The following is a 55,366-nucleotide window of genomic DNA, read 5'->3' on the forward strand; positions in this document are numbered from 1 at the left end:
CTCGATCGCGTCGTCGTGATAGGCCTCAGCAATGAGGTCGGCATCGCCGCGGTCGGCGCCGCGGCAATAACGAATGAGAATTTCGGTGATGGCCTGCTTGTCGAGCAGAGCCTGCACCGCAGCGGTGTCCAGCGTGTCGGTCATTGCGCGTCTCCTTTGCGGGTGTCGGGCTTCGGGGTCATGAGGTGCGCGCCTGCATGACGGCGGGCCGGTCGACCAGCGCTTGCGCATAATCGGGCAGAGCCTCGCCCTGCGCGCCGCGGTCGGCGACACCGCGATCGAAATAGCCACGCCAGCCGCAGATCAGATCGCCCTCAAACTCGAGGATGCCCATATACGGGATCACGACGTGATGCCGTCAGCGGTGTCGAACTCGTCCACGCCTTCGACGAAGAGCGCGTCCTCGCTCTCGGCGATCTTGAACATGCGCCAGTTCGGATTGCGCACCTTGGCCTTGTAGGCGGTGAGAAACTCGCGCGCGCCGGCCTTGCCTGCCTTGGGCGGGGCGGTGACGGCCGAGTGGTGCCAGACCATATCCTCGCTCAGATGGGACAGGACGGTGTCGATGTCCTGGCGGGTGCACCAGGCGTCGATGACGGCCTGGACGATGTCGGTCTTGCGGCTCATGCCACGATCTCCCTTGCCTGTTCGGGGGCATGCCAGGCCACGAAGGGCGGCGTTTCGGCCACCCCGGGCGCTGCGGCGATGACGTGAGGAATGGCGTTGGTCACCGCCCCGGCGACGCCGAGCATCTCGGCGGTCGTGCGCGCGGTCCATCCGTCCGGCTCGTGCAGGCCGAACAGGATCGAGACATCGGGTTCGCCGGTGATCCTGATATTCCAGAGGCCCGATGCGGTTTCCTCCGGCGCCGGCTTCTCCATCGTCCAGGAAATGCCGAGCTTCACCCGGACCTGCCCAGCCGCATGGGCGTGCCACATCCAGTCGATACGCGCCGCGGTTCCAGACTTGATCGTGCCGGCCGCGATCTCGAGATCGGTGGTGGCCGGCCTCAGCCTGTGGGCCGTGGTGACCCGTTCCGGGCGCCACCCCAGGCGCGCCGTCACAAGCGTCACGACTTCCTCGAACAGCGCGCTCATGAGCGCGGCCGGAGCCCAGTCCGGATCGTTGGGATCGACCCGGTCGACCGGCGCACCGAAGCCAATGACGTCGAACACGTATTCGGGGCTCTTCACGGCGCGGCAATCGACGACTTCGTGGAGCGAGACGGCGTCGACGCGCGAGCAGACCCCGGTCGCCAGTACCGCAAGTTTCTCCGCAGCAAAGCCCGGATTGAGCCCGGCGCCCATGAAGGTCGCGCCGCCCTCGCGGCCCGCGGCTTCAAACTGCGCGCGGCGCGCCTCGGGCCAGTGAGCGGGATTGGTCCCGCCATTGAGGCTGATCACATTCTTGCCCGACCGGAGCAGCCGGCAGATATCCGCGTCATGCCGCTCGAAGGGGGGATCCAGGCGCGCCGCATGGATGACGACGTCGGCGTCCAGCGCCAGGATCTCGTCGACATCGCGCGTGGCCGTTATGCCCGTCGGCTCGCGCCTGGCGATGTCGCCCGCGTCGCGCCCCGCCTTGCGATCTCCGTACACGTACAAACCGACCAGTTCGAGATGCGGCGCGTCGATCACCGCCTGCAGACAGGTCCGGCCCATGGCACCGGTCGCCCATTGAATGATTTTCAAATCCGTCCTCCCTCGCGCGAGACGTCAGGTCTCAGCGAGGCGTCCGGCCTTCGAATGCGATGTCCGTTGAGGACTCCGGCCGGCACGCACTCACTTGCATACCGAAACCATAAAGGGCGGGTTCTCTAATGCAAGCGAATGATGGTCAGCCCGCTTTCGCGGCGCCAGACCCGGAAGCCGGAGCTTCGGCCACGTCCCCGCCGGCCACCTCGAAGCGGACCTGCTCGGGACGCAGGGCTTCGCCGCAGGAGGAGCACACGACCTCCGGGGCGAGATTGTTGCCGCAGGGCTTGTGGGTGAGAAGCAGCGGCGGACCCTCGGGCGAGAGGTAATAAGCATCGCCCCACTGCAGCAGCATGAGAAGGATCGGATAATAGTCGATTGCCTTCTCCGTCAGCCGGTATTCGTAGCGCGCGGGACGCTCGGAATACTGGCGCAGCTCCAGCATATCGATCTCGCATAGCCAGTTCAGGCGCTCGGACAGGACATTGGTGGCGATGGCCGTATCTTCGCAGATTTCGTCGAACCGGCGCAGACCGGTGAAGATGGAGCGCAGGACCAGGCCCGCCCAGCGGTCGCCGGTGATCTGGGCGACGTGATCGAGCAGGACCGATTTCTCTTCACGCTTGCCAACCGCGTCGCGGTGACGCCGGCGGCGCGAATAGGTCGGCGTCATCCACCCCAGGCCGGGACCCTCTTTCCAGGCCATGTCGCGCGCCTTGATCTCGCCGCCGCAATCGCCGCAGGCAGGGACGGGCTCGAACTCGTTGCCGCAGGTCGTATGACGCAGGGTCACGCTGATCTTGCCCTCGCGCGGCCCCCAGCGGCGCTCCCAGCGCAACATCATGAGCGCGGTCCAGTACAGATCGCGGCCCTTGGCAGTCAGGTGGTATTCGAAGCGATTGGGTGAGTCCGCATAGGGCTTGCGCTCCAGCACGCCGGCGGCGACCAGACGCTTCAACCGGTCGCTCAGGAGCGGCTTGAGCAATCCGGTGCGGCTGCGGAAGGCTTCAAAACGCCGCGCGCCGAGCCAGCTGGCTTCGAGAATCAGCAGGATCGACGTGTCGCCGACAACCTCGAGCGCGCGCCAGATCGAACAGGTCCGGATGAATTTGCGATCGGCCATCACATCTCGGGCGGGGTACCCGTCCCCGGCTGACGCGACCGGAAAATCCGGTTCGCTTGAACAAGCGTCATTTCCTATTGCCCGCGCCGACCCAAATCAAGTCGGCGGCGCCGGGCTGCGGCGATCCGCCCTTGCCCTCCTACTACTACGACTACCACCCACACAGCGTGGCTAGACGGCCATGGGCCGCCGCGCATAGGCCGCGGACATCAGGAATAATCCGGCCGCCACCGCGAAGGAAATCGGCGACACCACGGTGATGGCGTAGCGTATGCCGGTATCGAACGGGAAGAAGGTGTCCCCGACAAGCGCGGTGGCCGTAGGGCCGGCACCGAGCCCGATCAGGTTCACGATGAAGAGATAGATGGCCGAAAACGTGGCGCGCATCCGGTTCGGTGTGAGCTGCTGCAGGGCGCTGGCGGCAGCGCCGATCGGCACGGCAGCCGACGCGAAGAACACCACGAAGGCCGCCGCGGCCACGAGCGGATTGCCGACCAGGGGGAAGATCACGGCGAAGACCGTTCCCACCATGCCGGCATAGCCGCAGAAGGCCAGACGCCCGGCCGGCGTGCCGCCGCCGAACCGGTCGGTCACCCAGCCTCCGCCCACAAGGCCGATCAGACCGCCGACGATCAGAGCCGCCCCGGCCAGATGGCCGGCCTGAGTCAGCGTGAAACCGTGAACGCGGATCAGGAAGACCGGGAACCAGGAGACTGCGGCAAACACGGCGAAATTGACCATCGCCACGGCAAAGCACAGTCCCATCACCGCGCCTGCGCGGCGGCGCGCGAAATCGAGCACCGACGAGATCGGCACCTGGACCTGATCGGCCGGCTGACCCGCTGCACCCTGCCGCATCGGCTCGGGCAGAAGCAGGAAGAGGCCGGCGACGAGAAGGCCGGGAAGGCCCACGATGAGGAAGGTGGCTTGCCAGGCGCGCACCTCGCCGACCATCGGCAAGACGACCGATCCGGTCGAGGCCACCAGCTCGATGATAAAGGCCCCGATCAGAAAGGCGAGGCCGGCCCCGACCGCCGAGCCCAGCCCGTACACGCCCATCGCCAGCCCCAGACGCTTCTGCGGAAAGGTGTCGGAGATGATGGAATAGGCGGCGGGCGACAGGGTCGCCTCGCCCACACCGACGCCCATGCGCGCCACGAAGAGCTGCCAGTACTGGCCGGCCAGCCCGCATGCCGCCGTCATCAGGCTCCAGAGCCCGACGCCGGCGGCCACGATGGGCAGGCGCGCCGAGCGGTCGATGAGCCGGCCGAGCGGCAGGCCCATCACGGTATAGAAGATTGCAAACGCAAACCCCTGAAGCAGGCTGACCTGCGTGTCGGTAAGGTCGAGGTCGGCTTTGAGCGGTTCGACCAGAAGGCCGATAATCATCCGGTCGATGAAGGACAGGATATAGGCCAGGAACAGGACGGCCACCATCGTCCACGCGACGAACGGGGACGGATAGCCGGCTTCATCCGTAGCCGGACCTACCGCAGGCGCGCTCGGGCTGCCGCTCATCGCGCTTCGGAATCGAAGTCGGTCTCGACACCCATGGCCTCAAGCAATTCCGCGCGGTCATAGTATTCGCGCCACTCGTCGATCAGGCCCTCTTCGTTGACCTCGATCACGCCCACGACGGGCACGGAGCCCGGGTGACCGTGATAGACGAATTCGTCCACGCGCTCGATGAACACGACATCGTCGATGACGCCGATATGGCGCACGTTCAACGTGATTTCCTCGATCCCGTCCGCCATGTGACCGATGCGCGCGCCGATGGCTTCGCGGCCGACAATCGGATCGACCATCATGGAATGCAGCGAGCCGTCCTCGGCAAACAGATTGACCACGCGCTCCCAGTCGCGGGTGTTCCACGCATCGACCATGTCGAGCACGACCGCCGTGCGCGGATCCTGCGTCTCGGGCGCGGCGGCGTCCCCGCTCTGCAGCGCGGACGCGTGAGCGGCGGGCAGGCAGACGGCCAATGCCGTCGCAGCAATCAGAATGCGCATGGTGTCCTCCCAGACTGTTTCGGTCGTATTTAGGCCTGTTTCGGGGCCTTTGGTTTTGTTGTGCAAGTTATAAGAGCGATCTTGCCCGGCAGCGTCAAGCGAAACCGAAGATCAGGCGCCGAGAAGCGGTTCGACCCATTCGGGCGGGGCCTTGCCCTGGCGCGCATCCTCCACCGCCTGGCTGTCGACATAGTCGCGCCAGCGCAGAACCTTGCCGTTTTCGAACTCGAAGACGCCGGCATAGGGAACGCGCATCCGGACCCCGTCCGCGTTGACATAGTCGTCCACGCCTTCGACGAAGAGCGTGTCGCCCGCTTCCACATGTCGCGTGATCCGCCAGGCGATCTCGGTCTGTCCGGCCCCGAACTTCTCCAGAAACCGCCGGATATGCGCGCGGCCTTCCAGAGGACGCGAGCCGACATGGAAGTGATAGACGACATCGTCCGCGAGCTGGTCGAGCACCGTGTCGATGTCGCCCGTCTTCCACGCCTCGATGATCGTTTGGACCGTATCAATGTGTGCCATCAGGCGGCCTTTCCCATTTGACCTTCTGCCTATGCGGCCCGAGCCTAAGCTCTCAAAGTACGATTACGCAAGTAAAAGCCTTGCCGCCTGCTCGGCGCATTTTTTGCCTGATTGACACACCGAATTCAGCGATCCTACTCTGCGCATTCGATTGCATAACAAAACTATCAAGGGAGCCGGCATGACCGCACCCTATCGGGAGGTGGATTTCCCGCCCGTCGACCTGGAGATCGAGCGGCGCGAGGACGGGGTTATCGTGATGACCCCGCGCGAGCCGTTGAAGGTGGAGAGCGCGAGCGTGCCGCTCGGCCTCGCACGACAGGCCCTCAAACAGGGCGGCAAGACCCATCTGGCCGAGCGCCCGGCGCCGGGCAAGGACTGGGTCACGGCCAGCTTTGCCGAGACGAAGGCCCGGTCCGACGCGCTCTCCCAATTCCTGATCGACCTTGCTCCGCAAGCCGGGCGCCCGCTGATGATCGTCTCGGGCAATTCCATCGCCCATGCGGTCATGCGCTACGGCGCCATGGGCGCCGGCATGCCCGTCTGCCCGGTCAGCGCGAATTATGCGCTGATGGGCGAGGCCGGCGGGTTCGAGCGCCTGCGCCATGTCATGGACATGACCCGGCCCGCCGTCATTTTCGCCGAGACGGCAGCCTGCGCGAAGGCGGTGAACGCGACAGCGCCGGGCGACGCCGTCGTCATCACGCGCGAACCCGAGGCCTTCGCCGGCAAGAGCGTGGCCTATGACACGGTGCTGAAGACGCCCGTGACACCGGCCGTCGCGCGGTCGATCGAGTCGCTCGACCCGGATGCGCCTGCCGCCTACATGCTGACCTCGGGATCGACGGGCAAGCCCAAGGCGGTCATCCAGACCCAGCGCATGATCACCGCCAATCTCTATCAGGGCTGGCAGACGCTGGGGCGCGCCGCGGGGTGGGACGACACCCTGCTCGAATGGCTGCCCTGGAGCCATGTGTCGGGCGCCTTCTCCTCGATGGCGGCCGCGATTTTCGGCGGCAGCTTCTATATCGACGGCGGCAAGCCCCTGCCCGGCCTGTTCGACCAGACGATCGAGAATCTGCGCGAGATTCCGCTCAAGTATTTCACCAATGTCCCTGCCGGATACGCGATGCTGGCCGAGGCGCTGGAAGAGGATGCCGGCCTGCGCAAGGTCTTCTTCGAGAAGCTCCAGCTGATGCTCTATGGCGGCGCGGGCCTGCCCCAGCCGGTCTTCGACCGCCTGCAGGCGCTGGCCGAGGCAGAGACCGGCAAACGGGTCTTCCTGACGACGGGCTACGGCGCCACCGAAACGACGTCGGGATGCATGTCGATCTACTTCATGTCCGAGCAGGTCGGCATCGGCCTGCCCATGCCGGGTCTCTCGGTCAAGCTGGTCCCGCTGGATGCGCGCCGCTACGAGTTGCGCATGAAGGGGGAGATGGTCACGCCGGGCTATCTGAACCGGCCCGAACTCGAAGCGGAAATCCGCGACGAGGAGGGCTTCTACAAGATCGGTGACACGGCCGAGTTTCATGACCCGGACAATATCGAAGCCGGACTCGCCTTTGCCGGACGCCTGGCCGAGGAATTCAAGCTGGATACCGGCACGTTCGTCAGCGGCGGGGCCCTGCGCGCCGAGCTGGTGAAGGTCTGCGCGCCCTACATCCAGGACCTCGTTATCTGCGGGGAGAACCGGCCCTATGTTGCGATCCTCGCCTGGCCGAACATCAAGGCCCTGGCCGAGGCGACAGGCCTGCCGGCCGAGGCGAGCGTCGCACAGAGCGAGGCGGCGCTGGACCTCATCGCCGAACGCCTGGCTGCGCACAACGCCGCCTGCGCCGGCTCCAGCGAACGCGTCGTGCGCTTCGCGCTGCTCACAACACCGCCCGATGCCGAGGCCCATGAGGTCTCCGACAAGGGCACGATCAATCAGGAAGCCGCCCGGCGCCACCGTTCCGGCGACGTGGACCGGCTCTATGCCGAGCCTCCCGGGCCCGGCGTCATCTCGCCCGGCGCACGCACGCCCGGCGTCTCAGCCTAGGAAAGGACGCCATCATGGCAGACTGGATTTATGTACTCGCCACGAATTTTGCCGTGCTGATCGCGGCCATGGTCCTGCTCTGGCTGCTCAGCATCGCACTGAAGGATGTCAGCTTCATCGACTCCTTCTGGGCGTTCGGCTTCGTGCTGGTCGCGCTGGTCACTTACGCGATGACGCCTGCCGGCGACGAGGGACGCAAAGCCCTGCTCCTGGCCCTGACGGCGGTGTGGGGCCTGCGCCTGGGCGGCTATCTGCTCTGGCGCTGGCGCAAGGAAGGCGCCGACAAGCGCTATGTCGCCCTGCTCGACCGGGCCAAGGGTAACAAGCACCTGTTCGCGCTGGTCAACGTCTTCCTGCTGCAAGGCGTGCTGCTCTGGGTGGTGTCCCTGCCGGTCCAGCTCGGTCAGGTGCCGGCCACGCCGCCGGCGCTGGGCATCCTGGCCGTTGCCGGGGCCGTTCTGGCCATTGTCGGCATCTTCTTTGAAAGCGTCGGCGATTTTCAGATGGCCCGGTTCAAGGCCGACCCGGCCAATGCGGGCAAGGTCATGGACAAAGGTCTGTGGCGCTATACCCGGCACCCGAACTATTTCGGCGATGCCTGCGTGTGGTGGGGCCTGTTTCTGATCGCGGTCGAAACCGGCATCGGGCTCGCCTCGGTCGTCGGTCCGCTCCTGCTCACCTTCCTGCTCGTCAAATGGAGCGGCGCGGCTCTTCTCGAACGCCGCCTGAAGCGGTCCCGGCCCGAATACGAGGCCTATATCGCGCGGACCAGCGGATTCATTCCCATGCCGCCGCGCAAGACGGCCGGCGCGCCCGGCGACCCGGCCTAGGCAAGCAAGGACATCCATCATGACTGTGACCAGGTTGCACACCTTCCCCCATACCGAACCCGATCCTCATCACCCCTACACGTCCGGGGCCTGGCGCCCGGTCTTCGACGAGTTCGATGCGGACGGGCTGGAGGTGATCGGGGAGATCCCGCGCGATATCGACGGGATCTATGTCCGCAACAGCGAGAATCCCGCCTTCGGATCGATCGGGCTCTACCACCCGTTCGACGGCGACGGGATGATCCACACGATGACGTTCCGGGACGGCAAGGCGAGCTATCACAACCGTTTCGTACGCACCAAGGCGCTGATGGCCGAAGTCGAGGCGGGCCAGCCGCTCTGGGCCGGGATCGCAGAAGACCCGCGCCTGTCCAAGCGGCCGGGCTGGGGCGCGCATGGCGGGGTGAAAGACGCCTCGTCGACCGATGTCGTGGTGCATGCCGGCAAGATCCTGTCGACCTTCTACCAGTGCGGGGAAGGCTATCGCCTCGACCCGTACACGCTCGAACAGTTCGGCACGGAAGGCTGGGTCCCGCTCGACGGCATTTCCGCCCATCCCAAGCTGGATGAAGCGACCGGGGAGCTGCTTTTCTTCAACTACTCCACGCACGCACCCTTCATGCATTACGGCGTGGTCGGACCGGACAACAGGCTGAAACACTACATCCCGATCGAGCTGCCCGGCCCGCGCCTGCCCCACGACATGGCGTTCACGCGCAACTACTCGATCATGGCCGACCTGCCGCTCTTCTGGGATGCGGACATCCTGGCCAAGGGCCGGCACGCGGCCCGTTTCCACCCGGACATGCCGACGCGTTTCGCGATCGTGCCGCGCTACGGACAGCCCGGCGACATTCGCTGGTTCGAGGCCGAACCCACCTATGTCCTGCACTGGATGAATGCCTGGGAAGAGGGCGACGAAATCGTGCTGGACGGGTATTTCCAGGAGAATCCCAGCCCGAGCGCCCTCCAGGCCGAGGGCGATCCGCGGCTTGGCCAGCTCATGGCTTATCTGGACGAACACTCCTTCCAGCCCAAGCTGCACCGCTGGCGGTTCAATCTTGCGACCGGCGAAACCCGGGAAGAGCGCCTCGACGACCGGGTGCTCGAATTTGGCAGCTTCAACCAGCAAGTGGCCGGCGAGAAGTCGCGCTACCTCTATTCCACCTTCACCCAGCCCGGGCGCTTCCTGTTCGAAGGCGTAGTCAAGCACGACATGGACACCGGCAAGTCTGAGACATTGAGATTTGGGGAGGGCCGGTTCGGGAGCGAGGCGCCGTTCGCGCCGCGTGTCGGGGCCAGCGGCGAGGATGACGGCTATCTGGTCAGCTTCATCACCGACATGGTCGAGGACCGGTCGGAATGCGTGCTGGTCGATGCGCGCGACATCGAGGCCGGACCGGTCTGCCGCATCATCCTGCCTCACCGCATTTCCAGCGGCACCCATGCGACCTGGGCCGACGGCCCGACCGTGCGCGCCGCCAACGGCCTTTCCTGAGAGGATATTTCATGACCGCAAACACGCTCGAAACCCTGATCGCCAAGCAGGACATCTACGATGTGCTGACCAATTACGCGCGCGGGGTCGACCGCGCCGACGGCGAGCTTCTCAAATCGTGCTACCACGCCGATGCGATCGAAGAGCATGGCAACACGTATAACGGCCCGGCCCACGCCTATGTGGACGGGGCGGTGGCGCGCATGGCCAAGCTGCGCCATCCGATGGCGCACTATCTGTGCAACGTGAACATCGACCTGCAGGACGACGCGAAGACCGCCTTCGTGGAGACCTATGTGCTCACCTTCGCGCGCTTCGACGACGCGGACGGCAAGGCCAATGACACGCTGACCGGGGGGCGTCTGGTCGACAAGTTCGAGCGTCGCGACGGCGCGTGGAAGATCGCCCATCGCAAGATGGCGCTCGACTGGAACCGGGATGCGCCGCAAGCCGAGGGCTGGTGCCTGGGCATGTTCGATCCCAGCCACCCCGACCTGAACATGGGCACGCGCGGTCGCGGCGACCTGTCCTACCAGCGCTTCTAGGCTTTCGTGGAGCGCGTCAGACGCGCTCCACCACAATCGCGGAACCGACCCCGGATCCGCCATGGACAACGGCGAGGCCGGTCTGGCCGCCCGACCGCTCCAGCCCGCCGATCAGCGTGGCCAGCAGGATCGCGCCGGACGCGCCCATCGGGTGGCCCATCGCCAGATGCCCGCCTTCGGGATTGACCTTGTCGAGATCCGGCTCGTAGTCGCGCTCGAACTTGGTCGGTGTGGCGGCAAACGCCTCCATGAACTCGATGCGGTCGAGATCGCCGAGCGTCATGCCGGCGCCTTCGAGCGCCTTTTCCATCGCGGCAAAACCCGCGGTGAGCTGAAGGACCGGGTCGGCCGTCGCCTCGCCCAGCGCGCGGATGCGTGCCTTCGGCTTGAGCTCCGCCGCCTCTCCGGCAGCTTTCGTGCCGACCAGTGCCAGAGCCGCGCCGTCACAGGTCGGCGGGCAGTTGGCCACCGAGTGGAGGTGGTGGATTTCGGCCAGTTCCGGCCGCGATTTGAGCATCATGGCATCGAAGCCCTGCGCGCCCATTTCGGCGAAGGCCGGAGCCAGGGCGGCGAGCGAGTCCACCGTGGTGTCCGCGCGAATGCTTTCGTCGATGGCGAGAGCGACCGAGCCGTCTTCGGCCCGGATCGCGATCACCTCGTCGAGCCCCCCGGCCTCCCAGGCCTTGGCGGCGCGCTGATGGGACCGGGCGGTCACGCGGTCGAGGTCTTCCTTGGTGAAGCCTTCCATCGTCGCCATCAGGTCGGCCGACAGCGCGACCGGCACATAGTTGAGCGATTGCGCGGTCCTGGCATCTGCGTAGTAGAAGGCCTTGTCGCCCATGAAGGGCACACGCGACATCATCTCCACCCCGCCGGCGAGGCGCAGACGGTCATCGCCGCGCGCCTGGGCTTCCTCGGCGGACATGTTGATCGCCGTCAGGCCGGAGACACAGAAATTATTGAGCGTCAGGGCGCGCAGCGTGTCAGGCAGGCCGGCATGGAGCCGGCTGACCAGCGCGAGATGGCCGCCCTGCGCACCGACCTGGCCGACACAGCCCAGCGTCAGCGATTCGGCGCGCGTCACCGAGTCCGGGCCATTGCGGTCCTTCAGGCTGGAGAGGAGCTGGCCGACCAGCTCGTGCGGCGTCAGGGCCGCAAGACCGCCGGTCTCTTTCGACTTGCCGCGCGGCGAACGCACGGCGTCATACACGTAGATATCCATTCTGGCTTAAACCCCGATAATAAAGCAGGCACTGGCGGTCGTGGAGCCGCCGACATTGTAGGTGGCGGCGGTCTTCGCCCCGCCGATCTGGCAATCGCCGGCCCGGCCGGTGGTCTGGCGCGCAGCATCGAGCGCCATGCGAACCCCGGTCGCGCCGACCGGATGGCCGAGACCGATCAGTCCGCCGGACGGGTTGAAGGGAAGCGCGCCGTCCGGCCGGATCGTGCCGGCCTCGATCGGCTTCCAAGCCTCGCCCGGTCCGGCGAGCCCGAAATGCTCGATGGCCATGTATTCGGTGATGGAGAAGCAATCGTGGGTCTCGACCAGGTCGAGATCGTCCGGCCCGGACAGGCCGGCGCGCGCATAGGCGTCGGTGATCGCCTTGCGCACCCAGGGAAAGGTGTAGCCATCCGAGCCTTCGCTCTCGGCCAGCTTGGCTTCGAACAGGAGAGGCGCGGTCGTATGGCCCCAGCCCTTCAGGCGCGGGATTTCGTCCAGGGAGAGCCCGCGGGCGTCGGCATATTTGCGCGCCTCGGCCTCGCTGGCCAGGAAGATAACGGCCGCCCCGTCGGTGACCTGGCCGCAATCGCTCTTGCGCATCCAGCCTTCGATGACGGGGTTGGCCTCGTCGTCGGCGGAGAAGCTGTCTTCGGTGAACTGCCAGTTGCGGGTCTGGGCGTTCGGATTACGGCGGCCATTGTCGAAATTGGTCTTCGAGATTTCCGCCAGATGCTCTCGCTTCAGCCCGTAACGCCCCTCATAGACCTCAGCCAGTCCGGAGAACATGGCCGGCCAGAGATAGCGCGCACCTTCGGCCTCGCGCCCGGCCCAGGCCGCGGCCCCGAGATTGCGCGCAGCCTGCTCGCCCGGCACGTTGCGCATCAGCTCGACACCGATCACACCGACCAGGCCGTAACGGCCGGCTTCGATATCGGCGGAGGCAGCGAGAATGGCCATCGAGCCGGAGGCGCAAGCCGCCTCGTGGCGGCTGGTCGGCAGACCGGAAAACGCCGGGTGGGCCATGACGGCCATGCCGCCCAGAAGACCCTGACCGGAAAACAGCTCGCCGGCGAAATTGCCGATATGCAGCGCTTCGATGTCCTCGGCATCCAGCCGGGCCTCGTCGAGGGCCGCGGCAGTGGTTTCCGAGATCATCTCGAAAAGCCCCTTATTGTCGCGCGTCCAGTTGCGAGCGAAGTCGCTTTGCGCGCCCCCGAGAATGAAGACTGGCGATGTCATGGGATGAGCGCCTCCGCGAGCTCCAAGAGATCGATATAGTGACTTTCGTACTGAAACTCACCTTATCGGCCTGTTGGGCGCTGGACAAGCGTTTCCCTAGCCCGCCTTCAGTGGCTGACCGAAAATTCGGTGCAAAATGGCAGCCAAGTCTCAGGACGCAAGCCGCTCGCAGACTTCCGCGCCGAAGGCCCGGCACCCGAGGGAGCCGCCTATATCGGCCGTCGTCCGGCCCGATTTGAGCTGAGCCTGCAGGGCAGCCTCGATCCGGTCGGCAGCGCGCGCCTCGCCCAGGCCGAACCGCAGCAACATGGCGGCACTGGCGATGGCACCCGACGGATTGGCCTTGTCCTGCCCGGCAATGTCGGGCGCACTGCCGTGAATGGGCTCGAACAGGCCGGGTCCGCCCTCGCCCAGACTGGCCGAGCCGAGCAGTCCGAGCGAGCCGGCAATCACCGCCGCCTCGTCGGAGAGAATGTCGCCGAACAGGTTTTCGGTCAGGATGACATCGAAGGCGGAGGGATGCGTCACGAGCTTCATGGCCGTCGCGTCGACATACATGTGGTCGAGCGTGACGTCCTGGTATTCCGGCGCAAGCTGGTTGACCGTGGAGCGCCACAGCCGTGAGGTCGCCAGCACATTCGCCTTGTCCACGCTGGTCAGCTTTCCCCTGCGCCCGCTGGCCGCCCGGAAGGCGACCCGGGCGATCCGGGCCACCTCGTCAGCAGAGTAGGTGCACAGGTCGGAAGCGGTCTCGCGCCCCTCGCGCTTTTCGCCGAAATACAATCCGCCGGTCAGTTCGCGCACGATCAGAAGATCGGCGCCGGCGACACGGTCGGCTTTCAGCGGGGAGAGGCCCTCCAGCCCGGCGAACACCTTGACCGGACGCAGATTGGCGAACAGGCCGAGCTCGGAGCGAAGGGCCAGAAGACCCTTTTCAGGACGTTCCGGCGCGTCATCCCATTTCGGCCCGCCCACAGCGCCCAGAAAGACCGCATCGGCAGAGCGGGCCTTGTCGAGTGTCTCTTCGGGCAGCGGCTTGCCGCAGGCATCGAGACCCGCCCCGCCAAACGGGGCTTCGTCGAAGGTCAGCGACACGCCTTCGGCGGAAGCGGCGGCCTTGAGGCAGTCGACCGCGATGCGCGCGACCTCGGGACCGATGCCGTCGCCAGGCAGAACCAGAATGTGTTTGCTCACGCCGCCCGCGCCTCTTCAAAGCGTGTGATCGCCTCGTCCTGCGCGAGGATATAGCCCATCGGATCGACCCCTTCGATCAGGCAGGTCCGGGCAAAGGGCTCGAGCTTGAACTCCGCGCGGATATTGCCCGCCGTGACGGTCTGGCCGATCACATCGATCTCGACCTCCTCACCGGCCCGGTCGAGCAGGGCGGCATGGGAGGCCTCGTCGATCTCGCAGACCACAAGCCCGTTCTTGGCGGCGTTCGACTTGAAGATGTCGGCGGCGCGCGAGGTGATGACGGCCTGGAAGCCGAAATCCATCAGCGCCCAGGGCGCATGCTCGCGCGAGGAGCCGCAGCCGAAATTGTCCCCGGCCACCAGTATGCTTGCCGCGTCGGGGTCGACACCGTTGAGCGGATGGGCGGTCTTCGACCCGTCCTCGTTGAAGCGCCAGTCGCAGAAGCACGCTTCGCCCAGCTTGCCGCGTTCGGTGGTCGTGAGAAAACGCGCCGGGATGATCTGGTCGGTGTCGATATTGGCATCGCGCAGGGTGAAGCTGCGCGAGGCGATGCGGGTGATGGGCTCATTGAGCATAGCTCGCCTCCAGGATACGGCGCGGGTCGGCAATGGCACCGCAGACGGCAGCGGCAGCGGCGGTGGCCGGGCTGGCGAGCACGGTACGCACGCCCTTGCCCTGACGGCCGGCGAAATTGCGGTTCGAGGTCGAGACGACGAGTTCGCCCGGCTTGCCGCTATCCCCGTTCATGGCGATGCACATCGAACATCCCGGCTCGCGCCATTCGGCTCCGGCCGTCTTGAAGATGGCATCCAGCCCCTCCGCTTCGGCAGCGCGCTTGACCGCCTCCGAACCCGGGACGACCAGCATGCGCACGCCCGATTTGACGTGACGGCCGGCCATGATTTCGGCGGCTTCGCGCAGATCGGACAGGCGCGCATTGGTGCAGGAGCCGACAAAGACTGCATCGACCGGCTCGCCCAGCAAGGTGTGACCGGGCCGGAAGCCCATATAGGCCAGCGCCTCGGCGGCCTTGCCCGGCGCTGCGGCCGGAGTGGTGGCCGAAACGGGCACGGCGGTGTCCGGACTGTCGCCCCACGTGACCATGGGAGCCATGCGCGACGCATCGAGGCGGACCTCGGTGTCGAAGACGGCGCCGGGATCGGACTTCAGTTTCGACCAGCGCTGCTTGGCTGCCTCGAACGCGGCGCCCTTGGGGGCGTATTTGCGTCCGCGCAGCCAGTCGAACGTGGTCGCGTCCGGGGCGACGAGACCGGCCCTTGCGCCGGCTTCAATGGACATATTGCAGACCGTCATGCGCGCTTCCATCGACAGCGCCTCGATGGCCTCGCCGGCATACTCGATGACATGGCCGGCCGCGCCGCCTGCGCCGAGTTCGGCGATGATGGCCAGGATCATGTCTTTCGCGCCGACACCGCGGGGCAGCTTTCCGTCGACGGTGACGCGCATGGTCTTCGGCTTGCGCTGCAACAGGCACTGGGTCGCCAGGACATGGCCGACTTCGGTCGTGCCGATGCCGAAGGCGAGCGAACCGAATGCCCCATGGGTGGCGGTATGGCTGTCGCCGCACACGATGGTCATGCCCGGCTGGGTCAGTCCCAGCTCCGGCCCGATCACGTGGACGATGCCGCGATCCTCGCTGCTCCATCCGGCCAGACGGATGTCGTGGCGGCGGCAGTTGTCCTCCAGGCGCTCGACCTGCTTCTTCGCGGCGTCATTGATGTAGATCGGCAGGCTTCCCGGCGCGCGCGGCGTGGTCGGCGTTGCATGGTCCAGCGTCGCAAAGGTGAGGTCGGGACGGCGCACTTTCAGTCCGCGTTTTTCCAGCTCGGAGAAAGCCTGGGGGCTGGTGACCTCGTGAATGAGATGGAGGTCGACATAGAGCAGGCCCGGCGCCTCGGTCTTTTCCGGCGCGGCGAGGTGGGTGTCCCAGATCTTGTCGAACAGGGTCCTAGACGGCGACGCCATGACGCGGGTCCTCCTCTGAATTGGCGGCCTGGCTCTGCATCGGCTCCAGCCAGCCCCACTGGTCTTTCGTGGTTCCGTCGAACAGGCCGAAGAAACGCTCCTGCAGGAGTTTCGTGACAGGACCGGCCCCGGCAGCCCGGGTCGGCTTGTCATCGACCGAGCGGATGGGCGTGACCTCGGCTGCGGTGCCGGTAAAGAAGGCCTCGTCGCACAGGTAGAGCATCTCGCGCGGCAGGGTCTGCTCGACGACTTCGATGCCTTCGGTGCGGGCGATCTCGATGATGGTGTCGCGGGTGATGCCCTGCAGGATGGAGCTCGAGGCGGGGGGCGTCAGCAGCTTGCCGTTCTTGACCAGGAACAGGTTCTCGCCCGCGCCTTCGGACAGCCGCCCGTCAACGTCCAGGCCGATCCCTTCGGCATAGCCGCGCGATTTGGCCTCGCGCGAAATCAGATAGCTCGACAGATAATTGCCGCCCGCCTTGGCGCCGGTCGGCGCGGTGTTGGGCGCCATCCGGTTCCAGCTGGACACGCATACATCCACGCCCTCGGTGCGCGCGGTCTCGCCGAGATACGCGCCCCATGCGAAGGCGGCGATGCAGACATCGATCGGGTTGTCCGCGGCCGGGACAACGCCGATGGAGCCATAGCCCATGAAGGCGATGGGCCGCAGATAGGCGGACACCAGCTTGTTCGCGGTGACTGCCTGCTTGCAGGCGGCGACCAGCTCAGCCTCGTCATAGGGCAGGTCGAAGGCATAGATGCGCGCGGAATCGTGCAGGCGGCGGATATGGTCGGTCAGGCGGAAGCCGACCGGACCGCTGGACGTCTCATAGACGCGAATACCCTCGAACACCGATGTTCCGTAGTGCAGAGCATGGGTCAGCACATGGACCTGGGCATCGGCCCATCGCACAAGCTCGCCGTTTCGCCAGATATATTCAGCTTCGTTGATAGCCATTTGAGTGTGTCTTTCTTCACGCTGCCGCAGTGGCACGCGCCGCGCGCCGGCGTTGAACGGCGAGGGCATTGTTGAGCGCGTCCACATAGGCGGACACGCAGGCGGGGATGATGTCTCGGGCCCGGGCGCGCCCGGTGAATATCTCGCCGAAGGCTTCTGCCTTCAGCTCGACCAGCACGTCGGCGCCCTGCCCGTCGGCGCCGGCCTCTTCGGCTTCGGCGGCGATGTACTGCATGTCGATGTCGGCCACGCGGGCCGGAGCATCCATGATCTGGCTGACCGCCTGGTAGGTGGCATCCAGCGCGCCGGGTGCAGCGGCCAGATCGCTGATGCGGCCGCGGGTGACGTGCTCCAGCTCGACCCGGGCGACCGGGTGCGCGTTGGCCGCCAGCGGGGTGCGGATTTCCAGCTTGGACAGACGCCAATCGGGATCGTGCGTGCCCGGAGCTTCCTCGCTCAGCAAGGCGGTCAGGCGCGCCGAGTCCACCAGACCGACCTCGTCGGCGATGGCTTTGAAACGCACAAAAGCCGCTTCCAGCGCCGGACCATCCAGCGTGTAGCCGAGCTCGGCCGCGCGCGCCTTCAAGGCGTGCTTGCCCGAATGCTTGCCCAGCACGATCTGGTTGGAGGCCAGCCCCACATCCTCGGGCCGCATGATCTCGTAGGTCTCGCGATTGCGCAGCACGCCGTGCTGGTGGATGCCGCTTTCGTGCGCAAAGGCGTTCGCGCCCACGATCGCCTTGTTGCGCGGCGTATGGGTGTTGGTCACCTGGGACAGGGTACGGCTGGCCGCCATGATCTTCGTGGTGTCGATCCCGGTCGCGATGCCGAAAGCGTCGCGGCGGGTGCGCAGTGCCATCACCGCGTCTTCCAGCGCGCAATTGCCCGCGCGCTCACCGATACCGTTGACCGCGCACTCGATCTGGCGGGCACCGCCGCGCACCGCGGCCAGCGAGTTGGCGACCGCCATGCCCAGATCGTCGTGGCAATGCGCGGAGAAGATGACGCCGGCCGGACGGCTGACCTTCTGGCTCAGCTGGCGGAAGAGCTGGTAGATCTCGTCCGGAGTCGCATAGCCGACCGTGTCCGGCACGTTCAGCGTGGTGGCCCCGGCCTGGGCCGCGGTCGACAGCGTCTCGATCAGGAAGCCCGGCTCGGTGCGGATCGCGTCTTCGGCGGAGAATTCCACGTCATCGGCGAATTCGCGCGCGTAGGCGACCATGGAGCCGATCCGCTCCAGGATTTCAGCCGGGGTCATGTTCAGCTTGTGCTCGCGGTGCAGCGGGCTGGTGCCGAGGAAGACGTGGATGCGCCGGTTCTTCGCCGGCTTCAGCGCCTTGGCGGAGGCCTCGATATCGCCCTTGGCTGCGCGCGCCAGAGAGCAGATCGTCGGCCCCTCGACCTCGCTCGCGATGCGGTAGATAGCCTGGCTGTCGCCGGGGCTGGCCGCGGCAAAGCCGGCCTCGATCACGTCGACCTTCAGCGCGGCCAGGGCATGAGCCATTTTCAGCTTGCCGGCCTCGGTCATCGAGAAGCCGGGCGCCTGCTCCCCGTCGCGCAGGGTCGTGTCGAAGATTTTGACGGTCTGGGTCATGACGCTCGTTCCAAACAGGGTTCTCTGGTGGCTTCCGAACGCACGGCTGTGACGCCGTACATCTTGGCGACGTGGCGGCCCAGCACATCCATGCGCCGGGATGCATCGCGCGGCGAGACGCCCAGGGTCAGGCGCGCCGGCCCCGGCCCGGTCTCGGGCATGTCGACGGAGCAGACGTCAAAGCCCTTGCGCTCGACGAGACCGATGAGGCGAAGGACCGCGCCCTCGCTGCGGGTGAAGTCGATTTCGATGCGGTTGGACATGTCAGGCCTCCATCATGTCGGAATTGGATGCGCCCGGCGGCACCAGCGGCCAGACGTTCTCTCTCGGGTCAATGCGCACATGCGCCAGGATCGGGCCGGTCGCGCTCAGCAGGCGGTCGATCGCGCCGTCCACCTCCTCGCGCCGGTCCACCGTGAAGGCTTCCAGGCCGAAGGCCCGGGCGATCTCGGCAAAGTCGGGATTGTCGTAGAGGTCCACCTCGGAGAAGTTTTCCTCGAAGAAGAGCTCCTGCCACTGGCGCACCATGCCCAGCTGGGAGTTGTCCAGCAGCAGGATCTTCAACGGCAGGCGATAGCGCTTGATGGTCGCCAGCTCGTGGATGTTCATCATGATCGAGCCGTCCCCGGTGACCGTGATCACGGTCGACTTTGGCTCGGCGAACAGCGCGCCGATCCCGGCCGGAATTCCAAAGCCCATCGTGCCAAGTCCGGCGCTGGTCAGGTGCGCCTGGGGACGCGAGAAGCGGCAATGCTGGGCCACCCACATCTGATGCTGGCCCACATCGCAGGTCATGATCAGCTCGTCGCCGGCGCGCCGGGACAGCTCGTTCAGCAGTGCCGGCGCGAACACGCCCTTGCCCGGAGCGTCATAGCGCATGGCCCAGCGTGTCTTGTTCTGCGCGCAATGCTCGCGCCAGGGCGCGATGGAGAGCGGGCCGGGACGCAGCGCATCCAGCACTTTGGCCATGTCCCCGCCGATGGCGATATCGGCATGGCGCAGCTTGGAGATTTCCGAGGCGTCCGCGTCGATGTGGATCACCTTGGCGTGCGGGGCGAAGCTGGCCAGGCGTCCGGTCGCCCTGTCGTCGAACCGGGCCCCGGCGCAGATCAGCAGATCGCTTTCATTGACCGCCAGATTGGCGGCGCGCGTACCGTGCATGCCCAGCATGCCGAGGAAGTCGGGGGTCTCGGTCGGCAGTCCGCCCAGCCCCTTCAGGGTTGCCACGGCCGGGATGCCGGTGCGCGAATGGAAGGCGCGCAGAGCCGCTTCGCTGCGCGAGATTGCGATACCGCCGCCGAAATACAGGACCGGACGCCGGGACGCCGCGATCAGGGCAGAGGCCTGCTCGATGAGCGCGGGATCGAGATCCGGCCAAGGGGTCGACCGGGCCCGGTGATCGTTCTGGGGGGAAACTGCGAAGGAGGCCTGCATGACATCCTTCGGCAGGTCGATCAGAACCGGGCCCGGCCGGCCTTGCGTTGCCACGGCGAAGGCCTCGGCAAACACGTTGAAGATTTCGGCCGGATCGCGCACCAGAAAGGAGTGCTTCACGATCGGCAGGGTGATGCCGAACGTGTCGATCTCCTGAAACGCATCGGTGCCCATCATTGCCGTCTGGGTCTGGCCGGTGATGGCGATGAGGGGGACCGAATCCATAAAGGCATTGGCAATGCCGGTGACCAGATTGGTCGCGCCCGGACCGGAGGTGGCCATGCAGACGCCGGCCTTGCCGGTCACCCGCGCATAGGCGTCGGCGGCCAGGGCCGCGGCCTGCTCGTGGCGCACCAGGATATGCTTGAGCTGCGAGCCCGGCAGGGCGTCGTAGACCGGCATGATGGCGCCGCCGGGATAGCCGAAGACGTATTCGGTCCCGGCCAGTTCCAGCGCGCGAACGACCGCCGCAGCGCCGGTCATCGACTCAGGCTGGGTCACAGGCTCAGACTTGATGGGCTGGGCGGTCATGGCGTGATGTCCTATTCGGCGCTTTGACCGGCATTCGCGCCGGGCTGGAGCCACGCCATGCGTTCGCGCAGGCGGGCTCCGGTTTTTTCGATGTTCTGGTTCAGGTCGGCGCGCAGCATGGCGTCGTATTTCGGCTTGCCTGCCTGGTTCTCCAGCACCCAGTCGCGAGCGAACGACCCGTCCTGAATGTCGGAGAGGACCTCGCGCATGCGCTGACGCGTCTCCGCGTTGATCACGCGGGGTCCCGAAACCAGATCGCCGTACTTGGCGGTCTCGGAGATGAAGTCGTGCATGCGCGCAAGCCCGCCCTCATACATCAGGTCCACGATCAGCTTGAGCTCGTGCATGCACTCGAAATAAGCGATTTCGGGCTGGTAGCCCGCCTCGACCAGCGTCTCGTAGCCGGCGGTGACCAGCTCGCTCGCCCCGCCGCACAGCACGGCCTGCTCGCCGAACAGGTCGGTCTCGGTTTCCTCGGCAAAGCTGGTCTCGATCGCGCCGCCCGCCGTGCCGCCATTGGCCCGGCAATAGGCGAGCGCCTTGTCGCGCGCCTTGCCCGAATGGTCCTGCTGGACCGCGAACAGGCTGGGCACGCCGCGTCCGATTTCAAACTCGCGCCGTACCAGGTCGCCCGGCCCCTTGGGCGCGACGAGCACGACGTCGAGATCGGCGCGCGGCTTGATCTGGCCGTAGTGGATCGAAAAGCCGTGCGCGACCATCAGCGTGTCGCCAGCGTCCATCTCCGGCTCGATCTGGGCATAGACCTCGCGATGGGTCATGTCCGGGGTCAGCAGCGCGGTGAAACGGGCGCGCTTTGCCGCCTCCCTGGTTTCCACGACCTCAAACCCGTCTTGCTCGGCCCGGGCCCAGGCCTTGCCGCCGCGCCGCGCGCCGACAATGACGTCATGACCGGAGTCGCGCAGGTTGCGGGCATGCGCCCGGCCCTGGCTGCCATAGCCCAGAATGGCGACCGTTCCGGTCAGGGCTTTCGGATCGGCGTCGTCGTCGGTGTAGATGCGGGTCATGGGTGAAAGTCCTTCGTGGGTTGATCTTCGGGCAAAGAAAAACCCCCGCTCCGGGCTGGAGCGGGGGTCCTGGGTGTCTGGTTTGAAACTACTTCGTTCAGACAGGGGCCGCCGCTCCGGATATGGAGGTAATAAGGACTACGACAAGAAGGACGAGCGAGGTCAGCGCGACCGGGATAACCCGGTCACGGCTGGCAATCGCAATGGTCTTCGTGTCGCGCATTACGCTGGCTCCTGTACCCGCCTTTGGACCTGAATGGCCCGCGTGCGGAACGGGGACATGCTGCATTTGCGAGCACGCCCGATCTGTTGAAAACCGTAAGGCGGAAATCATCGCCACGGCAACCGGTAAAATGACGATTTTCCGAGAAAATTTTTTCCTTCAATAAATTCAATTATTTATCATGTGTTTATTGTTCTTCCGCCTCGCAGATGTGGTGTTTGAGACACAGGGGACCGGTTGACGGGATGTGGAAAAGGCCCGCACGTTTCGCAGGTGCAGCGCCAACGGTGCGCACTTTGTAAGGAGCTGGACATGCTGGCCACCCGGCATCACATCGGCAGCGAATTGGCGACCGCCCCGGCGGCCGGCCTTCGCACGTCCGCGTCCCTCACCACCACCATTACCGTGACCACTATTACCCTCCCGACGCGGGGGCGGTACGGCACGGGCTGAGTTCACACACCACGAACACAACCACCCGATCCGACCCGCTCCCGGCCCTCCGCGAGCGGGTTTTTTCATGCCCGGTTCACCCCGGTTACCACCGCCAAAAAGGACATTTCCCATGGCTTCCGCCCTTTCCTCCCTCGATCCGGCTCCGCGCCTCAGCGTGCTGAAGTTCGGCGGATCCGTGCTGACCCGCGAGAGCGACTATCGCGCGGCCGGCGCGGAGACCTACCGCCACGTTCGTGACGGGGAGAAGGTGATTGTCATCGTTTCCGCGCTGGCCGGCGAAACCGATGCCCTCGTCTCGCAAGCCCAGCGCATGGGCGGAGAGGCGAGCGCGGCAATGTCGGCCCGCCTCGTCCGGCTCGGCGAGTACCGCTCGGCGGCGATGATGGGCCTCGAGATGGCCCGGCTCGGCGTGCGCACCGAAGTGCTCGACCCCTACGAAATCGGTCTCAAGGCTGAAGGCGAGCCGCTCGACGCGGATCTGTGCGATCTCGACGCCAAGGCGCTAGCCGATGCGCTCGAGCGCGCCGACGTGCTGGTGATCCCGGGCTTCACCGCCGGCCACGACCAGTACGGCGCCGTCACGCTGGGACGCGGCGGCACCGACCTGACGGCCGTCTTCTTCGCGGCCCGCGCCGGGGCAGACCGGGTCCGGCTTATCAAGGATGTGGACGGGGTCTACAGCGAGGATCCGGCGGTCAATCCCGACGCAAAACGCTATGACTGCCTCGATTATGAAGCAGCGATGGCGGCCAGCCGCGGCCTGATCCAGCCCAAGGCGATCGAGGCGGCGCGCGACCATGATGTGGTCATTGAGGTCGCCTGTATGGGCGCCGGCGCGGCCACGCGCATCGCGCGCCTGCCCAAGCGCGCCGGACGTCTGCGCCACCGTGGCCCGATGAAGGTCGCGCTTCTGGGATGCGGATCGGTCGGCGCAGGGGTCCTGGACTATCTTCGCACCCATCCGGACCTGTTCGAGCTCAACCCGGTTCTGGTCCGCAACCCGGCCAAGCATGCCGCGAACAAGCAGGCGAGCTTCACCAGCGATATGGCCGAGAGTCTTGCCGGAGACCCGGACCTCGTGGTCGAGCTGATGGGCGGGGCGGACATGCCGGCCCGCGTGATGGAAGACGCGCTGGCCAAGGGCGCGCGTGTCGTGACCGCCAACAAGGCCGCGGTGGCCAAGCATTACGACACGCTGGTCGGCGCCGCCCGGCCCGATCATCTCGCCTACTCGGCAGCGGTCGGCGGTGGCGTCACCGTGCTGGAGCGCATCGCCACCCTCTCCGATCTGGTGCAGATCGAGGGCGTCATGAACGGCACGGCCAATTTCATGCTCGACAAGCTGAGCCATGGCGAGGATTTCGAGGCGGTCCTGGCCGAAGCCCAGCGTCTGGGCTTTGCCGAGGCCGATCCCAGCGCCGACGTGGAAGGCCATGATGCGGCCGACAAGCTGTCCATCCTGATCCGCGAAGCCTTCGGCGTCGCCCGTCTGCCGGGCGATATTCCCAAGCAATCGCTGCGCGAGGTCACTGGCGAGATGGCGCAGGAGGCAGCGAAGAAGGGCCTGGTCTACAAGCAGATCGGCCGGTGCGTGCTGGCCGAGGGCGAGGTCCGCGCGGCCATCACCGTGGAGGCCGTTCCGCTCTCCCATCCCCTGGCAGGTGCGCGCAACGAAGAAAACCGCTTCCTCCTGACCGAAGCCTCAGGCACCGTCCATGGGGTCTACGGCAAGGGCGCGGGACGCTGGCCGACAGCGGCCGCTGTCTTTGCCGATATCATGGACACGCGCCGCGCATGGTGCGGAGATGAGCGCGGCAGCGCTGCCCTGCCGGGCTCGCATCCGGCCGCGCACGCCGAACCCGCACTTGCCCGCGCCTGAACGACGAAGACAGAACAAGGGGAGACGGCCATGATCCGCGCGAAAGCCAGCGCACCTGCCAGTATCGGCAATCTCGGCGTCGGGTTCGACGTTCTGGGACAAGCCTTCGATGCGGTCCGCGACACGGTAACCGTCGAGCGCGAATCGCGTCCCGGCGTCCGGCTGGGCGAGGTGACCGGCCTGGTCACGCGCCTGCCCGATGCGCCCTCGCGCAATACGGCGCTGGCCGCGGCGCGTGCCGTGCTGGATGCGGCCGGCCGCCCGTTCGGTATGCGCGTGCATGTCCACAAGGCCATCCCCCTGAGCGCGGGAATGGGCGGATCGGCAGCGTCGGCCGTCGCGGCGGCGGCAGCGGTCAATGCGCTGTTGTCCCGCCCCTTTGCTACTGAAGACCTGCTCGAATTTGCGTTGGAAGGCGAGCGCGCCTCCGCCGATCCCCCGCCCTGGGACAATGTGATGGCTGCACTGCATGGCGGGATCGTCATGGCGGCGGCGACCGATCCCGCCCTGATCCGCCCGGTCCCGGCACCGGCCGGGCTGGTCTCCATCCTGCTCCATCCCGATGCGCAAACCGAAACCCAGCATGCGCGCAACGTTCTCAAACCCGAGGTCGCCATGGAGATCGCGGTCGAACATTCGCGCGCACTCGCCGGCTTCGTGCTGGGCTGCGTCAGCAATGACCGTGCGCTCATCGCCGCCTGCCTGCGCGATCGCCTGGTCGAACCGCAGCGCCGTTTCCTGCTGCCCGAGTTCGAACAGGTCCAGGCCGCCGCGCTGCAGGCCGGTGCGCTCGGCTGTTCCTTTTCCGGGTCCGGACCGTCCCTGTTTGCCTGGGCTGACGAGAGCGATGCCGACTATGTCGAGCAGGCCATGAGCGCGGCGTTCGACGCCGCCGGCCGGAGCTTTACCGCCTACCGTTCCGCGATCGATGCGCCCGGTGTGAAACTCGAACCGGTCCGGGAGATCGCGTAATGAAAATGGTGTCCACGCGGGCCGATAGCCCGCCCGTCAGCCTGAGCGAAGCCATCCGCCAGGGTCAGGCGCCCGATGGCGGATTGTATATGCCCTGCGAACTGCCCTCGGCGGCCATGGGCGAGGCGCCCGAAACGCTGAGCCTTCCCAAGAGCGCTGCGCGCTTCCTGGCCCCGGTGTTTTCCGGCGATGCGCTGGCCAGCGAGCTGGCCGAGATTTGCGAGACCGCCTTCGATTTCGACGTGCCGCTGGTCCAGCCCGATCCCGCGCGGCCCGGCCTGCATGTGCTTGAGCTGTTTCACGGGCCAACCGGCGCGTTCAAGGATTTCGGCGGGCGCTTCCTGATGGAATGCCTGGATCGTCTGTCCGATCCCCGCGCCCCGCTCACCGTGCTGGCCGCGACGTCCGGCGATACCGGCGGCGCGGTCGGATGCGCGGCGGAAGGCCGGGCCGGTGTGCGTGCAGTCATCCTGTTCGCCAAGGGCCGGGTCTCCGCCTTCCAGCGTCACCAGCTGACGTGCTGGGATGCGCCGGTGAGCGCGCTGGAAGTCGACGGCGATTTCGACGCGTGCCAGGCCCTGGTCAAGGCGGCTTTCCGCGACCGGACCCTGCGCGAGCGCCACCATCTGACCAGCGCGAACTCGATCAATCTTGCCCGTCTTCTGCCCCAGGCGGCCTATCTGGCCTGGGCGGTGCGCCGGGTCGAAGCGAGCACCGGACGCAGGCCCGGCCTGATCCTGCCGACCGGCAATCTCGGCCATGGCGTCGCGGCGGCCATCGCGGCGGCGATGGGGGCGCCGGTCGGCCCGCTTGTGCTGGCCACCAATGCCAACGCGACCCTCAGCGACTGGGCGAAGACCGGCGAATACACGCCGCGCGCCTCTATCGCCACGATCGCCAATGCGATGGATGTCGGCGCGCCGAGCAATTTCGAGCGCCTCTCGGCCATGCGTGACGTGGCAGAAAGCGCGCGCGTTGAACGCGTTGATGACGAGCAGATCCGCGCCCGGATCCGCGCCGATTACGAGACCAGCGGCTATGTCTGGTGCCCCCATTCGGCAACCGCCGCGGAAGCCTATGCCCGCCTGGAGGCGAAAGAGCGCGAGGCCCGCCCCTGGATCGTCGCGGCAACCGCCCACCCCTACAAGTTCGCCGACATTGTCGAGCCCCTGATCGGACGCAGCGTCGTACCGACCCCGGCCTTGCGCGCGGTGACCGACCGGGAAAGCCGGGCGCGCCCCCTCAAACCGGAACTCTCGGCCCTGGCCGACCATCTTGACCACCGACTGGAGACTGCCTGATGGCTGACACACGCCGCCCGTCCCACACACTCATCCAGGGACCGGCTCGCGCCCCGGCCCGCGCCATGCTGCGCGCGGCCGGTTTCGACGACGAGAAGATGGCGCGCCCCATGATCGCCATCGTGAACACCTGGACCGATATCACGCCGTGCAACATGCATTTGCGCGGCTTGGCCCAGCATGCGCGCGAAGGCATCGAGGCCGCCGGCGGCACGCCCGTGGAGTTCAACACGATCGTCGTCACCGACGGGATCTCGATGGGCACCGAGGGCATGCGCGCCTCACTGATGAGCCGGGAGACGATTGCCGACTCTGCCGAGCTCGCCGTGCGCGGGCACAGCCTGGACGGCGTGCTCTTCCTGGCCGGGTGCGACAAGACGCTTCCGGCCGCAGCCATGGCCGCGGCGCGCATGAATCTGCCCAGCGTCGTGCTCTACGGTGGCTCCATCATGCCGGGCCGCCTCGGCGACAAGGCGCTGACGGTCCAGGACGTGTTCGAGGCCGTCGGCGCCTGCGCGGCGGGCAAGATCACCGAAGACCAGCTTGGCGAGGTGGAAAAGGCCGCCTGCCCCGGCGCGGGCGCGTGCGGCGGTCAGTTCACCGCCAACACCATGGCTATGGCGCTCAGCGTTCTCGGCCTTTCGCCCATGGGGCTGAACGACATTCCCGCCGTCCATCCCGACAAGGCGGGGGCGGCCCATGCCGCCGGCGCAGCGGTCCTGTATGCGCTCGAACACAATCGGCGCCCGCGCGACCTGATCACACCGGCAAGCCTGAAGAATGCGGCCGCGGCCGTCACCGCTACAGCCGGATCGACCAATGCGGTCCTGCACCTGCTCGCGATCGCACGTGAGGCCGGACTCTCGCAGACCGATTTCGACATCGACCAGTTCGACGCCATCTCGCGGGCGACGCCGGTCATCGCCGATCTCAAACCCGGCGGACGCTACATGGCCCCCGATATGAGCGCAGCCGGCGGCACGCGACTGCTGGTCCAGCGGATGCAGCAGGCTGGGCTGATAGTCGATGCGCCCACCGTCACGGGAAAATCCCTGTTCGAAGAAGCAGCCGACGCGAAGGAGATGCCGGGCCAGGACGTGATCCGCGCGCCGGACAACCCGGTCAAAAGCCGGGGCGGGTTCGGCGTGCTGTATGGCGATCTCGCACCGCAGGGCTGCGTGGCCAAGCTGGCCGGGCATGACCGCCTGCGGTTCGAGGGGCCTGCGCGGGTCTTCGACAGCGAGGAAGCGGCCTTCGAGGCGATCAACAAGCGCCAGATCAACAAGGGCGACGTGGTCGTCATCCGCTATGAAGGCCCGTCGGGCGGACCCGGCATGCGCGAGATGCTCGCCGTGACCGCCGCCATTCAGGGCGCCGGGCTGGGCGACGACGTGGCGCTGGTCACCGACGGACGCTTCTCCGGCGCCACTTACGGGTTCATGGTCGGCCATATCGCGCCCGAAGCGGCCCGCGGCGGCCCGATCGCCTTCCTGGAAGAGGGCGACAGGGTCAGCATCGATGTCGAGAACCGTCGCATTGACGTGGATGGCGATCTCGCTGCGCGCGCCCGGGCCGGATTCACGCCGCCGGAACCGCGCTACACCCATGGGGCCTATGCCAAATACGCCGCGCTGGTCGGTTCGGCCTCGCACGGGGCGGTCACCTCCTTCCCGTTCGAGCCGCGCGGATGAAGACGCCGGCCACCGCCTCGCGCTTCGAACACGCGCTGGGCCGCGCGCGGCGCCTCGTCATCAAGATCGGGTCGAACCAGCTGACCGATCCGGAAACCGGGCGGGCCCGCGACAGCGTGTTCGAGGCGATCGCCGAGGACATCGCGGCCCTGCGCGAGACCGGCAAGGCGGTGGTGCTCGTCAGCTCCGGCGCGGTCGCGCTCGGACGCCTGCGCCTCGGCCTGCCGCTGTCGCGCACGCTGAGCCTGCCCGAAAAGCAGGCCGCGGCGGCCGTCGGGCAGATCCTGCTGACCGAGGCATGGTCGCGCGCCTTCGCGCGCAGCGGCGTCCTGACGGCGCAGACCCTGCTTTCGCCGGGTGACACCGAAACCGGCCAGCGCCGCGACAATGCCCGCAACACGCTCGCCTGCCTTCTGGACATGGGCGTTCTGCCCATCGTCAACGAGAACGACACCGTGGCGACCGAAGAATTACGCTACGGCGACAATGATCGTCTGGCCGCACGCATCGCCCCCCTCCTGCCCGCGTGCGGCCTTGTCCTGCTCTCCGATGTGGACGGGCTTTACAGCGCCGACCCGGTGCTGGATCCGGACGCGCAACCGATCGATCAGATTGAAGACGTCTTCGCGCTCGACCCGGCGCTCGCCGGCGGGCCGCGGGCTGGCAGCCCGGGAACGGGCGGAATGGCGAGCAAGATTGCCGCAGCGCGACTGGCCGCCGCGCATGCGTGCTGGACGGTCATCGCCCGGGCGAGCGACCGGCCCCTGCGCGCGGGATCGGCGGCGCGGCTGACCTTTATCGGCGCGCGCCAGAACGAGATCGCGTCCTAATTCCCGGATAGCGCCATATCCATCGCGCGGTCGCAATGAATACGGGTCGTGTCGAAGACGGGCACGCCGACATTGGTCTCGTCCAGCAGCAGGCCGACCTCGGTGCAGCCCAGAATGAGGCTGTCCGCACCGTCCTCGATCAGTCGCGCGGCAATCGCCTCAAAGGCCTGCCGGCTCGCTTCGCGGACCTCGTCCCGGCACAATTCCTCGAAAATGATGCGGTGGATCTCCTGCCGGTCGCCCTTGTCCGGCAACACCACGTCCAGCCCCGCCGCGCGTAGCCGGCTCGTGTAGAAATCCTGCTCCATCGTGTAGGCGGTCGCGATCAGGGCCGGGCGCAGCAGGCCCGCCCCGGTTACGGCGTGCGCCGTGGCATCGGCAATGTGGAGGAACGGCACGGACAGGCGCGCGGTGATCGCATCGGCGACCTTGTGCATCGTGTTGGTGGCCAGCACGATCAGTTCGGCGCCCGCGGCCTCCAGGCGTTCAGCCTCCCGGGCCAGGCGCTCGCCCGCCCCCGACCAGTCGTCGGCGATCTGCATGGCTTCGATCTCGGCAAAGTCGAGCGAGCGCACGAGCAGGTTGGCGCTGTGCAACCCGCCGAAGCGCTCGCGGGCAAGCGTGTTCAGACGCGCCTGGTAGAGGGCGGTGGACGCGGCGGACATGCCGCCAAGAATGCCGATGAGCTTCATGATCGTGCCAGACTCCAGAACCGCAGCGGTGGAGCGTAAATGGCTTTTCTCTCCGGGCAAACGTGGCAAGCTGGCCCGCATCGGTACGCGAGGAGATTTGAAGTCATGGATTTGTCCAGCAAGGTCGCCATTGTGACAGGCGGAGCGAGCGGTATCGGCCGCGCGATTGCCACGGCGCTGCATGCGGCAGGCGCACGCGTCGCCATCGCCGATCTGAATGCCGGCGCGGCCCGCGAGGCGGGTGAGGCCTGTGGCGGCTTCGGCCAGGCGGTCGATGTGGGCGATGAAGGCGCGCTGGTGCGTTTCATCAACACGGTCGAGCGCAAGCTCGGCCCGGTCGACATCTACGTGTCCAATGCCGGGCTCGGCGTGACCGACGGGCCGGGCTGGGGGGCGGGCGACGCGCCCAATGCCGGCTGGCAGCTCTGCTGGGACGTGAACGTCATGGCCAGCGTCTACGCGGCGCGCCATCTGGCCCGTTCCATGGCCGCGCGCGATGGCCATTTCGTCATCACCGCTTCAGCCGCAGGCCTGCTCGCCCAGATCGGGGATGCGCCCTACTCCGCGACCAAGGCCGCAGCCGTTTCGGTCGCCGAAACGCTGGCAATCACCCATGGAGATGACGGGCTGAACGTCCATTGCCTGTGCCCGGAAGGGGTGAGGACGCCGCTGGTGGAAGGCATTGAAGGCGGCGCGCAGGGACTGGGGGGCTACATGGAACCTGACGCGGTCGCTGCCATTGTTCTCGACGCCATGAAAACAAAGCGCTTCCTCGTGACCACGCACGAGAAGACACCCGAATACGTCGCCATGAAGGGCGCCGATCGCGACCGCTGGGTCGGCGGAATGCGCAAGCTGCGCCGCATGCTGATCGAGAAGCTCGGACGCCCGATGTGAAGGAGGCAGGATGACCCGCGAGGCAATGGACGGTCTGACGCTCGATCAGATTGAGCCGGGCATGCGCGCGAAGCGCTCCCATACCGTCAGCCACCAGGACTTGCGGCTGTATTCCAGCGCGAGCGGCGATCTGAACCCGCTCCACCTGCCCGAGCTCGATGGAGACGGCGATGGCGAGACCGAGGCGATCTGCCCGGCCGCCTATCTGGCTGCGCTCGTGTCTGGACTGATCGGCACGGAGCTGCCCGGGCCGGGCTCGCGCGAGACCGCCTGGTCAATCCGCCTGGGCGAGCCGGTGCGCATGGGTGAGACCGTCACGATCGAACTCGAAGCCGAAGAAAAGGACGAGTCGGTCCTGACGCTGAAAGGGCGGATTACCGGCCCGTCCGGGATGGCGCTCGATGCGCGGGTGAGTGTGATTCCGCCGCGCCAGGCGCGCAGTTTCGGCCGGGCCGAGGTCAGCGCGCTGCTCGAACGCCGCCACGACAAGTTCGCCGCCCTCGTCGCCGCTTGCGAGGCGCTCGATCCGGTCGGCACCGCCGTGGTCTGCCCCTATAGCGACGACGCGCTGGAAGGCGCGGTCACGGCCGCGAAGAAAGGGCTGATCACCCCGATCCTGGTCGGCAATCGCAACAAGATCGCGGCGGCGGCCAAGTCGACCGGCTGCGATATTGAAGGCATCGAGATCGTCGAGGCCGAGGGCGAAGAAGACGCCGCGCGCACCGCGTGCCGGCTCGTCGCCGAGGACAAGGCCGGATCGGTGATGAAGGGGCATCTGCACACCGAAACCTTCCTGAAGGCCATCCTGTCCAGCTCGACCGGTCTGAAGAGTGAGCGCCGGGTCTCCCACGTCTTCGTGCTCGACACGCCGGGGCTCGATCATCTGCTTCTGGTCACCGATGCGGCGGTCAATATCGCGCCCTCGCTCGCGGCCAAGCGCGACATCGTTCAAAACGCGATCGACCTGGCGCGGGCACTGGGGATCGGCGAGCCCAGGGCCGCCATCCTGTCGGCGGTAGAGACGGTCAACCCGGCCCTGGCCTCCACGATCGACGCCGCTGCGCTGTCGAAGATGGCCGAGCGCGGCCAGATCACGGGCGGGCTGGTCGACGGTCCTTTCGCGCTCGACAACGCGGTCAACCTGCAAGCCGCCAAGGTGAAGAATATCTCCGGCGAGGTCGCCGGGCGGGCGCAGATACTGGTCGGCCCGAATATCGAGGCCGCCAACATGCTGGCCAAGGAGCTCAGCTTTGTCGGACGCGCAGAGTCCGCCGGCGTAGTGCTGGGCACGCGCGTGCCGGTGATCCTGACCAGCCGCGCCGATAGCGAATTCTCGCGTCTCGTTTCCTGCGCAGTCGCGGCGCTGCACCGTCACTGGCTGAAGGCCGGAGAGCCTGTGGAGGCACTGAAACAGGGATGAGCCTCGTCACGCTCAATTCCGGATCTTCCTCGATCAAGTTTGCCCTCTATGACGATGACGGGCGCGCCCGGCGCCTGCGCGGAGCGGTCTCCGGCATCGGCAAGACAGCCAAGCTGTCCCTGACGCGCACCGATCAAAAGACAACCGAAGAAACCCTGGGCGAGCTCTCCCACGAGCAGGCGCTCGAATACGCCCTGGACCGTGTTCATGACGAGGCCGGGAGACAAATGCGCGCCATCGGCCACCGCATCGTCCACGGCGGCGCGGCGTTCACCCGCGCAGTCCGGATCGAGGACGGTGTGGAGGACCGCTTGCGCGCCCTGATCCCCCTCGCCCCGAGCCATCAGCCGCATAATCTGGCCGGTATCGAATCGGCGCGCACGCGTTTTCCCGGCGCGGTCCAGACCGCGAGCTTCGACACCGCCTTTCACCGTGCCCAGCCCTTTGTTGCCGACACCTACGCGTTGCCGCGGCGATATTACGATGAGGGTATTCGCCGCTACGGGTTTCACGGCCTGTCCTACGACTACCTGTCACACCGGGTCTGCGAACTGGAGGGAGAGCGCCGCACCGTCATCGCCCACCTGGGGTCGGGCGCGTCCATGTGCGCAGTCAACGGACGCGCCCCGCTCGGCTCGACCATGGGCCTGACCGCGCTTGACGGTCTGCCCATGAGCACGCGCTGTGGCCAGATCGATCCCGGCGCCGTGCTGCATCTGATCGGCCATGAAGGTCTGGACGCCGGCGGCGCAAGCGAGCTGCTCTACAAACAAAGCGGATTGAAAGGGCTGTCCGGCGGGACAGACGATATGCGGGAGCTGGAAGAAAGCGGGACGGCCGAGGCGCAGGAAACGCTCGCCTATTTCGTGCGCCGGTGCCGCATGGAGATCGCCGCGCTGGCCAGCACGCTGGAAGGTCTTGATACACTCGTCTTCTCGGCCGGGATCGGAGAGAACTCCGCCTTCATCCGCAGGGAAATCTGCGCGGGCCTGTCCTGGCTCGGTGTCGAACTCGACGCTGAAGCCAATACCGGTGCCGGGCGGGAAACCAGGATCAGCGCAGAAGGCAGCCCGGTCGCTGTCTGGGTCATCGCCACCGACGAGGAAAGTGTGATCGCGCGCGATGTGGCGGGCTTGATCGGCTAGCGTAGCGCCACGATGCCGCACTGGCCGCCGAATTCGCCGGGATGGCCGTCGCGTGCGGCCCGGCGCGAGGAGAAGAACCGGTCCTCCTCGGCGAAAGTGCATCCGGCCACGCGGTCGATCTGCTCTTCGGGAATGCCGGCGCCGGCGAGCTGGCGCCGGACGGCCTCACCGACATCGAGTCCGGCCCCGCCTTCCTCGTCGCGCTCTGTGATGAGCGTGGAATCCAGCTGGCCGATCTGGGCCTCGAACTGTTCGAGCACTTCCGGGCCGACGCGGTAGTGGGCCTTGCAGATCGCCGGACCGATCGACGCGTACATTTCGCCGGGCACGCTGCCGAAAGCGCGGCTCATCGCTTCGATCGTCCTGGCGGTGATGTTCTTCACCGTGCCGCGCCAGCCCGAATGAACCGCTCCGATCGCGCGGTTTTCCGGGTCGACGAGCAGGACGGGCACGCAATCGGCGGTTTGCACGCATAGGCCGATGCCCGGCATCTCGGTGATCAGGGCATCGCCCTCCCCGGCCAGCCAGGTTTTCGACCCCACGCGGTCGACGCGCAGCACCGTATCGCCATGGACCTGGCTGGCAAAGATCAGGCGGTCGAGTCCCAGTGCAGACATCACGCGCTGCCGGTTCTCGTTCACCGCATCGGGATCGTTCCCGCGCGACCAGGTCAGGTTCAGGCTCTCATACGGGCCGGTGCTGACCCCGCCCGTGCGCGTGGTGAAGACGCGCAGCGCCCCGTTCACCGGTTCGGTGGTCAAGAATTCAAGATCGTTCACGCCGTCTCCTCGGTCAAAATCCGCTTCGCCCCTCGCCGAGGTCATAACCCTCGCGAGCTTCGACGATGTCCTCCAGCGTCTGGCGGTATGCGCTCCAGTCATCATCCTCATGGATGGGCGCCCAGAGCGCCTCCACCGCCTCGATGGTGAGGTGAACCGGATTCGCACGCCTGAAATAGACGTGTTCGAGACGTTCGGGGCGCACTGGCTCACGCGAGAGCAGCCCCTCGCGCACCGGCGCGAAGGCCGGCAACCGGTACTGATCGGCATGGGCGCTGGCGTCCGCGCGCGCCTGCGACGCCGCCCCGCCAAACCAGTCGAAGAAGACCTGCTCCCAGGGCAGCTGCATCTCGCGCATCGCGTTCAGGAAGCCACTGACGAATGCACCGTCCGCCTCCACACCCGCTTCGCCAGGGGTCTCCGCCAGGCCCAGCCGGCGCAGGAAAGCGCGCGGGACTTCACGCTTGTACATGTCAGGATAGGCCGATAGCGCCTCGACCAGTCCGTCCCGGTCACCGACCAGGCTGAGCGCCCCGGCCAGCTGCTGCAAGGCCCAGAACACGCTTTCGGGCTGACGCGCATAGGCGTAGAGGCCGGTCTGGTCGAAATAGGCCGCCGTGAAGCCGGGCTCGAAACTCGGCAGAAAGCGCCAAGGTCCGTAGTCGAAGCTCTCTCCGGTCACGACCAGATTGTCGGTGTTCAACACGCCGTGCACGAAGCCGGCGGCCATCCACTGGGCGGCGAGCGCCGCGCTCTTCTCGCATACCGCCCTCAGGAATGCCGAGGCCCGGTCCGGGCCGGATGCCTTGCCCGCTTCTGGGTGGTAGGTCTCGATGGCATAGTCGAGCAGGCCTTCGACGAGATCCGGCCGATCGAAATAGGCGTGGCGCTGGAACATCCCGAAGCGCACATGCGAGTGGGACAACCGCGTCATCACGGCCGAGCGCGTGGGTGACGGTTCATCGCCCCGGTGCAGCTGCTCGCCGGTCTCGTATACGGCCAGTGTCTTCGATGTGTAGACACCGAGCGCCTCCAGCATCTCGCTGGCCAGCACTTCGCGGACGGCGCCTTTCAAGGTCAGCCGCCCGTCGCCGGAGCGCGAATAGGGTGTCTGCCCCGATCCCTTGGTGCCCAGATCCAGCAGGCGCCCGCGCGAATCGCGCAGCTGGGCGAACAGAAAACCCCGCCCGTCTCCGATTTCAGGATTGTAGGTGCGGAACTGGTGGCCGTGATAGCGCACAGCCAGCGGCCGGGCCTGATTGTCCGGCAAGGGATCGAAATGGTGGAAATGACTCTGGCGTTCCGCCTCAGTCAGCTCACCCAGGCCGACCTCCTGCGCCCAGCGCTGATTCCAGAAGCGCAACTCGGCTTTCGGAAAATCGGCCGGCTCCACCGGGTCGGCGAAATCCGGGCCCAGGGCCGCAAAACGCGGGTCCGGCTTGTAGGCGGGGTCAAAGGGCATGGCTCAAGAGCTAAGCTGCTGCGATGCACACTGCAAGCGGGACGGCTAGTCGGCCATGGCATCCTGCAAGGCCTTGCCGGCTGCATTTATGGCGGGAATGGCTTTGGAGACAAGCCGGGTCAGGTTCACGAAACCATGGGGTACGCCGGCATACTCGACCCGTTTGACCGGCACGCCGAAGGCCGCGAGCTTGTCGGCATAGGCCGCGCCCTCGGCCAGGAGCGGGTCCAGCTCGGCCGCCAGGATGTAGGCGGGAGGCAGATTCCTCAGGTCGGGTGCAAGCAGCGGCGATACCCGCGGATCACTCGCCGTCCCCGGATCGGGCAGATAGACCTCCCGGATGTGCGCGAGTGTGGGTTCGGCCAGGAAGGGTCCGTCCTGCCAGCGCGATTTCTTGCGCTTGATCTCGACCAGTTGGAGCAGCGGGTAGATCAGCAGCTGGAATATGGCCTCGCCTCGCCGTTGCTGGGTGACGATCGCGGTCAGATTTCCGCCCGCCGAATCTCCGCCCACGGCGAGGCGATCGGCATTGAAGCCGAAGGATTGAAGCCGTCCTGCACGCACCGTGTCGAAGGCGGCGAGGGCATCGTCGACCGCGGCAGGAAAGCGGTGTTCGGGCGCCATGCGGTAATCGACAGAGACGATGCGCACGCCGGAGACGGCCGCCAGGCGTCGGCAAAACGGATCGTACGTGCCGAGACTTCCGACCGTGAAGCCGCCCCCATGAAAAAAGACCAGACCGGCCCCGTTATCCATCGCGTCGGTCGGGATATAGACGCGGGCATTGCGCGGCCCCTCGCCCCCGGCGATGTGAATATCCTCGACCGTCTCCACCTCGGGCGGCGGCAATTCCATGAGCGGGACCGCCTTCTCCAGCGCGTCACGCATGGCTGGCGTCGTCTTGGCCGGCGCCAGCATGTCGGCCAGGCCGCTGCTCTTGAAGATATGATCGAAGAGGGAAGTTTCGCCGGACATGAGCATAAGGTCACGCCGCGCAGCCCGGCGTGCAAGTGATGTTTTCGCTAATGCAGCACAATCTGCCGGTTACGAACGATGCGGCCATCGAGCGCGTCCTCAATCTCCGAACGCAGCGCCCGCCACGCCTCGGCACTCGCCTCTTCGCCCTTCTCCTCCATCTCTTCAACCGCCAGGTCGGCGTAGCCCAGCGCCTGGGCACCGTGACGCTCGACCAGGGTGAAGGCGATGTTGCGGATGTCGTCGGGCGTAATACGCGAGGCGCGCGCGGCTTGGACAGTCATGGATAGCTCCAGGGACGGGACAGAGTGTCCCGACGTCCACGCAAGGGCTGCGCCAGCGCCGGAAAAGCCTATCTGTATGTTATTGTTATATAAAAACTTATCCACAAGCTCGACAAACCGGGCAATTGTGACTCAGCTGGAGGTTTTTGCCTGGCGTTTCGCGCCGGGTGCATACCCCCCGCTGCGCAGGAATTCGCTTTCCTCCGGTGTGCTCTCCCGGCCGAGGATCGCATTGCGGTGCGGGAAGCGGCCAAAGCGGGCAATGAGGTCGCGGTGTGCGCGCGCATGGCGCGTCGTGGACACCTCCTCGCCGAGCCGGGTCTCGCACAGCGCGACGCAGAGATCCTGCGCTTCCATCGATTCGGCATGCATGAAAGGCATGTAGAACAGGCTGCGGGCCTCATTTTCGAACACCCAGTCATAGCCGGAGTCCAGCGAATGGAGGGCAGCGGCTCTTGCCTTGGTATCGAGGGCGAACGCCATCGGCGTGCCGCGCCAGACATTGCGCGTGAACTGGTCGCACGCCACGATCAGCGCAAGCGCGCCCTCCGGCCCGTCAAGCCAGGGATGGCCATCGACCGACGGTGCGCGGTCAAGGTCGAAGCATAGCGGCGCGAACAACCGCCTGACCGAGGCGTCGAAAGCGGCATCGCTCGCAAACCAGCGCTCGCGAGCGCGGTCGCTGAACCAGAAATCGAGAATGTCGTCCGGTCCCACACGCATCGCTAGACGCGCTTCCGGCCGGACTGGACCTCATCGCGCAGGTCCGCGGTCAGGGCTTCATACGCGCCCGAATCGGGATCGTCGAGATAGAGCGGCTCCTCGACCTTGTCGGGGTCCCAGCCCTGGGTGACCAGATCGGTCTTCTTCATCTTGAAGGTGCCGGTCGTGTGTGCGCTGGGGTCCTCCTGGTGGATGCGCAGGAAGAGCGGCCGGGCAAAGTGCGGCAACTCCTTGTGGACCAGCGCATGCAGCCGGGCGAGGTCGAACTTGTCGTTGACCACAAGCGCGGCCATGCCGGCCTTGCCCGAATAGTCCGCGACCTCGACGCCATAGACATTGGCCTGAACGACACCCTCATCCATGCCGAGCACTTCGCTGACTTCGGACGTGGCCACGTTTTCCGACTTCCAGCGGAAGGTGTCGCCCACCCGGTCGATGAAATAGTAATAGCCCAGCTTGTCGCGGCGCATCAGGTCGCCGGTCCGGAAATAGACGTCTCCGGCTTCGAACACGTCGGTGAGAATCTTCTTCTTGGTCGCTTCCTCGTCCTGGTAGCCGTCAAAGCGGTAGCGCGCATCGTCGGCGCGGATCTCGCCGATCGCCTCGCCCACCTCGCCGGGCTCCACCTCGATGCAGCGACCGTCGCTATTGCGAACCGGCTCCTCGGCATCGAGATCGAACTTCACCAGGTTCACGTTGAAGCGCCAGGACAGGTAAGGCGGAATGCGCCCGATCGCGCCGGGCTGGGAGTCCAGATTGACCAGGCCGACATTGCCCTCGGTCGCCCCGTAGAACTCCACAACGCGCGAGATGCCGGTGCGCTTCACGAAGCGCGGCCACACGTCAGGACGCAGACCGTTGCCGATGGCGGCGCGGATCTTGTGTTTCTTCTCCGCCTTGCTCGGCTCCGCAGCGACCAGGAAACGGCACAGCTCGCCGACATACATGAACAAGGTCGCCTTGTTCTCGATCGCATCGTCCCAGAAGCGCGAGGCGGAGAATTTGCGCCGGATGATCGCCGCGCCGCCGAAGGACAGCGCCGCGCCAATCCCGCACAGGCCGCCCGTCGCGTGATACAGCGGCAGCACCATCATCATCCGGTCGGACGGCTTGGCCCGCACAATCGTGCCGAAGACCTGCAAGTAATAGAGCGAGCGCGTGTGGGCCACGATCGCGGCCTTCGGCAGGCCCGTAGTGCCGGACGTGTACATCTTCATGCAGGCATCCTTGGCCCGCAGATGCGCACGATGTTCGCGGTTCGGCCGGGTATCGGACTGACCCGCCAGCGCGGCATCGAAGTCTTCGCCCATTCCCGGCGCATCGGTGGTCCAGCATGTCAGCTCGGCTTCGAAGAACGGCCGGGCCTTCTCGTATTCTTCGGCGAGCTCGCCTTCCACGATCACATGGCTGGCGCCGGAAATATTGAGACCGTGGCCGAGCGCCTTGCCGCTGACCTGGTTGTTGAGTAAGGCGGCAATCACGCCGACCTTCGAGAGCCCGTACCAGATCGCGACGTATTCCCAGCGATTGGCCATGTAGAGCGCAACGGTGTCGCCGGCCTTGAGCCCACCCGCCAGCGCCCAGTTCGCGACGCGGTTCGCATAGGCGTCGAACTCGGCATAGGTGACCTGCATGTCGCCATCGACGAAGGCCGGGCGCTTTGCGTGGGCATCCACACTGTCTTCAAACAGGTCGGCGGTCAGGTAGTCTGAGTCCGGAGTGATGCTCTTCAGCTTGCCGAGCAGACGCAGCAACTCGGTGACGTAGAACCACTCGCGCTTGATCGCACGCAACACGCCCATGCCCATCTCTCCCCTTTTTACGGCCCGACGCCATTTCGGCAGACAGTAGGGAGCAAGCCTGCGCGGTCAAGAATGCTGAGTGCGTCTCACGCCGGCAGGGCTGCCAAAAAACACCCCTCCGCGGCACTTGGCTCGGCAAACGGCCGTCCTGGTCTCCGGATTTGGGAGACAATAGCCGGCAGGGAACCGGGCACATGGCCGACATCCGTTGGGGTCTTGACGCGTATACCCCGGTTCTCGACGGCGAAGCCACGTGGTACCTGCACAGCAGTCACTCGGAAATGAGCCGGGAGCGCTACGTGGATCACCTGCAAAGCGGACTATAATCCTCGCGCGCGCAGGCTGCGAGGCGGACTTACGCCATCGTTCGCATGACCCCGAATACACGCCCTGCACGCTGTACGCGTATATGCAACTTGTTATACACCACACCGGAGAAATCTGGTACGCGCTCGGTTTCTTGAAGAACGCAGAATGCGGAGTTCACTATGGACTGGGGCGCAGAACTCAGAAAGTTCCGCAATACAGTCGGGATGAAACAGGACGTGGCAGCCTCCCATCTGGGTGTGAGCCAAGCCTATATTTCCCGAATGGAATCAGGAAATGCGCGTCCATCGCAAAGCCTCGCCGAGCGAATCTGCAAGCTCATACAGACGCCCAAGCACCGCCCGCATTTCGAGCACTGGCTGGCGACCGTCCTGCATTCGCCGCACCTCCTCGTCCTCAGCTCGCTGCAGGACCGCGATGTGCGCGTGGAGGCCGTCAGCCCCGCGCTCGAGGCGGCCGGCAGTCCCTGGACGGGGTATCGCAAGGGTCACATGATTTCCGAGGAGCTGGGCGAGGCGGCCAGCGCCGAGATCGAACGGCTGATCCGGCTGGGAGTCTTCTCCGGCGAGGTCTCCGCCGTGGACGGCCTCTGGTATTCGCAAACGGGCGAGACCGTGCGGTTCTGGCGCACGATCAATGTGCCGGTGCGCGACCAGATTGGTAACTGGTACCTGCACTCGACCCATGTGGAGGCCGCGCGCGAGGCTTATGAAGCGCGCTTGCAGAATGAAGGCGAGAGCCTGCTCGTCTACCTGTTCGGTCGCAGCAAGCCGGTTCCCGCACGCCAGTTGCTCCAGGACCAGCCGCCTGGGCCACCGGCTCGCTGAGCACGTCCCTTACACCGCACGCCTTTTCAGCCGGATCGATATGAGGCAGGACGTCACGCTTGCTTCCTCACGTTTCGTGCTAGACCGATTTGAATGACGCCGGCGAGCCCTTCACCCAACCACACTACGCTCAAAGCACGACTGGAAGGCTGGGCCCGGCCTGCCCGCGGCCCGATGGCACTCGCCTCTGGTCTCGGCATTGCACAGTTTGCCGCCTATGCCGGCTTTGCCTGGTCGGCGGGTCAGGCGCTCGAAGCGTTTTTTTCCGGCCAGCCTGCGCTGGCATGGCTCGGCGCGACACTGTTGCTGGCGGCGCTACGGGCCGCATGTCAGGCCGGAGAGATCCGTGCAGGTGTGGAGGCCTCGACCACGGTCAGGCAGAGTGTGCGCGAACAGGCCGCCCGGGCGCTGGCCGCACGCGGCCCGGCCTTCAGCGAACGCATCGATAGCGGAGAGCTGGCCTCGACCCTCACCGATGGCGTCGAGAAGCTCGACGGGTATTTTGCCCGCTACCGCCCGCTCATGCCGGTCATGCTGGGTGGTCCGATGATCTTGATCCTGGCTGCGGGCGCGGTCAGCGTCACCGGCGCCATCATCTTGATGGTGAGCGCGCCAGTCCTCATCCTTGCCATGGCACTGGCAGGGGCCGGTGCCGCCGCGGCGAGCCGGGACCAGCTGATCACGCTTCAGCGCCTGGCCGGCCGGTTCAATGACCGTATACAAACGCTCGACACACTGGTCGCCTTCAACGCGGCCGAGCGCGAAGCGGACGGCCTGGCCCGCGCCGCAGACGATTTCCGTGTACGCACAATGCGCGTTCTGCGGCGCGCCTTCCTTTCCTCCCTTGTCCTCGAGGCGGTGTCGGCCCTTGCCATCGCCGCGATCGCGATCTTTATCGGCCTCGCACTGATGGATCGGCCCGTCGCGGGCCTCGGAGCCGGCCTGACACTGGGCGAGGGACTTTTCCTCCTGTTGCTGGCGCCGGAATTCTACATGCCGTTGCGCCGCTTCTCTGCCGCCTATCACGACCGTGCCGATGCCGAAGCCGCGGCAGAGTCTCTCGCTCCGCTGTTCGAGGGCGAAGCGCGCGACAGCGCGGCCGGCCCGGTGCGCAGCTCCGGTGCGCCGTCGATCGGCCTGGCTGAAGGCGAGGTGATATACCCGGACGGGCGGCGCGGACTGGCACCGCTGAGCTTCACCGCCGAGGCCGGGCAGATCACTGCGCTGTGGGGACCGTCGGGCTGTGGCAAGTCGACCGTGCTGAAAGCCCTGATGGGATATGTGCCGCTCTCGGCGGGGGAAATTCGCATCAACGGGGACCCGGCGCACGCGCCCTTGCTGGGACAGGCCGCCTGGATCGGTCAGCGCCCCCGGCTTTTCCACGGCACGCTGGCGCAGAATATCGCGCTTTTCGATGAGACAATCGAGCCAGCGCGCATCCGCGCCGCCGCCGAAGCCAGCGGGGCCATGGGATTTGCCACCGGGCTCCCCGAGGGTCTGGACACGATGCTGGGCGAGCGCGGCTACGGTCTTTCGGGCGGTCAGGCCCAGCGTGTGGCCCTGGCGCGCGCGCTTGCCGCCGACATGCCCGTCCTCCTGCTCGACGAACCGACCGCCCATCTCGACGGGGAGGCCGAAGCGCTGTTCCTCGATACGCTGACGAAAGCAGCCGAGGGACGCACCGTCCTGATGGCGACGCATAGCCCCGCGGCCAGGGCGGTCTGTGCACGGATCGTGGACCTGTCGGGCGAAGAGGCGGGATCATGAAGGACCTGGGTTTCTTCCTGGCGCTGGCGCGCCCGCACGCGATCTGGTTGCGGCTCGGCGCCGCTCTGGCCGCCGTCACTCTGCTGGCCGGAATTGGGCTCATCGCGGTTTCCGGCTGGTTCATCGCCGCTGCGGCAGCGGGCGGCCTGGCCAGCGCGCTGGCCGCCACGCGCGGCGTGCGAGCGTTCGCGCTTCTGCGACCGGTCTCGCGCTACGCCGAGCGTCTCGTCACCCATGACGCCACCTTCCGCATTCTCGCCCGGCTTCGCGTCTGGACGTTCGAACGCCTGATCCCGCTATCTCCGGGCGGCATCGCCCGGATGCGCAGCGGGGATCTCGTCGCCCGCGTCACTGGCGATGTGGATGCGCTCGACGGATTGTACCTGCGCTTTCTCACGCCGGTCGCTGCGGCCGCGGCCGGCGCCGCCGGAGTCGCGGTCCTGCTGGCTCTGGCCGCGCCCCTCGCCCTGCCGGCCATCCTGTTTCTCTTTCTGGCGAGCGCGGCAGGCCTGCCGGTGCTGACCGCGCGTGCCAGCCGCAAGGCGGGCGAGCGCGCCAGCGACATGGCCGCCCTGGTGCGCGCGGAGGCCGGCGATCTGGCCGCCGGGCTCGCCGAGCTCAAGGCCTACGGGGCCGATACGCGCGTGCGTCACCGGCTGGACGAGGCCTCGCGGGCCTGGACATCGGCGCAGCGCGATCTCGCGCGGCTGACGATGATCAACAGCGCCGTGCTGGCACTCGGCGCGCCCCTGGCGCTTGTCACCGCGCTCGGTCTGGCGACCGCTGGCGGCGCCGGTGCGGGCCTGGCTGTCCTGTGCGGATTTGCAGCCTTCGCCTTGTTTGAAGGGGCCGCGCCGCTGGTGCAGGCCGCGGAAGGCTATGGCCGGATGCAGCGATCGGCCGCCCGTCTGCGCGCCATCGCCGAGCAGACAGGCGACGTGGTCACCCCGGCAGCCCCGGTCGCTCCGTCCGGGCGTCACGACGTGCGCGTGGAAGCCCTCAGCTTTGCCTACCCGGGCAGCGAAACCCCGGCCCTGGAGCATGTCTCGCTGGGGTTGCCGGAAGGAAGCCGGCTTGCGCTGACCGGCGCCTCCGGCTCGGGCAAGTCCAGCCTGATCAAGATTCTGATGCGCTTCTATCCGGTGCCGGCCGGCACGGTATGGCTCGGCGGTCAGGACGTGACCACGCTGGATCCGCGCGAGGTGCGCCGGCGCTTTGCCCTCGTCGATCAGCGCGCCGAGCTGATCTCGGCCAGCGTACGCGAAAATCTGCGTCTGGGCGCGCCCGGGGCCGAGGACGGCGCCTTGTGGAAAGCCCTCGAACTGGCGCGCGCAGACGATGTGGTGCGCGCCTTGCCCGACGGGCTGGACACCTGGCTCGGCGAATTCGGCTCGGCGCTGTCGGGCGGCCAGGCGCGCCGGATCGCGCTGGCGCGCGCCTTCGTCACCGGGGCGCCCATGCTGCTGCTCGACGAGCCCACGGAGGGCCTGGATGCGCCGCTGGAGCACGATTTCCTGACGTCGCTGGGGGACTGGGCGGACGCCGACGAGCGCCGCTCCTTCCTTCTGGTGACCCATCGCGCGCGCGTGATCGACGCGGCACGCGAGGCCATCGTGCTGGACAATGGGCACATCGCGCAAAAAGGCCCGGTCGCATCGCTGACCGGGCCTTCCACGGCGTTTTCACGCCTGTTTCCTGAGTATCGGCCCGCCGGCTAGACGGGCGGGTCGCCGCGCAGCGCCTGGAAAATCGCGGACACTACCGCAAGCGCCAGCGCGATGAAGAACACCCATTGGGCGATGACGGCCGCCATTCCGGCCAGACCGAAGAAACCGAACGCGCCGGCAATCAGCGCGACCACGAAGAACAGCAGGGCCAGACCGAACATCGCCTACTCCGCGACCTCGGCCCGTTCCTCGTCTCCGGCAAAGAACAGTGCCTGGCTGATCGTCGCGGCGACGGTTTCGGGCATGAAGGGCTTGGTGATGAGATAGGTCGGCTCCGGCTTCTCACCGGTCAGCAGACGCTCGGGATAGGCGGTGATGAAGATGACCGGGACACGATGGTCCTTGAGGATATCGTGGGCGGCATCGATGCCCGAGCTGTTGTCGGCCAGTTGAATGTCGGCCAGCACCAGGCGCGGACTATGCTCGTTGGCCAGCCTGACCGCCTCGTCACGGGTCCGTGCGACGCCGACCACCTTGTGGCCCATACGCTCGACGATGGACTGCAGATCGAGCGCGATGATGGGCTCGTCTTCGATGATCAGGACTTCAGTCGCCATACCGTTTTCCAGATAGGTCTGCGCCTCGATCAGATTACTCTTCGCCGATCCTACATCGATGCGCAGGATGGTGGCCGCCTGGTCGACAGAAAAGTTCTCGACCGCGGTCAGGAGCAGCATCTGGCGCGCCTCGGGCGGAAGTTCGCCGAGCTGGCGCTTCTCGCCATCGCCGCCGGGCCGGTCCAGCCGGGCTCCGCTGGTTTTCCAGGTCGCGTGAAAAAGCTGATAGAGCGCCACGTTGGGCGGAAGATCGCGATCGATCTCCTCGGCACCCTCGATGGCCGCCTCGAGAGCGGCGCGCACATAGGCATCGCCGCTTTCCTGGGAGCCCGTCAGGATGCGGGCATATCGGCGCAGATAGGGAATATGAGGACGAATGGCTGTGCTAAATGGCATGGGTGTCCCGGTCAGTCAGTTTTACCAATTGAGGAGCAGAAACGCGTGCGCGCGCGGAAGGTTCCACTCTCTGCAGGCAGCCGGAACCATGTGCGCAGTTATACGTTCAACAACCTGCCAATGAAAGGCAAGCCTAAACGAAGACAAGACAGTTGTAGAGTGAGCATGAGGGATTTTCAGGCAGATACGGATGCGGATCGCAAGGACGATACCCGCTTGAAGGAAGCGCGCGTGCGCCAGCGGGCCATCGGCCGTCAGCTGCGCGGTCTCTATGACGATGTCGTGTCCGACGGTGTGCCTGACGACATCGATGCCCTCCTGGACCGGCTGGATTCCCGGACCCGCCGGCCTGAAAGCGCGGACTGACCGCGAACACGGTGGGCTTGCGCGCCGGCTGCAGACTTTTATTAACTGAGAAAATTCATAACCACGCGGCACTTCCTGGACGGGAGCGCGTTACTCAGTGCGTCTGACTTGCCGAGCATCCGGCCCGGCCAGGCGGTTTCATTCGTGACCGGACCGACCGGTCGTGCAGAATTCGGCGCCGGACTGCGCCCCGTCGTCCGGGGCGGGTTATCCGGTTCGCTTGGAGGTCCGACATGGCGCTGCCGCATATCCGGCGAAGCCTGCGACTGCAGCTCGTAGCCATTCTCGCAATCGCGCTCACGCCGCTGCTCACGCTGTCCATCATCCAGGGGGCGGTCGAGTTCGAGGACGAGCGGCGCGAACACCTTCAAACCCTCGATGCGGCCAGCGCGATTGCCGCCGAGGAACTGGATTCCGCGCTCCAGCGCGCACTCGGCATTTCCTCGGCGATCGAGGAAGGCGGGTACGGCATCAGCCGGCCGCGCGCCGAATGCGATGAAGCGCTCGCCCGCATCGCCGACAACGATCCGGCCATTTCCAACATCACCCTGATCAACGCCTACGGCCAGATCGAATGTTCTGTCTTGCCGCCGCCGGAAGAGGGGGATGTCCCCGCGGATCGCGCGCTGTTCGAACGCCTGCGCAATGGCGATGAAACCGGCGTGAGCCGCGTCGTCTTCGGCCCGATGTCGAAACGCCCGATCCTGATTGCCGCCCGGCGCCGCGGCACGCCGGACAATTTTGCAGGCTATATCGGGATCGCCATCGATATCGATGCCGCCACGACGCGCCTGCAGGAAGACCTGCTCCCGGAGGGCGCGACGCTCGCGCTGTGGGACCCGGATGGCATCTTCACCATCACGCAGACCGCCGAGCCGCTACCTTTCGACCGTATCCCGGAACCCTATCTGAACGAGCTCGTCAGTGCCGACGTGACGCAGATCGTGCACGATGCGGAGTTTGCCGACGGCGCCCTGCTTCTCCTCTCGCCCCTGATCAACGGGCATGTCGGCACGCTCGTGGTCAGTCCGCGCGGACCGGCCTACTCGGTGTGGGCCGGGTTCGACCTGGTCGGCACCATCCTGATCCCGACGCTGATGTGGGCGCTGGCGATCGTGTGCGTCTGGATCGCGATCGACCGTTTCGTGCTGCGCTGGCTGACCTATCTGCGCCGGATCGCCCGCCTGTATGGCGACGGGCGTCTGGACATCGACCCCTCACGGGCCAAGCGCGCGCCGCTGGAGGTCGAGGAGCTGGCCGACACGCTGGCAAACATGGCCGCGTCGCTGCGTCGCCAGCATCAGGAGCTGGAAAGCGCGCTGGAGCAACGCAGCGCGCTGCTGCGCGAAATTCACCACCGGGTGAAGAATAATCTCCAGGTCATCGTTTCGCTGTTGAACCTTCAGGCCGGCCGCCTGCCCGACGGGCCGGGCCGGGCCGCCCTCTATGAAGCGCGCCGGCGCATCAACGCGCTCGCCCTTGTGCACCGCAGCCTGTACGAGGCTGAAGACCTGCGCCGGGTGGAAATGCGCCCCTTCCTGCACGAATTGCTCAATTATGTTTCCGACGCCTCCCAGGCGAGCGAACAAACCGTCGCGGTCAAGGTGGATAGCACGGAAATCGAGATGGAGCCGGACTACGCCGTCCCGCTCGCCCTCTTCGTCACCGAAGCTGCCAACAATGCGTTCAAGCATGCCTTCGAGGACCGCACCTCCGGCGCCATCCTGGTCAGCCTGATCCACGACGAGGAAGATATGTTCGAGATCGCGGTGGAAGACGACGGCTCCGGCCTCGCCGAGGATGCGAGCGAAGGCACCGGCTCGACGCTGATGCAGGCTTTTGCCCAGCAATTGTCCGGTACGATCGTGCGCAGCCGGACCGACGCCGGCGGGACCCGGGTCGCCATCCGGTTCGCCTACAAGGAGCTGGTCCTGGACGGCCATACGGCCGACTTCAAATAACGCGAACGATCGCGGAAGCCTGATGGTACGGGCGGTCGGACTCGAACCGACAAGGTTGTTACACCGGGGGATTTTGAGTCCCCTGCGTCTACCAATTCCGCCACGCCCGCATGCCGTGGACGCCGCTTTCTATAACACCGTCCGGCCCCGGTCGAGAGGGTGCGCCACATGATGCAGCTGTGCGATCTGGACGGTGCAAATCGTGCGCTCTACTGTCGCGTCCATTCTCTCCTCCCACGTCAGGACACCGGTGATGGACGGGCCGAATTCCCATGATCCGATCGACGAGGAACTGGCCCCGCGCGACGGCCTGATCGCCGCGCTGGAGGCGATTTATCAGGCCGCGCCGGACGATGGGCTGCGCCTTGAGGATTTCCTCGAGGGCCTGGGCGAACGCGCCTTCGGCATGGTGCTGTTCGCGCTCGCCATTCCGGTGTGCATCCCCTTCCTCTACGGCATCCCGCAGCTGGTCGCCCTGCCGATGATCGTCCTGGCCGTCCAGATGGCTGCGGGCCGGTCCGAACCCTGGCTGCCGGCCCGGTTCAGGAATCGCAAGATCGACAAGGCGGGCCTGCGCCAGATGGCGCACGGCGCGCGCAAATGGTTCGGCTGGCTGGAGACCCTCGCCCGGCCCCGCCTGCTTGTCCTCTCCGGGCCGCGTGCGGAGCGCGTGATCGGCATGGTCTTCGTCTTGTTCTGCTGCTCCATTCTGGTGCCCCTGCCGCTGACCAACTCCGTGCCGGGCATCGCAATCGTCATCGCCGCCCTCGGCCTGATCACGCGTGACGGGCTCCTGATCGTTGCCGGCCTTCTGCTCGGCCTGGCCTGGATCACCTTGCTGGTGGGCGGGTTCGTGATCCTGGGCGATGCGTTCGTGACGATCTTGAAGGACTTCATCAGAAACTTGCTGGGAGCGGCCGGATAATGCGGATCGTCACCTTCATCCTTCACCCGGTGCGCTGGCCTCTGATCGGCGGCCTCGCCTCGGCCGCGCTGCTGGGCGGCGCCTTCGCCTTCGAATATCTCGGCGGGCTGCCGCCCTGCCCGCTCTGCCTGACACAGCGCTGGGCGCACGCCGCCGCGATCGTCTTCGGGCTCGCCAGCGCCGCCGCGATCGGGCTGAGCGGGCAGGCACGCCGGATATCCCGGCTATTGTGCTGGGTGCTCGGACTGATCTTTCTGGTCAGCGCTTACTGGGCAGCCTACCACGCGGGCATCGAGTACGGCTTCTGGCCGGGACCGTCCACCTGCACGGCTTCCGGCGGCGGCGAGTTCAGCCTGTCCGACCTCTCCGCCGCGCTGAATTCACGCACCAATGTCGTGTTGTGCGACGAGGTGGCGTGGTCGATGCTCGGCGTCTCGATGGCGGGATGGAATGCGATCCTCTCCATCCTCCTGGCCGCTGCGTCCTTCGCGAGCGCCTTCCGCAATACGGAGATCCAGACCCGATGAGCGAGACCCGATTTCAGCGCCGCCAGGTCAAACGCCCCGGGATGATCGACCGCGCCGGACGCACCGGCGAGATGATCCGTGTCGATCATGCCGGCGAATACGGCGCCGTCCAGATTTATAAAGGCCAGCTCGCCGTGTTCTCGCGCCTGCCGCACAAGGCGCGCATCGCCAGTCAGCTTCGCCATATGGAAGCCGACGAGCAGCACCATCTTCGCGCCTTCGACCGGCTCCTGATGGAGCGCAATGTGCGCCCGACCGCGCTCGGCCCGATCTGGACTCTGGCCGGTTTCGGCCTCGGCGCCGCGACCGCGCTGATGGGCGAGAAGGCGGCCCACGCCTGCACCGAAGCGGTGGAAAGCGTCATCGAGGGCCATTACGGCGACCAGGTCGTCGAGCTGGAAGCCGCCGGCGAGACCGAGCTGGCCGAAACCTTCGACCGGTTCCGCGAGGAAGAAGTCGCCCACAAGGACCTGGCCGCCGAGGAAGGCGCGAAGGATGCCTTCGCCTATCCGCTATTGTCCGGCCTGATCAAGACCGGCTGCCGGATCGCGATCAAGGTGACGGAGAAGGTCTAGCGACCCCGACGCAGACCACACCGCCGCCTACCCCTCCAGCGCCCGCAAGCGTTCGACCGCCGCCATCTTGTCGATGGCCGCCTTCACATAGGCGTCGAGCGGGGAGCCGTCGCAATAGTCCGCATCGGCGGTGAACTGGACGCGCCGGTCGGTCTTCAGCGCGGCGGTCTTCTCCGCCAGCACAGCATCGCCGGCCGGGTGAACGGCGATGGAGACCCCGCCCTGCTCCTTGACCGTGCGCATGCACGGCACATCGGTATCCCCGTCCCCGATATAGATCATGTTGCGGAAGGGCACCGGGCGGTCATCTTCGGGAACATACTTGTTGACCTCGGAATGGTCGGACAGGTCCAGCGCGCCCTTGTTGATACGGAACAGGAACTGGGTCTTGTTGGTGTAATTCACCGCAGAGGCCGCCCATTCGGGCACGTCGTTGGCGTCGTATTTGAACTCGCTGGCGAAGATGGCCTCGAATTCGGGACCGATCGCGCTGGCGGCTATCATCTCCTTCAGCCCCGACGAGATGATGAAGTGCTGTACCTTAACGCCCTGCCCGGCCCCGTGCGCGCGCAGCCGTTCGAACCAGCCATCGGCCACACCGGGGAAGAAGCCGATATCGGCGCCATGGCGCCGGATATCGTCCAGGCGAAAGCGTTTTCCCTCCCGGCGGGCCGCCTTCACCATCTCGTGCATGTAGATGAGGATATTGTCGGCGCCCAGGCGCGCCGCCTCGCCGTTCACCCGCTTCCAGAACGCGTCCTTCTCCTCCCCGATCTCGGGGATGAAGGAATGCTCCTGCATCGAGCCGGGCGAGAGCGTGCCGTCAAAGTCGTAGGCGAGCGCGATGGTGGGGGTGCGGGGCATGGGGGGTATCCGGTGAAGGGTTGAGTGTGCTCGCGTTCGAGTGGACACACTCGCAGACCCTAGCTGAGGGAGACATGGCAGAGAAGCTGACGAAGCGGGTGGGCGCGCTTCGATCTCGCCCCCTCCGTCGCCTCCGGCGACACCTCCCCCGTAAACGGGGGAGGACATCTCAAAGGCAGTAGGTGATCGCCAAAGCGAGGCACCGATGTGCTCCCCTGCTTGCGGGGGAGCTGTCACGGCCGAAGGCCGTGACTGAGGGGGCGGGCCGACCTTGAGCGTCTACGCCTCCAGCTCGACGTCCCAGTAGAGATAGTCGAGCCAGCTTTCGTGCAGGTATTTCGGCGGGAAGCGGCGGCCGGTATATTGCAGCTGGTGCATGCTGGGCCGTTCGGCCGCCTGGAGCAGCGGCATGCGCGCCTCGCGCGGCAGCATCCCGCCCTTCTTCAGATTGCACGGCGCACAGGCTGCGACGATATTCTCCCACGTCGTCTTCCCGCCGCGCGAGCGCGGAATGACATGATCGAAGGTCAGCATGTCCAGCTTGTTCGTGCCGCAATACTGGCAGGTGAAGCGGTCGCGCAGGAAGACGTTGAAGCGGGTAAAGGCCGGCGGCCGGTCCTGGCTGATATAGTCGCGCAGGGCAACCACGCTGGGCGCGCGCATCTCGAAGCTGGGAGAGCGGATCGCCCGGTCGTACTCGGAGACGATGTCGACGCGTTCCAGGAACACCGCCTTGACCGCTTCCTGCCAGGGCCATGTCGACAGCGGATAATAAGAGAGCGGCTGGTAGTCCGCGTTCAGCACGAGGCAGCGCAGATCCTGCGGAGCGATGCGCGAGACATGCATCACCGGCTCACCTCCGCGAGCATCTCCGTGATACCGGCGTTCACAAGAACGCGGGTCCGGTCCGCAATGTTGTGCATCGTCGTGAAGACGCGCCTCCCTTGGTCAAAACCCTGATCCGTCATTTCGAATCAGTCCGGCCTACCTCGGATGTCAGGAGAGTAACTTACCTCATATGACGTTGGTGTGACACCGCCGTAACAGTTCTGGAAAACGCTCAGCGATACCGGCCGGCGAAGGCGGCTTTCAGAAAGCGCGCACCGAGCTCCAGCCCGTCCTGGCCGATCGAGTGCGGCAAACCGGGCGAGAGGTGGAACTCCGCGCCTGCGCCCGCTGCGGCCAGCCCCTGCGCCGCCATCAAGGTCATGGCCGGAGGCAGCACATCGTCGCGGTCGCCATGGACCAGCAGGATTGGCGGCTTGGCCGTTATCTCCTGCTTCAGGCGTTCGGCCCCCGCCAGCGCGCCGGAATAGCCGATAATGCCGGCCGGCCCGGTCTCGCGCCGCAGGCCGCAGTGCAGCGCCATCATGGTGCCTTGCGAAAACCCGACCAGGATCAGGTCTTCGCCCGTCAGCGACCAGCGGCGCAGCTCGGAATCCAGGAAATGCTGCGCGGTTGGCGCGGCAGAGCGGGCTCCGGCCTCCATCAGGTCGGGATCGAGTCTGGAGATCGGGAACCATTGATAGCCGCCCGGCGCGCCGGGCACTGGCTCGGGCGCATTGGGCGAGGCCCAGGCCACGTCGGGAAAGCTGCCGGCCCAGTGCTGTGCCAGCCCGGCCAGGTCCTGCCCGTTCGAGCCATAGCCGTGAAACAGCACAACCAGCTTCTTCGCCGTGCCGCTGCGCGGCGCAATGCGCGGTCCGTCAATCAGTATCATGGAAACTCTCAAAACCCCTTGATCGAGATGGCCCGATCATAGGCGGATAACACGCGCTTTGAAGAGCGCGCTTCGCTCCGCCCGCAGCAAATGCTAGCTGGTGACCCATGAGCGACTTCACCACGCGCTTCGCCCCCTCTCCGACCGGGCTCCTGCATCTGGGCCATGCCTTCTCCGCGCTGACCGCCTTCGAGGCGGCGCGCGAGGCCGGCGGGCGCTTCCTGCTCCGTGTCGAGGATATCGACGTCACGCGCTGCACGCTGGAGTTCGAACAGGCCATCTTCGAGGACCTCGCCTGGCTCGGGCTGGAGTGGGAAACGCCCGTGCGCCGCCAGAGCGCACATTTTCCTGAATACCAGCGCGTCCTGCACACACTCGCGGCGCGCGGCCTGGTCTATCGCTGCTTCAAGACCCGCAAGGAGATCGCCGAGGAGATCGCGCGCGCACCCCATCATCCCGGAGAGGGCCCGGAGGGCGTGATCTATCCCGGCCCGGAAAGCCCGTTGAGTGCCGCACAAGAAGCCGATCGCCTGGCGCGCGGAGATGCCTTCGCCTGGCGCCTGTCCATGCGGGCCTGCCGGGAGGCGCTGGGATCGCGCTTCGACGCGCTGACCTTCATCGAGGAGGGCGAGGGGCCGCAGGGCGAGCATGGCGAGCTGCCCGCCCGGCCAGAAACCCTGGGCGACGTGATCCTGGGCCGCAAGGATGTCGGCACCAGCTATCATCTGGCCTGCACCCACGACGATGCGCTTCAGGGTGTGACCCATGTGGTCCGGGGGCTGGACCTGTTCTTCGCCACCCATGTCCACCGCCTGCTGCAGGCGCTGATGGACTGGCCGGTGCCGCGCTACCGCCATCACCGCCTTCTGCTGGACGAGGACGGCCAGCGCTTCGCCAAGCGCGACAAGTCCTTGACGTTGCAGGCCTTGCGCGAGTCCGGCGAGACACCGCAATCGATCCGCACACGTATCGGTATGACATCCTGAGCCCCATCCCGGAAAAGTCGCCGCAGGGCCTTTTCATCTGCCGTGCTGCATCGCACAGTGCCGCCTCGTTTTCCTGAAGACCGACCGGGAGTCGTCATGAGCCAGAAGCCGTCCACCCGCCCCGCCGATCCGCGCTTTTCCTCCGGCCCGACCAAGAAGCGTCCGGGCTGGGAGCTGGCGGCACTGTCCGGCGCACCGCTGGGACGGACCCATCGCGGCGGCATTCCCAAGGCGCGGCTGGCCGAGGCGATCGAGCGGACCGGGGCCATGCTCGAAATCCCCGACGATTACCGCGTCATCATCACGCCGGCCTCCGATACCGGCGCCATGGAAGGCGCGATGTGGTCCCTGCTCGGTGCACGCGGCGTCGACGTCTTCTCCTGCGACGAGTTCGGCCGGCGCTGGCTGATCGATGCGCGCGACGAGCTGAAGCTTTCCGATCTGCGCCTGTTCGAAGCCCCGTTCGGTGTCGCGCCCGACTATGACGAGGCCGACTTCTCGCGCGATGTCATCTTCACCTGGAATGCGACCTCGTCCGGCGTCCGCATCCCGGACGGTGACTGGATCCCGGCGAATCGCGAAGGGCTGACCCTGTGCGACGCGACCTCGGCGGCCTTTGCCATGAACCTGCCCTGGGACAAGCTCGATGTGACGACCTTCTCCTGGCAGAAATGCATGGGCGGGGAAGCCCAGCACGGTATCGCCGTCCTCAGCCCGCGCGCCCGCAAGCGGCTCGCCGAGCACAAGCCGGCCTGGCCCGTCCCGCGCATCCTGCAATGGTTCGAGGCGGCAGCAGAAGATTCCAAAATGTTCGAGGGCTCCACGATCAACACGCCCTCCTTGCTGGCGACAGAAGACTATATCGACTCCCTGAAATGGGCGATGCGCGAGGGCGGGCTGGAGGGCCTGGTGGCGCGCACCGACGCCAATTTCGAGGCGCTGGCCGACTGGGTGGAGTCGTGCGACTGGATCGACTACCTGACCGCCGATCCGGCCACGCGCTCGCACACCTCCATCACGCTGAAATTCTCCGGCAAGGCGCTGGAGGGCAAAAGCGAGGAGGAGCGCTGGGCCGTGTCGCGCAAGATGGCCGCGCTGCTCGACCGCGAAGAGGCGGCCTTCGACGTCGCCCCGCATCCCAAGGCGCCGGCAGGCCTGCGCATCTGGTGCGGACCGACGGTGGACACCGACGACGTGCGCGCGCTTGGCCCGTGGCTCGATTGGGCGTATCACGAAGCGATATCGGAGCTCGTCTGACCCGCGGGGTTGCAGGCACGAGCCATCGGGGAGGAAATGAATTTATGATGATTCGAACCGGTGCCAGCGCATTGGCGCTTCTGATCGCTGGCGCAGCGGGCGCCGAGGCACAGCTCGATGAGCTGCGCGTCGGCCTGGTCGCGCACGATGTCGTGGATCACGCCGAGGACGGGCCGCAAGTCTCGGTCGAGGCGCTGTTCAGCAGCCCCGATTTCCTCGCTCGGGTCTGGTCGCCGCGCCCCTATCTCTATGGCTCGTTCAGCACGCAGGGATATACCAATCTCGTCGCCGCCGGTCTGGCCTGGGACGGCCATCTGACCGAACGCCTGCGCATCGAGGGCTCGCTGGGCATCTCCTACAATGACGGCGTGAGCGACGTGGTCGATCTGCCGCCGGGCGATCCCTATCGCATCCGCATTGCCGAAACCCGCGCCCTGCTCGGGTCGGACTGGCTGTTCCGCAGCCAGGTCGGCGCCGACTACATGATGACCGAACGCTGGGCGGTCGGGGCTTATTACGAGCATTTCTCTCACGGCCAGATTCTGGGCAATGGACGCAACCAGGCGCTCGACGAGTTCGGCGTGCGGCTCGGCTACCATTTCGGCGGTTAGGCCGGCGCGCTAGTCGAAGCCGGTCAGCGTCTCGATGACCGGGCCGGTCGCATCGGCGTCCGGTTCGGTCCCGTTGGGATCGTCGCCGCGCGGGACATAGGTTCCGGCAAACCAGTCCTGCCAGCTATCGCTCCCGGGATCGTATTGCTGGAAATGCTGGACCACGCGGCCGGTCTCCAGCGGGGTCCACTTGCCGCGAAAATCGGCTGTCGTCTCCGTGTCGCCGCCGAAATAGCTTATCTCTCCGCGAAGGATCATCTCCCCGCGCGCGTTCAACCCGCCTGAATAATCGATATGGGTATTGGCGCTGACCCAGATCTGGCGCCAGTCGCCGCTTTCCGGATCGACGAAATTCATCGATGTGCCGTCGCCCCCACCTGCCGACTCCCACTCCTCCACGATGAGGCAGTCGCCAGAGCGGAGCGAAACATCGTTGCGGCCGGCAAACCGGCCTTCGCGGTCATAGACATTCCACTCGCCCACCCAGAAGCCGAACTCGCTGTGACGCTCCGATTGCGCGCAGCCGGGCGGCGCGCTCTGAGAGACGGCAGCCGGGAGGCCGGAAGAGACCGTGCAGACGAGCACGCCGGCCATGATCAGTACACGCATCTCGCGCCCTCCTGGTTTTCGATTGATTACATAATGCGCCGGACGGGCGGCAAATCCAAGCGCAAACAGGGGCGCGCCGCGCCTGACGCTTGCCCGCAGCGCGGGCGCGCTATAAGCCGTTGTCCCGCACTTCAATCGAAGAAACGCGGAGTTTTTCCATGGCCAATGTGGTGGTTGTCGGCGCCCAGTGGGGCGACGAGGGCAAGGGCAAGATCGTCGACTGGCTCAGCCTTCGCGCCGATGCGGTCGCGCGCTTTCAGGGCGGGCATAATGCCGGTCACACCCTGGTCGTGGACGGGGTCGTCTACAAGCTGTCCCTGATGCCGTCCGGCATCGTGCGCGGCAAGCTGTCGGTGCTCGGCAACGGCGTCGTGGTCGATCC

General features: G+C 66.4%; 56 protein-coding genes and 1 tRNA gene (2 of these 57 only partly in view). 24 read left to right on the forward strand and 33 right to left on the reverse strand.

What is annotated here, in order from left to right:
- The 8 genes from E5162_RS07740 to E5162_RS07770 form a co-directional block, all read right to left on the reverse strand.
- Window positions 1–144, reverse strand: partial view of a nuclear transport factor 2 family protein gene (locus E5162_RS07740; protein WP_135944580.1) — the 5' portion only. The gene continues 399 nt to the left of window position 1, outside the view; the window shows 144 of its 543 coding nt (coding positions 1–144); it begins with the start codon at window positions 142–144; its stop codon lies off the left edge, out of view.
- 34 nt (window positions 145–178) lie between these two features.
- Window positions 179–334: a hypothetical protein gene (locus E5162_RS14755; protein WP_158291237.1), complete on the reverse strand. Its 156-nt coding sequence runs from the start codon at window positions 332–334 to the stop codon at window positions 179–181.
- An 8-nt stretch (window positions 335–342) separates the two neighbouring features.
- The gene (locus E5162_RS07745) at window positions 343–627 is read right to left on the reverse strand and encodes a nuclear transport factor 2 family protein (RefSeq protein WP_158291238.1); all 285 of its coding nucleotides are present in this window, start codon (window positions 625–627) and stop codon (window positions 343–345) included.
- Complete coding sequence (locus tag E5162_RS07750; RefSeq protein WP_206751074.1) at window positions 624–1,691, reverse strand: NAD(P)H-dependent amine dehydrogenase family protein; 1,068 nt, start codon at window positions 1,689–1,691, stop codon at window positions 624–626. The genes E5162_RS07745 and E5162_RS07750 overlap by 4 nt, the downstream gene beginning before the upstream one ends.
- Window positions 1,692–1,836: 145 nt before the next feature.
- The gene (locus tag E5162_RS07755; RefSeq protein ID WP_135944584.1) at window positions 1,837–2,817 is read right to left on the reverse strand and encodes a winged helix-turn-helix transcriptional regulator; all 981 of its coding nucleotides are present in this window, start codon (window positions 2,815–2,817) and stop codon (window positions 1,837–1,839) included.
- A gap of 171 nt (window positions 2,818–2,988) precedes the next feature.
- Entirely contained in the window at window positions 2,989–4,335 is a 1,347-nt protein-coding gene (locus E5162_RS07760; RefSeq protein WP_135944586.1) for an MFS transporter, read from the reverse strand.
- Window positions 4,332–4,829, reverse strand: a complete 498-nt coding sequence (locus tag E5162_RS07765; protein ID WP_135944587.1) for an SgcJ/EcaC family oxidoreductase — start codon at window positions 4,827–4,829, stop codon at window positions 4,332–4,334. The genes E5162_RS07760 and E5162_RS07765 overlap by 4 nt, the downstream gene beginning before the upstream one ends.
- 111 nt (window positions 4,830–4,940) lie before the next feature.
- Window positions 4,941–5,354: a nuclear transport factor 2 family protein gene (locus E5162_RS07770; RefSeq protein WP_135944589.1), complete on the reverse strand. Its 414-nt coding sequence runs from the start codon at window positions 5,352–5,354 to the stop codon at window positions 4,941–4,943.
- 181 nt (window positions 5,355–5,535) lie between these two features.
- Here E5162_RS07770 and E5162_RS07775 point away from each other — a divergent pair, with 181 nt between their 5' ends.
- From E5162_RS07775 to E5162_RS07790, 4 genes are read left to right on the forward strand one after another with little or no spacing between them, the layout of a single operon-like run.
- Window positions 5,536–7,395 (forward strand): AMP-binding protein, encoded by a 1,860-nt coding sequence (locus E5162_RS07775; RefSeq protein WP_135944591.1) that lies wholly within the window; start codon window positions 5,536–5,538, stop codon window positions 7,393–7,395.
- A 14-nt stretch (window positions 7,396–7,409) separates the two neighbouring features.
- Entirely contained in the window at window positions 7,410–8,225 is an 816-nt protein-coding gene (locus E5162_RS07780; protein ID WP_135944592.1) for a DUF1295 domain-containing protein, read from the forward strand.
- A gap of 19 nt (window positions 8,226–8,244) precedes the next feature.
- Complete coding sequence (locus E5162_RS07785) at window positions 8,245–9,723, forward strand: carotenoid oxygenase family protein (RefSeq protein WP_135944594.1); 1,479 nt, start codon at window positions 8,245–8,247, stop codon at window positions 9,721–9,723.
- 11 nt (window positions 9,724–9,734) lie between these two features.
- Entirely contained in the window at window positions 9,735–10,268 is a 534-nt protein-coding gene (locus E5162_RS07790; RefSeq protein WP_158291239.1) for a nuclear transport factor 2 family protein, read from the forward strand.
- Between the two features lie 16 nt (window positions 10,269–10,284).
- On the opposite strand, the gene E5162_RS07795 is transcribed toward E5162_RS07790, so the two are convergent.
- From E5162_RS07795 to E5162_RS15130, 11 genes are all read right to left on the reverse strand, one after another.
- Window positions 10,285–11,490, reverse strand: a complete 1,206-nt coding sequence (locus E5162_RS07795) for an acetyl-CoA C-acyltransferase (RefSeq protein ID WP_135944598.1) — start codon at window positions 11,488–11,490, stop codon at window positions 10,285–10,287.
- Window positions 11,491–11,496: 6 nt separating this feature from the next.
- Entirely contained in the window at window positions 11,497–12,729 is a 1,233-nt protein-coding gene (locus tag E5162_RS07800; protein ID WP_135944600.1) for an acetyl-CoA acetyltransferase, read from the reverse strand.
- 150 nt (window positions 12,730–12,879) lie between these two features.
- Window positions 12,880–13,923: a 3-isopropylmalate dehydrogenase gene (gene leuB, locus E5162_RS07805; RefSeq protein ID WP_135944601.1), complete on the reverse strand. Its 1,044-nt coding sequence runs from the start codon at window positions 13,921–13,923 to the stop codon at window positions 12,880–12,882.
- Complete coding sequence (gene leuD, locus E5162_RS07810; RefSeq protein WP_135944603.1) at window positions 13,920–14,498, reverse strand: 3-isopropylmalate dehydratase small subunit; 579 nt, start codon at window positions 14,496–14,498, stop codon at window positions 13,920–13,922. The genes leuB and leuD overlap by 4 nt, the downstream gene beginning before the upstream one ends.
- On the reverse strand, window positions 14,488–15,909 hold the full coding sequence (leuC, locus tag E5162_RS07815) for a 3-isopropylmalate dehydratase large subunit (protein WP_135944605.1): 1,422 nt from the start codon (window positions 15,907–15,909) through the stop codon (window positions 14,488–14,490). The genes leuD and leuC overlap by 11 nt, the downstream gene beginning before the upstream one ends.
- Window positions 15,893–16,867 carry a branched-chain amino acid transaminase gene (locus E5162_RS07820; RefSeq protein ID WP_135944607.1) on the reverse strand — a complete coding sequence of 325 codons (975 nt, stop codon included), beginning with the start codon at window positions 16,865–16,867 and terminating at the stop codon, window positions 15,893–15,895. The genes leuC and E5162_RS07820 overlap by 17 nt, the downstream gene beginning before the upstream one ends.
- Window positions 16,868–16,883: 16 nt before the next feature.
- Window positions 16,884–18,461 (reverse strand): 2-isopropylmalate synthase, encoded by a 1,578-nt coding sequence (locus E5162_RS07825; RefSeq protein ID WP_135944608.1) that lies wholly within the window; start codon window positions 18,459–18,461, stop codon window positions 16,884–16,886.
- A complete protein-coding gene (locus E5162_RS07830) occupies window positions 18,458–18,724 on the reverse strand; it encodes an ACT domain-containing protein (RefSeq protein ID WP_135944610.1) in 267 nt (88 codons plus the stop codon). Before E5162_RS07830 ends, E5162_RS07825 begins: the two co-directional genes overlap by 4 nt.
- A gap of 1 nt (window position 18,725) precedes the next feature.
- Window positions 18,726–20,426 carry an acetolactate synthase 2 catalytic subunit gene (ilvG, locus tag E5162_RS07835; protein ID WP_135944612.1) on the reverse strand — a complete coding sequence of 567 codons (1,701 nt, stop codon included), beginning with the start codon at window positions 20,424–20,426 and terminating at the stop codon, window positions 18,726–18,728.
- An 11-nt stretch (window positions 20,427–20,437) separates the two neighbouring features.
- Window positions 20,438–21,451 carry a ketol-acid reductoisomerase gene (gene ilvC, locus E5162_RS07840; protein ID WP_135944614.1) on the reverse strand — a complete coding sequence of 338 codons (1,014 nt, stop codon included), beginning with the start codon at window positions 21,449–21,451 and terminating at the stop codon, window positions 20,438–20,440.
- Between the two features lie 97 nt (window positions 21,452–21,548).
- Complete coding sequence (locus tag E5162_RS15130; RefSeq protein WP_267902619.1) at window positions 21,549–21,674, reverse strand: hypothetical protein; 126 nt, start codon at window positions 21,672–21,674, stop codon at window positions 21,549–21,551.
- A gap of 565 nt (window positions 21,675–22,239) precedes the next feature.
- Between E5162_RS15130 and E5162_RS07845 the strand changes: the two genes are divergently transcribed.
- Genes E5162_RS07845 through proB form a run of 5 tightly spaced genes read left to right on the forward strand, consistent with a single transcriptional unit; the run spans window position 22,240 to window position 28,803 of the window.
- The gene (locus tag E5162_RS07845) at window positions 22,240–24,009 is read left to right on the forward strand and encodes a homoserine dehydrogenase (RefSeq protein ID WP_135944616.1); all 1,770 of its coding nucleotides are present in this window, start codon (window positions 22,240–22,242) and stop codon (window positions 24,007–24,009) included.
- Window positions 24,010–24,039: 30 nt separating this feature from the next.
- Window positions 24,040–24,981: a homoserine kinase gene (locus E5162_RS07850; protein ID WP_135944617.1), complete on the forward strand. Its 942-nt coding sequence runs from the start codon at window positions 24,040–24,042 to the stop codon at window positions 24,979–24,981.
- The gene (gene thrC, locus E5162_RS07855; protein WP_135944619.1) at window positions 24,981–26,282 is read left to right on the forward strand and encodes a threonine synthase; all 1,302 of its coding nucleotides are present in this window, start codon (window positions 24,981–24,983) and stop codon (window positions 26,280–26,282) included. The genes E5162_RS07850 and thrC overlap by 1 nt, the downstream gene beginning before the upstream one ends.
- Window positions 26,282–27,973: a dihydroxy-acid dehydratase gene (ilvD, locus tag E5162_RS07860; RefSeq protein ID WP_135944621.1), complete on the forward strand. Its 1,692-nt coding sequence runs from the start codon at window positions 26,282–26,284 to the stop codon at window positions 27,971–27,973. The genes thrC and ilvD overlap by 1 nt, the downstream gene beginning before the upstream one ends.
- Window positions 27,970–28,803, forward strand: a complete 834-nt coding sequence (gene proB / locus E5162_RS07865; protein WP_135944623.1) for a glutamate 5-kinase — start codon at window positions 27,970–27,972, stop codon at window positions 28,801–28,803. The genes ilvD and proB overlap by 4 nt, the downstream gene beginning before the upstream one ends.
- Here proB and E5162_RS07870 read toward each other — a convergent pair.
- Window positions 28,800–29,495 (reverse strand): aspartate/glutamate racemase family protein, encoded by a 696-nt coding sequence (locus E5162_RS07870; RefSeq protein ID WP_135944625.1) that lies wholly within the window; start codon window positions 29,493–29,495, stop codon window positions 28,800–28,802. The genes proB and E5162_RS07870 overlap by 4 nt on opposite strands.
- Window positions 29,496–29,600: 105 nt before the next feature.
- Here E5162_RS07870 and E5162_RS07875 point away from each other — a divergent pair, with 105 nt between their 5' ends.
- Genes E5162_RS07875 through E5162_RS07885 form a run of 3 tightly spaced genes read left to right on the forward strand, consistent with a single transcriptional unit; the run spans window position 29,601 to window position 32,957 of the window.
- Window positions 29,601–30,392 carry an SDR family oxidoreductase gene (locus tag E5162_RS07875; RefSeq protein ID WP_135944627.1) on the forward strand — a complete coding sequence of 264 codons (792 nt, stop codon included), beginning with the start codon at window positions 29,601–29,603 and terminating at the stop codon, window positions 30,390–30,392.
- A gap of 10 nt (window positions 30,393–30,402) precedes the next feature.
- Window positions 30,403–31,812: a bifunctional enoyl-CoA hydratase/phosphate acetyltransferase gene (locus E5162_RS07880; RefSeq protein ID WP_206751075.1), complete on the forward strand. Its 1,410-nt coding sequence runs from the start codon at window positions 30,403–30,405 to the stop codon at window positions 31,810–31,812.
- Complete coding sequence (locus E5162_RS07885; RefSeq protein WP_135944629.1) at window positions 31,809–32,957, forward strand: acetate/propionate family kinase; 1,149 nt, start codon at window positions 31,809–31,811, stop codon at window positions 32,955–32,957. Before E5162_RS07880 ends, E5162_RS07885 begins: the two co-directional genes overlap by 4 nt.
- On the opposite strand, the gene pgeF is transcribed toward E5162_RS07885, so the two are convergent.
- The 6 genes from pgeF to E5162_RS07915 form a co-directional block, all read right to left on the reverse strand.
- Window positions 32,954–33,736, reverse strand: a complete 783-nt coding sequence (gene pgeF / locus E5162_RS07890; protein ID WP_233342064.1) for a peptidoglycan editing factor PgeF — start codon at window positions 33,734–33,736, stop codon at window positions 32,954–32,956. The genes E5162_RS07885 and pgeF overlap by 4 nt on opposite strands.
- Window positions 33,737–33,749: 13 nt before the next feature.
- On the reverse strand, window positions 33,750–35,198 hold the full coding sequence (locus E5162_RS07895; RefSeq protein WP_135944633.1) for a protein adenylyltransferase SelO family protein: 1,449 nt from the start codon (window positions 35,196–35,198) through the stop codon (window positions 33,750–33,752).
- Window positions 35,199–35,243: 45 nt separating this feature from the next.
- The gene (locus E5162_RS07900; RefSeq protein ID WP_135944634.1) at window positions 35,244–36,173 is read right to left on the reverse strand and encodes an alpha/beta hydrolase fold domain-containing protein; all 930 of its coding nucleotides are present in this window, start codon (window positions 36,171–36,173) and stop codon (window positions 35,244–35,246) included.
- 47 nt (window positions 36,174–36,220) lie between these two features.
- A complete protein-coding gene (locus tag E5162_RS07905; protein WP_135944636.1) occupies window positions 36,221–36,457 on the reverse strand; it encodes a hypothetical protein in 237 nt (78 codons plus the stop codon).
- Window positions 36,458–36,589: 132 nt separating this feature from the next.
- Window positions 36,590–37,180 (reverse strand): DUF924 family protein, encoded by a 591-nt coding sequence (locus E5162_RS07910; protein WP_135944638.1) that lies wholly within the window; start codon window positions 37,178–37,180, stop codon window positions 36,590–36,592.
- A gap of 2 nt (window positions 37,181–37,182) precedes the next feature.
- Window positions 37,183–38,982: a long-chain-acyl-CoA synthetase gene (locus E5162_RS07915; RefSeq protein WP_135944640.1), complete on the reverse strand. Its 1,800-nt coding sequence runs from the start codon at window positions 38,980–38,982 to the stop codon at window positions 37,183–37,185.
- 488 nt (window positions 38,983–39,470) lie between these two features.
- On the opposite strand from E5162_RS07915, the gene E5162_RS07920 reads away from it, so the two are divergent.
- The 3 genes from E5162_RS07920 to cydC all read left to right on the forward strand — a co-directional run bounded on the left by E5162_RS07920 (window position 39,471) and on the right by cydC (window position 43,621).
- Window positions 39,471–40,136: a helix-turn-helix domain-containing protein gene (locus tag E5162_RS07920; protein WP_135944642.1), complete on the forward strand. Its 666-nt coding sequence runs from the start codon at window positions 39,471–39,473 to the stop codon at window positions 40,134–40,136.
- A 93-nt stretch (window positions 40,137–40,229) separates the two neighbouring features.
- On the forward strand, window positions 40,230–41,903 hold the full coding sequence (gene cydD / locus E5162_RS07925; RefSeq protein WP_135944644.1) for a thiol reductant ABC exporter subunit CydD: 1,674 nt from the start codon (window positions 40,230–40,232) through the stop codon (window positions 41,901–41,903).
- Window positions 41,900–43,621: a thiol reductant ABC exporter subunit CydC gene (cydC, locus tag E5162_RS07930; protein WP_135944646.1), complete on the forward strand. Its 1,722-nt coding sequence runs from the start codon at window positions 41,900–41,902 to the stop codon at window positions 43,619–43,621. The genes cydD and cydC overlap by 4 nt, the downstream gene beginning before the upstream one ends.
- On the opposite strand, the gene E5162_RS07935 is transcribed toward cydC, so the two are convergent.
- Together E5162_RS07935 and E5162_RS07940 are read right to left on the reverse strand one after the other, a co-directional pair.
- The gene (locus E5162_RS07935) at window positions 43,618–43,791 is read right to left on the reverse strand and encodes a DUF1328 domain-containing protein (protein ID WP_135944648.1); all 174 of its coding nucleotides are present in this window, start codon (window positions 43,789–43,791) and stop codon (window positions 43,618–43,620) included. The two genes, cydC and E5162_RS07935, sit on opposite strands and share 4 nt — an antisense overlap.
- A 3-nt stretch (window positions 43,792–43,794) precedes the next feature.
- On the reverse strand, window positions 43,795–44,583 hold the full coding sequence (locus E5162_RS07940; RefSeq protein WP_135944650.1) for a response regulator: 789 nt from the start codon (window positions 44,581–44,583) through the stop codon (window positions 43,795–43,797).
- 165 nt (window positions 44,584–44,748) lie between these two features.
- Between E5162_RS07940 and E5162_RS07945 the strand changes: the two genes are divergently transcribed.
- Both E5162_RS07945 and E5162_RS07950 read left to right on the forward strand, forming a co-directional pair.
- Window positions 44,749–44,949: a NepR family anti-sigma factor gene (locus E5162_RS07945; RefSeq protein WP_135944652.1), complete on the forward strand. Its 201-nt coding sequence runs from the start codon at window positions 44,749–44,751 to the stop codon at window positions 44,947–44,949.
- A 233-nt stretch (window positions 44,950–45,182) separates the two neighbouring features.
- On the forward strand, window positions 45,183–46,910 hold the full coding sequence (locus tag E5162_RS07950; RefSeq protein WP_135944654.1) for a sensor histidine kinase: 1,728 nt from the start codon (window positions 45,183–45,185) through the stop codon (window positions 46,908–46,910).
- A gap of 23 nt (window positions 46,911–46,933) precedes the next feature.
- Here the strand turns inward: E5162_RS07950 and E5162_RS07955 are convergent.
- Window positions 46,934–47,020, reverse strand: a tRNA-Leu gene (locus tag E5162_RS07955).
- A 92-nt stretch (window positions 47,021–47,112) separates the two neighbouring features.
- Between E5162_RS07955 and E5162_RS07960 the strand changes: the two genes are divergently transcribed.
- From E5162_RS07960 to E5162_RS07970, 3 genes are read left to right on the forward strand one after another with little or no spacing between them, the layout of a single operon-like run.
- Window positions 47,113–47,835, forward strand: a complete 723-nt coding sequence (locus E5162_RS07960; RefSeq protein ID WP_233342066.1) for an exopolysaccharide biosynthesis protein — start codon at window positions 47,113–47,115, stop codon at window positions 47,833–47,835.
- A complete protein-coding gene (locus tag E5162_RS07965; RefSeq protein WP_135944656.1) occupies window positions 47,835–48,362 on the forward strand; it encodes a disulfide bond formation protein B in 528 nt (175 codons plus the stop codon). Before E5162_RS07960 ends, E5162_RS07965 begins: the two co-directional genes overlap by 1 nt.
- On the forward strand, window positions 48,359–48,937 hold the full coding sequence (locus E5162_RS07970) for a demethoxyubiquinone hydroxylase family protein (RefSeq protein ID WP_135944658.1): 579 nt from the start codon (window positions 48,359–48,361) through the stop codon (window positions 48,935–48,937). Before E5162_RS07965 ends, E5162_RS07970 begins: the two co-directional genes overlap by 4 nt.
- 27 nt (window positions 48,938–48,964) lie before the next feature.
- Here E5162_RS07970 and E5162_RS07975 read toward each other — a convergent pair whose 3' ends face one another.
- From E5162_RS07975 to E5162_RS07985, 3 genes are all read right to left on the reverse strand, one after another.
- Window positions 48,965–49,801 carry an HAD family hydrolase gene (locus E5162_RS07975; protein WP_135944659.1) on the reverse strand — a complete coding sequence of 279 codons (837 nt, stop codon included), beginning with the start codon at window positions 49,799–49,801 and terminating at the stop codon, window positions 48,965–48,967.
- Window positions 49,802–50,080: 279 nt separating this feature from the next.
- Window positions 50,081–50,647: an HNH endonuclease gene (locus E5162_RS07980; protein ID WP_135944661.1), complete on the reverse strand. Its 567-nt coding sequence runs from the start codon at window positions 50,645–50,647 to the stop codon at window positions 50,081–50,083.
- 214 nt (window positions 50,648–50,861) lie between these two features.
- A complete protein-coding gene (locus tag E5162_RS07985) occupies window positions 50,862–51,521 on the reverse strand; it encodes an alpha/beta hydrolase (protein ID WP_135944663.1) in 660 nt (219 codons plus the stop codon).
- 107 nt (window positions 51,522–51,628) lie between these two features.
- Here E5162_RS07985 and gluQRS point away from each other — a divergent pair, with 107 nt between their 5' ends.
- The 3 genes from gluQRS to E5162_RS08000 all read left to right on the forward strand — a co-directional run bounded on the left by gluQRS (window position 51,629) and on the right by E5162_RS08000 (window position 54,375).
- Window positions 51,629–52,507, forward strand: a complete 879-nt coding sequence (gene gluQRS, locus E5162_RS07990) for a tRNA glutamyl-Q(34) synthetase GluQRS (protein WP_135944665.1) — start codon at window positions 51,629–51,631, stop codon at window positions 52,505–52,507.
- Between the two features lie 96 nt (window positions 52,508–52,603).
- Window positions 52,604–53,764, forward strand: a complete 1,161-nt coding sequence (locus E5162_RS07995) for a phosphoserine transaminase (RefSeq protein WP_135944667.1) — start codon at window positions 52,604–52,606, stop codon at window positions 53,762–53,764.
- Between the two features lie 44 nt (window positions 53,765–53,808).
- Complete coding sequence (locus E5162_RS08000; RefSeq protein ID WP_233342067.1) at window positions 53,809–54,375, forward strand: acyloxyacyl hydrolase; 567 nt, start codon at window positions 53,809–53,811, stop codon at window positions 54,373–54,375.
- A 9-nt stretch (window positions 54,376–54,384) separates the two neighbouring features.
- On the opposite strand, the gene E5162_RS08005 is transcribed toward E5162_RS08000, so the two are convergent.
- On the reverse strand, window positions 54,385–54,984 hold the full coding sequence (locus E5162_RS08005) for a hypothetical protein (protein WP_135944669.1): 600 nt from the start codon (window positions 54,982–54,984) through the stop codon (window positions 54,385–54,387).
- Between the two features lie 158 nt (window positions 54,985–55,142).
- Between E5162_RS08005 and E5162_RS08010 the strand changes: the two genes are divergently transcribed.
- On the forward strand, window positions 55,143–55,366 hold the 5' end (the start) of the coding sequence (locus E5162_RS08010; RefSeq protein ID WP_135944671.1) for an adenylosuccinate synthase. 1,066 nt of this gene lie beyond the right edge of the window; the window shows 224 of its 1,290 coding nt (coding positions 1–224); its start codon is at window positions 55,143–55,145; its stop codon lies beyond the right edge, outside the window.

Source organism: Marinicauda pacifica (assembly GCF_004793635.1).
GTDB classification, from domain to species: Bacteria; Pseudomonadota; Alphaproteobacteria; order Caulobacterales; family Maricaulaceae; genus Marinicauda; species Marinicauda pacifica.

Bases quoted from the DNA above. Each gene is read 5' to 3' on its own strand.
- E5162_RS14755 (WP_158291237.1), bottom strand. From the start codon at position 334: ATGGGCATCCTCGAGTTTGAGGGCGATCTGATCTGCGGCTGGCGTGGC.
- E5162_RS07745 (WP_158291238.1), bottom strand. From the start codon at position 627: ATGAGCCGCAAGACCGACATCGTCCAGGCCGTCATCGACGCCTGGTGC.
- E5162_RS07755 (WP_135944584.1), bottom strand. From the start codon at position 2,817: ATGGCCGATCGCAAATTCATCCGGACCTGTTCGATCTGGCGCGCGCTC.
- E5162_RS07760 (WP_135944586.1), bottom strand. From the start codon at position 4,335: ATGAGCGGCAGCCCGAGCGCGCCTGCGGTAGGTCCGGCTACGGATGAA.
- E5162_RS07765 (WP_135944587.1), bottom strand. From the start codon at position 4,829: ATGCGCATTCTGATTGCTGCGACGGCATTGGCCGTCTGCCTGCCCGCC.
- E5162_RS07770 (WP_135944589.1), bottom strand. From the start codon at position 5,354: ATGGCACACATTGATACGGTCCAAACGATCATCGAGGCGTGGAAGACG.
- E5162_RS07775 (WP_135944591.1), top strand. From the start codon at position 5,536: ATGACCGCACCCTATCGGGAGGTGGATTTCCCGCCCGTCGACCTGGAG.
- E5162_RS07780 (WP_135944592.1), top strand. From the start codon at position 7,410: ATGGCAGACTGGATTTATGTACTCGCCACGAATTTTGCCGTGCTGATC.
- E5162_RS07785 (WP_135944594.1), top strand. From the start codon at position 8,245: ATGACTGTGACCAGGTTGCACACCTTCCCCCATACCGAACCCGATCCT.
- E5162_RS07790 (WP_158291239.1), top strand. From the start codon at position 9,735: ATGACCGCAAACACGCTCGAAACCCTGATCGCCAAGCAGGACATCTAC.
- E5162_RS07795 (WP_135944598.1), bottom strand. From the start codon at position 11,490: ATGGATATCTACGTGTATGACGCCGTGCGTTCGCCGCGCGGCAAGTCG.
- E5162_RS07800 (WP_135944600.1), bottom strand. From the start codon at position 12,729: ATGACATCGCCAGTCTTCATTCTCGGGGGCGCGCAAAGCGACTTCGCT.
- leuD (WP_135944603.1), bottom strand. From the start codon at position 14,498: ATGCTCAATGAGCCCATCACCCGCATCGCCTCGCGCAGCTTCACCCTG.
- leuC (WP_135944605.1), bottom strand. From the start codon at position 15,909: ATGGCGTCGCCGTCTAGGACCCTGTTCGACAAGATCTGGGACACCCAC.
- E5162_RS07820 (WP_135944607.1), bottom strand. From the start codon at position 16,867: ATGGCTATCAACGAAGCTGAATATATCTGGCGAAACGGCGAGCTTGTG.
- E5162_RS07825 (WP_135944608.1), bottom strand. From the start codon at position 18,461: ATGACCCAGACCGTCAAAATCTTCGACACGACCCTGCGCGACGGGGAG.
- E5162_RS07830 (WP_135944610.1), bottom strand. From the start codon at position 18,724: ATGTCCAACCGCATCGAAATCGACTTCACCCGCAGCGAGGGCGCGGTC.
- ilvG (WP_135944612.1), bottom strand. From the start codon at position 20,426: ATGACCGCCCAGCCCATCAAGTCTGAGCCTGTGACCCAGCCTGAGTCG.
- ilvC (WP_135944614.1), bottom strand. From the start codon at position 21,451: ATGACCCGCATCTACACCGACGACGACGCCGATCCGAAAGCCCTGACC.
- E5162_RS15130 (WP_267902619.1), bottom strand. From the start codon at position 21,674: ATGCGCGACACGAAGACCATTGCGATTGCCAGCCGTGACCGGGTTATC.
- E5162_RS07845 (WP_135944616.1), top strand. From the start codon at position 22,240: ATGGCTTCCGCCCTTTCCTCCCTCGATCCGGCTCCGCGCCTCAGCGTG.
- E5162_RS07850 (WP_135944617.1), top strand. From the start codon at position 24,040: ATGATCCGCGCGAAAGCCAGCGCACCTGCCAGTATCGGCAATCTCGGC.
- thrC (WP_135944619.1), top strand. From the start codon at position 24,981: ATGAAAATGGTGTCCACGCGGGCCGATAGCCCGCCCGTCAGCCTGAGC.
- ilvD (WP_135944621.1), top strand. From the start codon at position 26,282: ATGGCTGACACACGCCGCCCGTCCCACACACTCATCCAGGGACCGGCT.
- proB (WP_135944623.1), top strand. From the start codon at position 27,970: ATGAAGACGCCGGCCACCGCCTCGCGCTTCGAACACGCGCTGGGCCGC.
- E5162_RS07870 (WP_135944625.1), bottom strand. From the start codon at position 29,495: ATGAAGCTCATCGGCATTCTTGGCGGCATGTCCGCCGCGTCCACCGCC.
- E5162_RS07875 (WP_135944627.1), top strand. From the start codon at position 29,601: ATGGATTTGTCCAGCAAGGTCGCCATTGTGACAGGCGGAGCGAGCGGT.
- E5162_RS07880 (WP_206751075.1), top strand. From the start codon at position 30,403: ATGACCCGCGAGGCAATGGACGGTCTGACGCTCGATCAGATTGAGCCG.
- E5162_RS07885 (WP_135944629.1), top strand. From the start codon at position 31,809: ATGAGCCTCGTCACGCTCAATTCCGGATCTTCCTCGATCAAGTTTGCC.
- E5162_RS07895 (WP_135944633.1), bottom strand. From the start codon at position 35,198: ATGCCCTTTGACCCCGCCTACAAGCCGGACCCGCGTTTTGCGGCCCTG.
- E5162_RS07900 (WP_135944634.1), bottom strand. From the start codon at position 36,173: ATGTCCGGCGAAACTTCCCTCTTCGATCATATCTTCAAGAGCAGCGGC.
- E5162_RS07905 (WP_135944636.1), bottom strand. From the start codon at position 36,457: ATGACTGTCCAAGCCGCGCGCGCCTCGCGTATTACGCCCGACGACATC.
- E5162_RS07910 (WP_135944638.1), bottom strand. From the start codon at position 37,180: ATGCGTGTGGGACCGGACGACATTCTCGATTTCTGGTTCAGCGACCGC.
- E5162_RS07915 (WP_135944640.1), bottom strand. From the start codon at position 38,982: ATGGGCGTGTTGCGTGCGATCAAGCGCGAGTGGTTCTACGTCACCGAG.
- E5162_RS07920 (WP_135944642.1), top strand. From the start codon at position 39,471: ATGGACTGGGGCGCAGAACTCAGAAAGTTCCGCAATACAGTCGGGATG.
- cydD (WP_135944644.1), top strand. From the start codon at position 40,230: ATGACGCCGGCGAGCCCTTCACCCAACCACACTACGCTCAAAGCACGA.
- cydC (WP_135944646.1), top strand. From the start codon at position 41,900: ATGAAGGACCTGGGTTTCTTCCTGGCGCTGGCGCGCCCGCACGCGATC.
- E5162_RS07935 (WP_135944648.1), bottom strand. From the start codon at position 43,791: ATGTTCGGTCTGGCCCTGCTGTTCTTCGTGGTCGCGCTGATTGCCGGC.
- E5162_RS07940 (WP_135944650.1), bottom strand. From the start codon at position 44,583: ATGCCATTTAGCACAGCCATTCGTCCTCATATTCCCTATCTGCGCCGA.
- E5162_RS07945 (WP_135944652.1), top strand. From the start codon at position 44,749: ATGAGGGATTTTCAGGCAGATACGGATGCGGATCGCAAGGACGATACC.
- E5162_RS07950 (WP_135944654.1), top strand. From the start codon at position 45,183: ATGGCGCTGCCGCATATCCGGCGAAGCCTGCGACTGCAGCTCGTAGCC.
- E5162_RS07965 (WP_135944656.1), top strand. From the start codon at position 47,835: ATGCGGATCGTCACCTTCATCCTTCACCCGGTGCGCTGGCCTCTGATC.
- E5162_RS07970 (WP_135944658.1), top strand. From the start codon at position 48,359: ATGAGCGAGACCCGATTTCAGCGCCGCCAGGTCAAACGCCCCGGGATG.
- E5162_RS07975 (WP_135944659.1), bottom strand. From the start codon at position 49,801: ATGCCCCGCACCCCCACCATCGCGCTCGCCTACGACTTTGACGGCACG.
- E5162_RS07980 (WP_135944661.1), bottom strand. From the start codon at position 50,647: ATGCATGTCTCGCGCATCGCTCCGCAGGATCTGCGCTGCCTCGTGCTG.
- E5162_RS07985 (WP_135944663.1), bottom strand. From the start codon at position 51,521: ATGATACTGATTGACGGACCGCGCATTGCGCCGCGCAGCGGCACGGCG.
- gluQRS (WP_135944665.1), top strand. From the start codon at position 51,629: ATGAGCGACTTCACCACGCGCTTCGCCCCCTCTCCGACCGGGCTCCTG.
- E5162_RS07995 (WP_135944667.1), top strand. From the start codon at position 52,604: ATGAGCCAGAAGCCGTCCACCCGCCCCGCCGATCCGCGCTTTTCCTCC.
- E5162_RS08000 (WP_233342067.1), top strand. From the start codon at position 53,809: ATGATGATTCGAACCGGTGCCAGCGCATTGGCGCTTCTGATCGCTGGC.
- E5162_RS08005 (WP_135944669.1), bottom strand. From the start codon at position 54,984: ATGCGTGTACTGATCATGGCCGGCGTGCTCGTCTGCACGGTCTCTTCC.